This is a genomic window from Serinibacter arcticus (assembly GCF_004786095.1).
Taxonomy (GTDB): Bacteria; Actinomycetota; Actinomycetes; order Actinomycetales; family Beutenbergiaceae; genus Litorihabitans; species Litorihabitans arcticus.
The window spans coordinates 854,569-909,766 of record NZ_RHPJ01000001.1 but is presented as its reverse complement, the minus strand read 5'-3'; the positions used below and the strand labels follow the sequence as shown (position 1 = coordinate 909,766).

Sequence of the window (55,198 nt, the reverse complement as noted above, 5' to 3'; positions counted from 1 at the left end):
GGCGGTGCCCGACGCCGGCCCGGCCGTGATCGTCGCGTTCCTGCTCGCGGGCCTCGCAGCCGGCCTGTCCGCCCTCTGCTACGCCGAGATGGCCTCGACCGTCCCCGTCTCCGGATCCACGTACTCCTACGCCTACGCGACCCTCGGCGAGGTGGTCGCGATGGGGGTCGCCGCCTGTCTGCTCCTGGAGTACGGCGTCTCGACGGCGGCCGTGTCGGTCGGCTGGAGCGACTACCTCAGCCTCCTGATCGAGAACCTCACCGGCTGGGGGATCCCCGACGTCATCAAGGCCGGACCGTTCGCCGAGACCGCCGGGGTCATCAACCTGCCCGCCGTGATCCTGGTCGCGATGTGCGCGTTCCTGCTGATCCGGGGCGCGAGCGAGTCGGCGAAGGCCAACGCGGTCATGGTCATCATCAAGCTCGCGGTGCTGCTGTTCTTCGCGGCGATCGCGTTCACGGCGTTCCAGGCCGACAACTTCTCCGACTTCATGCCGAACGGCGCCGGGGGCATCACGCTGGCGGCGGGCGCCATCTTCTTCACGTTCATCGGGCTCGACGCCGTCTCGACCGCCGGGGACGAGGTCAAGAACCCCCAGAAGGCGCTCCCGATCGCGATCCTGTCCGCGCTCGGCATCGTCGTCGTGGTCTATCTCGTCGTCGCGATCGCAGCGCTCGGCACGCAGCCGTGGACGGCGTTCTCCGACCCCGAGCAGCAGGACGCCGGCCTCTCCCGGATCCTCGAGCTGGTCACGGGCTCGGCCTGGCCCGGCACGATCCTGGCCGCTGGCGCCGTCATCTCGATCTTCTCGGTCACGCTGGTCACGATGTACGGCCAGACCCGCATCCTGTTCGCGATCGGTCGCGACGGGCTCCTGCCGAAGACGTTCTCGGCGGTGAACCCGCGCACCCGCACCCCCGTGAACAACACGATCATCGTGGCGATCGTCGTCGGACTGCTCGCCGGCTTCGTCCCGCTCGACTCGCTGTGGGACCTCGTCTCGATCGGCACGCTGATCGCGTTCATCGTCGTGAGCGTCGGCGTGATCGTGCTGCGGCGCACGCGCCCGGACCTGCCCCGCGGCTTCCGGGTGCCGGGCTACCCGGTCGTGCCGGTGCTGTCGATCCTCGCCTGCGGCTACATCCTCACGGGCCTGCACTGGACCACCTACCTGTGGTTCCTCGCGTGGCTCTCGGTCGTGCTGGCGTTCTACTTCCTGTGGGGCCGGAAGCACTCGCGGCTCAACGGTCTTCTCGACGCGAACGGCAAGGTCCGCGCGGACGCCGTGCACGGGGAGGAGCGGTGACCGTCCTCATCGCCTACGCGCCCGACAAGGGCGGACGCTCCGCGCTGACCCTCGGGGCGGCCCTCGCGCAGGCGCGCGGCGAGGACGTCGAGCTGGTCCACGTCGCGGTACGGACGTGGCACGCGGCGCCCGGCAACGTCGACGGTGAGTTCCGGCAGTGGGCCGCCGAGAGCGCCGACGAGGCCACGCGCCACGGAGTCGTCGAGCTCGCGGCGCTCGCGCCGGACGTCGCGGTGCGCACGCACCACGTCGAGGCCCGCTCGATCGCCGGTGCGATCCTCGACGCCGTCGCGCGCTTCACGCCGTGCGTGGTCGTCCTCGGATCGGGCCGGGACGGTGCGCTCGGTCAGATCACGCTCGGGGCGACGGCGAACCGCATCGCCCACTCCAGCACCGTGCCCGTGGTCGTGGCCCCGCGCGGCTACCGTCCGGCGCCGCTGCGTCGCGTCGTGGCCGCGTGGTCGGAGGCCGACGACGCGCGGCTGCTGGGCGAGGTGGCCTCGTTCGCCCGCGCGGGTGACCTCGGTGTCTCGGCCGTGACGTTCGGACGGTTCGCGGGCAGCATGTTCCCGCCCGAGGTGGGGCTCGACGCCGAGGACGACGTCGTGGCCGCCTGGAGCGAGCGCGCCCTGGGGGCGCTCGGGCGCGCGGCCGCGGCCGCCGGGCTCGACCCGACCGCCGACGTCACGCTCGCGGTGGGACCGGACTGGCGCGCGGCCGTCGACGCCGTGGCCTGGGAGAGCGGCGACCTCCTGGCGGTCGGCTCGCACGGGGGCGACGTCGTGCGTCGCGTCTTCCTCGGCTCCAGCGCCGCGAAGATCGTGCGGCACTCGCCGGTGCCGGTCCTCGTGCTGCCCGGCTGAGGTCCGCGCGCCCGCTCAGCGCGTCCCGAACACCTGGGCCCAGTACGAGCGACCGTCCGCGCCGAACGCGACGGCGAAGCCGACCTCGGTCAGGTCGGGGTTGACGATGTTGGCGTGGTGCCCGGGGGAGTCGATCCAGCCCTGCACGACCTCGCCGACCGAGCGCTGCCCGGCCGCCACGTTCTCGGCCCCGGCGCGGTACCCGACGGCGCCGAGCCGGGCGCCGAGGCCCCCGTTGCCGTCGTGCGTCATCGTCAGGATCGAGGCCTGGTGGTCCGCCTGCCCCTGGGCGGCGCGGTTCAGGTCCTCGCTGATCGTCAGGGCGGGCAGCCCGAAGGCGGCCCGTTCGGCGTTGGTCAGCCCGAGCGCCTCGGCGGCACCCTGCGACGCGGCCGGGATCGAACCGTCGTCCGCGCGGTAGCCGACCACCACCACGACCATGGGTCGGCCGTCGGGCAGGGTCGCCTGCGCGAGGCCGACGGCGCTGACGCCGGGGTCGGTCAGCGTGGCGCGGGCGTCGCCGTCGGCCAGCCACGCGGTCACCGCACCGCCGATGTCGCCCACGCCCCCGCCGTTGCGGGCCAGCGCCGAACCGGTGGCGAAGCCGGCCGCCGCGAGCTGCGCGCCGAGGTCGCCGTCCCACTCCGTACCGCCCCGGCCGTAGTGGTCGGCCTGGGTCTGGGCGAGCGCCGTCAGCCCGTCGTGCCGCGCGAGGGCGCCGGCTCCGGCGTCGGCCCTGGCCGCGTTGAGCGCGTCGACGGCGGAGCGCAGGCCCGCGGCGACGTCGGGGACGGGCGCCGGCGGGGCGGGGGTCGGTGAGGCCGGGGGAGCGGTCGTCGACGGCTCGGCGGGCGCGGGGTCGACCGGCGCGAGGCTCTCGACCGGTTCGGCGGACGGGATCGACGGGGCTGACGGGGCCGGGGCGGGCGTCGGCTGCGGGGCGGTGGTGGTGGAGGTCGGCGGCGGCTCGGGCGAGGCGTCGGGCGGCCACGGCGCCGGGTTGGCGCAGCCCGCGAGAAGTCCCAGGCCCAGCGCGACGGCGACCCCGACGCGGTACCTCAGGGGCGCGCGGAGCCTCGGTGCGCGCGTCACTCCGATCGCTTCCACAGCCCCATCCTGCCCTGCCGCTCCGGCCGCCCGTCCTGACCTCACGCTCACGTCTCACCCAGCAAACTCACAGGGCCGTGTTACACACTCGTTCACGTGGATGAGGAACACTCAGTCACGTAGTTGATCCGTCAATCGACCCCGGAGGACCCATGACCCTCGCAGCGCGCCGTGCCGTGACCGTCGCAGCCTCGCTCGCCGCTGTCGGAGCCCTCGCCGCGTGCGGCACGGGAGAGGCCACCGACGCAGTCGAGAACGGGTCGGCCTCCGAGTCGGCCACCGCCTCGCCGACGCCCTCCGACCAGGCGTCGGAGTCGACGTCCGAGGATGCCTCGGAGGGCGCGTCCGCCGACGGGTCGACCGGCGGCACCTACGCCGACGGCACCTACTCGGCCACCGGCTCCTACGTCTCCCCGGGCGGCCCGGAGAGCATCGAGGTCACCCTCACCCTGACGTCCGACGTGGTCTCGGCGGTCGAGGTCGTCTCCAACGCCGAGAACCCCAACTCGGTGCGCTACCAGGGCGAGTTCGTCGACGGCATCGCGGACGTCGTCGTCGGGGTCGCCCTCGACGACCTCGAGGTCGACAAGGTCGCCGGCTCCTCGCTCACCTCGGGTGGTTTCAACGAGGCCGTGGAGACCATCAAGGGCGAGGCAGGTGCCTGACCTTGCTCCACCCGCTGGCCGCATGCTCTTCGAGGGCATCGGCACGCACTGGAGGATCGACACCCCGCAGACGCTCCCGCTGAGCGTCGAGGCACGCATCCAGGCGGCCGTCGCGGAGTTCGACTACATGTGGTCCCGCTTCCGGCAGGACTCGCTCGTCACGGCGCTCGGCCGGGAGGGCGGCACGATCCCCGTCGGTCACGACGGCGAGGCGATGCTCCGCCTCTACTCACGCCTGTACACGGCGACCGACGGTGCGGTGAACCCCCTCGTCGGCGCGGCGCTCGAGCACCTCGGCTACGACGCGAGCTACCGGCTGACCCCGCTGCCCGGCGCCCCCGCCCCCGTCCCCACCTGGGAGGGCATCTTCCAGGGGACGACGGCGCTGCTCACCGTCCGCCGCGGCACCGTGCTCGACGTCGGTGCCGTCGGCAAGGGCCGCCTGGTCGACCTCGTCGCCGACATCCTCGTGCGCGCCGGTCAGAAGGCGTTCACGGTCGACGCGGGCGGCGACATGCGCCACCTCGGCCCCGGTCCGGACGGCGATGCGCCCCTGCGCGTCGCGCTCGAGCACCCCTTCGACACCTCGCGCGCCGTCGGTGTGGTGGGCCTGCGCGACGCCGCCATCGCCGCCTCGGCGACCAACCGCCGAGCGTGGGCCGAGGGCCTGCACCACGTGATCGACGCCCGCACCGGTCGGCCGGTCGGCGACGTCGTCGCGACCTGGGCCGTCGCGCGGACGGCCATGCTCGCCGACGCCGCCTCCACCGCGGCGTTCTTCCTGCCGCCCGAGCAGGTGCTCACGGCGCTCGACGGCGTGCACGCCGTCGTCGTGATGCCCGCGCGCGGACCGCTGCGCTCGGCCGGACTGCCCGGCCCGGCCGACGCGCAGGGCGCCGACGTCCGCCCCGCCCCGCTCGCCTACGGAGAGGTGTTCGCATGAGCACGCTGCGCCGCCCCCTCGCCCGCCTGGACGGCATCCTCGGCCGCATCTCGATGTATCTGCTCGCGACGGTGTCGCTCGTGGTGATCGCCCTGGTCGCGATCGTGCTCGCGGCCGTCGGCCGGCTGACCTACCCGCCCGGTGCGATCGCGCTGAGCCTCGTGGTCGGCGTCGCCGCGACGTTCGCCGGCACCGTGCTGGGCGGTCTGCTCACGCGGTCGGCGCCGCACGCGCCGTCGTCGGTCATCACGGGCCTGATCCTCGCGCTCGTGCTGTGGCCCGGGTACGGGCAGGACCTGCTCGTGCTGGCCGTGGCCGGTCTCGCGGCGGGCGTCTCGAAGTACGTGCTCGCGTGGCGCGGGCGCCACGTCCTCAACCCCGCGGTCGCCGGTCTGCTCGTCATCGGCCTGACGGGGTTCGGCGCGAGCATCTGGTGGGTCGGCAGCCAGGCGCTGCTGCCCGTCGTGCTGGTCACCGGGCTGCTCGTCCTGTGGCGCACGCGACGCCTGCTGTACGCGCTGAGCTTCGTCGTCCCCGCCGTCGCGCTGACGATCCTCGGCTACACCTCCTCGGGGCTGGCGCTCGGGCAGGCCGTGACGTTCGCGGTCGGCTCCAGCCCGATCCTGTTCCTCGCCGCGTTCATGCTGAGCGAGCCGCTCACCACGCCCCCGCGCCGCTGGCAGCGGCTGCTGGTCGGCGTGCTCGTGGCCGTCGTGTCCGTGCTGCCCCTGTACGTGCACGCGCCGCTGGTCACCCCGGAGCTGGCGCTCGCCGTCGGCAACGTCGTCGCGTTCGTGTTCGGCATGCGCCACCGGGTCGTGCTGCGGCTCGACGGCGCACGCCGCAGCGGCGACCTCCTCGACCTCACCTTCACGCCGTCGGCCCCGCTGCGCGTCCGTCCCGGCCAGTACGTGGAGATCGACGTCCCGCAGGCCGGGATGCGCGACGTCCGCGGTCGCCGTCGCGTGCTCAGCGTGGCCTCGGACCCCGCCGGCGGCCAGGTCCGCCTGGTCACGCGCGTCGCCGCCACCCCGGGCGCGACGCCCAGCCCGGTCAAGGCGGCCCTCGCGACGCTCGAGCCGGGGTCGACGCTCGCCGTCACCTCCGTCGGCGGCGACTTCCTGCTGCCCGAGCGCGAGGCGCGCCTCGCGCTCGTCGGTGCCGGTATCGGCGTCACGCCGTTCCTGTCGCAGCTCGACGCCGTGGCGCGCGGTTCGCTCGAGGCGCTAGACGTGGTCCTCGTGCACGCCGTGAAGGACGTGGCGGACGTCCTCGACGTCGTCACGGCCGCCGCGCCGCAGATCCCCGGTGGCGGGGTGTCCGGCTCGATGCCCGCGCGCGCGCAGCTGCCCGCGGGCGTCCAGCTCGTGCTCGTCGTCCCGCCGGGCGTCTCGCGCGACGCCGTCCCGGCCGGCTGGCGCGTGGTCGAGGGCGCTGCCCTCACGCCCGACGTGCTGGCCGCCGCCGTGCCGGACCTCGCCGAGCGCGAGGTGATGGTGTCGGGCTCGCCGATCGCCGTCGCCGCCGTCACCGACGCCGCCAGGGCGGCGGGCGTGCGCAGGATCCGGACGGACGTCTTCCTCGGGTACTGATCCCGTCCGGGTGCCGCGGCACCGACGCCGGCCCGCGGGTTGCGGCTAGCCTGACCGCGTGGCACCCGCACCTCTTCCGGAATCCGCCCCGGTTCCGACGACCGCCCCCGCGCTCCGCTCCGCACCGACGTCGGTGACGCCCTCGCCCCCCGCCCCCGCCTCGATGGTGACGATCCTCGTCGGCTTCGCGGCCGCCGTCGTCGCCCTGGTGGGACTGCACCTCGGCCGCGAGTTCCTCGGCCCGCTGCTGCTGGGCGCGGTGATCGTGATCATCTGCCACCCCGTGCGGCACCCGTTCGACCGGCGTGGTTGGCCCAGGTGGGCGGGGACGACCGCCGTCGTCCTGGTGGCCTACGTGATCCTCGCGGTGCTCGCGCTGCTGCTGACGTGGGCGGGCCTGGAGTTCGTCGACCTCGTCGTGGAGTACTCCGACGAGCTGCAGGACTCCGCGCAGGGGCTGCTGACGTGGGTCGAGGGTCTCGGGTTCGGGTCGCAGATCGCCGACGCGATCTCGAACCTGCTCGAGCCGTCGTCGATCGTCTCGTGGGCGTCGCCGCTGGGCGGGGCCCTGCTGGGCGTGCTGACGGGGTTCTTCCTCGTGCTCGCCTACGTGATCTTCATGGCCGTCGACGGCGCCCGCTACACCGGTGCCGAGCGCACCTACGGTCTCGAGCGCGCCGCCACGGTCGCGCGGTTCCGCGACTACAACGGCGCGGTGCGCCGCTACTTCACGGTCAACGCGACCTTCGGTGCCGCCGTCGCGGTGATCGACGGCGTCGCGCTGTGGATGCTGGGCGTGCCGGCCGCGGCGGTGTGGGCCGTGCTGTCCTTCGTCACCAACTTCATCCCGAACATCGGGTTCGTGCTCGGCCTCGTGCCGCCGGCGGTGCTCGCGCTGATGGTCGGCGGGTGGCCGCTGATGCTCGCGGTGATCGCGGTCTACTGCGTGGCGAACGTGGTGCTGCAGGTGCTGGTCCAGCCCAAGTTCGTCAGCGACGCCGTCAGCCTGAGTCTGACGCTCAGCTTCTTCTCCGTGCTGTTCTGGACCTTCGTGATCGGCCCGCTGGGCGCGATCCTGGCGATCCCGCTCACGCTGCTGGTGCGCGCGGTGGTCCTCGAGGGCGATCCGCGCACGACGTGGCTGCGCTGGCTGACGGGCGACCACGCCGTCGCTCCCGTCGCCGTCGCGGCAGCGGCGGCCCGCGACGCGCAGCGCGAGCCGGCCGAGCGCGAGGCGGCGCAGGAGGCCGAGGCGGCCGAGCGCGAGGCGGAGGCGGCCTCCGGTGCGGCCGGCGCAGCGGCGCTGCTGGCGACCCCCGCCCCGGCGGAGGCGCCGCCGTCGCCCCCGGAACCGCGGGACTGAGCAGCCCGCCCTCCCCGCGAGCAAGCCTCAGGGGTCGTTATCAGCGCGATAACGACCCCTGAGGCTTGCTCGGCGGGTGGGGTGGGGTGGGGTGGGCGCTGGGTCAGCGGGCGCCGACGAAGTCCTGGATCGCGATGACGGCCGCGCCGCGCGCCCAGGCGGCGAGGCCGCCCTCCTGCACCGTGATCGCCACGGTTGCCGCGCGCGGGTCGCGGTCGGCGGCGACGGCGTCGCGCACCACCTGTCCGGCCACGTCCATCAGTGGCGCCCCCTCGCCGCCGATCACCACGAGCTGCGGCATGGTGATGTTCGCGACGAGGGCGACGAGCTTTCCGAGCACGCGGGCAGCGTCCTCGACCACGCGGCGGGCCGCGGGATCGCCGGCCCCCGCGAGCGCGAGGACCTCGCCGTGGGTCAGCGCGCGGCCCAGGGCGACGGACGCGGCAGTCGTCAGCGCCGAGGTCGTCAGCACCGCGTCCGCGCAACCGCGGTGGCCGAGGTGGCACACGGGTCCGAAGGGGTCCAGGGGGAGGTGGCCGACCAGTCCCAGCCCGACGTCGTCGTCCATCACGATGCGGCCGTGCGTGACGAGGCCCAGCCCCGTGCCCGCGCCGATCGTCACCAGCGCGAACCGGTCGCGCCCGCGCGCCTCGCCGAACCAGTGCGTCGCCTCCGTGATGGCGACGACGTCGTTGCTGAGCACCGGGGCGCGGCCGAGGCGCTCGGCCAGCAGCGCGCCGAACGGCACCTCGTTCCAGTCGAGGAACGGGCCGTGGCGCACGGCGGTCGCGGTGACGTGTCCGCCGACGCTCACCCCGACGCGCGCGGCGCCGTCGCCGAGCCTCGTCACGAGGTCGGCGACGACGTCGCTCACCGCGGCCGGATCGGCCGACGGCAGGTCGGCGTCGGCGCTGCGCAGCACCTCGGCGCGCACGGTCGTCCGCACCGCGTAGGCGTGGTCACCGGTCACCTTGACGCCGACGAACTCGAGTCCGTCGCCCACGACGTCGAGGGGTTGCGAGGGGCGCCCGAGCCTGGCCTCGTCGACGACGGCGGAGGCGCCGGCCGCCGACGCCGCGCCGGCCGCTCCGGCATCGGTGAGCACACCCTCGTCCATCAGGGCCTTCGTGATGCGCGTGAGGGTGCCCGGGGTCAGGTCGAAGCGGCGCGCGAGCTCGGCGCGGGAGAGCGGCCCGTGCAGCAGGACCTCCTGCGCGACGCGCAGCGCCGTGCCGGTCGCCGCCGTCCACGCCGGGCGCGCCGGGTTCCTCGCCTCGAGCACCGTGACCCCCGTTGGTTGTGTGGACCAATCAAAGCACGTAAGTTGCGTCGTGCAAGTAAAGCGACAGTGAGGTCACCATGACGACGACGTACACCCACCTGCGAGCCGCGGGCACCAGCCTGCTCCTGGCCACGGGGGAAGCCCTGCCCCGCGTGCTGCACTGGGGCGCCGACCTCGGCGACGTCGATGCGGCCGCCGCCGCGGAGATCGAGCGGGCGAGCGTCATGCCCACCGTGTCCGGGACGGCCGACCTGCCCTACGACCTCTCGGTGCTCCCCGAGCAGTCCGCGGGCTGGCTCGCGACGCCCGGCATCACCGGCCACCGCGCCGGCGCCGACTTCTCCACCGCGTTCGCCCGGACGGGCCTCACCGTCACCGGCGAGGGAGTCGACTCCAACGGTGCACCGCTGGCGGGCACCGTCGTCGTCGAGGCGGCCGACCGGGCAGCCGGGCTGAGCCTGACCTGGACGCTCGAGCTGACCGCGCACGGCCTCGTGCGCACCCGCACGGCGCTCACCAACACGGGCGTCGGCGCGTTCGACCTCGCCACGCTCGACGCCGTGCTGCCGCTCCCGCGCGAGGCCGGCGAGATCCTCGACTTCACCGGCCGGCACCTGCGCGAGCGCAGCCCGCAGCGGCACACGGTCGTCGCCGGCACGCACCTGCGCGAGATCCGCCGGGGTCGCAGCCACGACGGCACGCTCCTCATGCTGGCCGGCGCACCCGGCTTCGGCTACCGCACCGGCGAGGTCTGGGGCGTGCACGTGGCCTGGTCCGGCAACACCCGCACGTTCGCCGAGCAGGAGATGCCGAGCGGCCAGCGCGTCATCGGCGGCGGCGAGCTGCTTCTCGCCGGCGAGGTCAGGCTCGCCGAGGGCGAGACCTACACGAGCCCGTGGCTGCTCGCCTCCTTCGGCGAGGGCATGGACGAGCTCTCGGCCCGGTTCCACGGCTACCTGCGCTCGCGTCCGACGCACCCGACCACGCCGCGCAGGTCGCTGATCAACGTGTGGGAGGCCGTGTACTTCGACCACGACCTCGACCGCCTCACAGCGCTCGCCGACAAGGCGGCGCAGGTCGGTCTCGAGCGCTACGTGCTCGACGACGGGTGGTTCCGCCACCGTCGCGACGACACCGCCGGTCTCGGCGACTGGTACGTCGACGAGGGCGTCTGGCCCGACGGTCTCGACCCGATCGTCGACCACGTCACCGGCCTGGGTCTCGAGTTCGGGCTCTGGTTCGAGCCCGAGATGGTCAACGAGGACTCCGACGTCGCCCGCGCCCACCCCGAGTGGATCCTCCGGGTGCCCTCGCGCCTGCCGCGCCGCGCCCGCAACCAGCAGGTGCTCGACCTGTCCAACCCGGACGCGTGGCAGTACATCTACGACCGCGTGCACGCGATCCTCGCCGCGCACCGCATCGGCTTCGTGAAGTGGGACCACAACCGCGACCTGTTCGACGCCGGTCGGCAGGCCACGGGCGGCGCCGGGGTGCACGAGCAGACGCTCGCCACCTACCGGCTGCTCGCCGCGCTGCGCGAGGCCCACCCCGACGTCGAGTTCGAGAGCTGCTCCGGCGGCGGCGGACGTGCCGACCTCGGGATCCTCGAGCTGACCGACCGCATCTGGACCTCGGACTGCATCGACCCGCTCGAGCGCCAGACGATCGAGGCCGGCACCGGCCTCATGGTCCCGCCCGAGATGATGGGCTCGCACATCGCCTCCCCGCACTCGCACACGACCGGACGCCGCCACGACCTCAGCTTCCGCGCCGCGACGGCGATGTTCGGCCACCTCGGCGTGGAGTGGGACCTCACGGCCGCGAGCGAGGACGACCTCGCCGAGCTCGCCACGTGGATCGCGGCCTACAAGCAGCACCGCGACCTGCTGCACCACGGCGTGAGCATCCGCAGCGACGACCCCGACCCCGCGCTGCGGGTGCACGGCGTGGTGGCGAGCGATGCGCGAAAGGCGATCTTCGCCGTCGTGCAGCTCACGACCGGCGTGACCCACCCGCCCGGTCGCGTGTGTCTGCCCGGCCTCGACCCGGCGCTGCGCTACCGCGTGACGCCGCTCGCCCCCGGTGACGTGCCCGGTCCGCGCACGGGCCGCGAGGTCCCCGCGTGGTGGACCGACGGGGTCACGCTCACGGGTCGCGCCCTGGCCACGGTCGGCCTCCAGGCCCCGAACCAGCACCCCGAGCACACGGTGCTGCTGCACCTCGCAGCCCGCTAGCCACGTCCCGGACCCGCGAGAGCGACCCGTCGGTCGCGAGGACGACGCCTGGGGCGTCGCCCTCGCGGCGTACGGGTCGCTCTCGCGGTCGGGGCCGGCGAGCCCCGGCGACCCCCGGCGGGCTCAGGCGGCGGCGCGCGCCTCGTGCTCCTGCAGCGCTCGCTTGACCTCGAGACCGTAGTAGAAGCCGCCGAGGCCGCCGTCGGTCCGCACGATCCGGTGGCACGGCACGACGAGCGCGACGAGGTTGCGCGCGCAGGCGCTCGCGGCGGCGCGCACGGCGGCGGGACGACCGGCCGCCGTCGCGAGCTGCGTGTAGGTGACCGGGTGGCCGGGGCGCACCTGCCGCATCGCCTCCCACGCGGCGGTGAAGAACTCCCCGCCCGGCTGCTGGACGGCGATCTCCCCGAGGGCGTCGAGGTCGCCGACGGTGTAGCGCGCGACGGCGTCGCGCACCGAGGCCGGACCCTCGCCCCTGGCGATGCCGCGCCGGTGCAGCGCCGCCCCGAGCCGCGGCAGGTTCTCCTCGTGGTCGAGCCAGCCGAAGAGTCGGACGACGCCGTCCTCCGGGGTGATGACGGCGTGCGCCTCGCCCGCGGGCGTGGGGTAGGTCGCGAGGACCAGCGGCTGCGTGGTGTCGGGCGTGCTCGTGCTGGTCATGCGTAGACCTCCTGGGTCCAGAGATGCTGGAGGGCGTAGGAGCGCCACGGGCGCCACGCCTGGGAGAGAGCCTCCGCCGCGGCGGGGGTGAACTGCTTCAGCGGCGTGCCCGTGTACCGCGCGAGGGACTTGCGCAGCACGAGGTCGCCCGGCAGGAACGCGTCGGGGTCGCGCAGCGCGCGCAGGTTGACGTAGTCGGCGGTCCACGGTCCGATGCCGCGCAGGGCGAGGAGACGCTCGCGCGTGGTGGCCGGGTCGACGCCGGGGTCGAGGCGCAGACCGTCGGCGATCGCCGTCGCCAGGGTGTGGACGGTGCGGGCGCGCGCCTGGGTGAGGTTGGCGGCGTCGCGGATGGCCTCGGGGCCGGCGGCCGCCAGGACCTCGGGGCGGGGGAAGGTGCGCAGGGCGACCTCGCCGTCGCTCGAGCCGGGGTGGTCGGCGGCGTGCACGGCGCCGTCGACGTCGGCCGGCGCGATCGGGGTCCCGAACGTCGCCGCGATGCGCGACTGGAACACCCGCGCCACGGCCACCGACACCTGCTGCCCGAGCACCGCGCACACGGCGACCTCGGGGCCGTCGAGCGAGCCGAGCACACGCAGGCCCGGCCGGGCCTCGACGAGCGGACCGAGCAGCGGGTCGGCACCGAGGTGCTCGGCCACGAGGGCGGGATCGGCGTCGAGGTCGAGCCAGCGGCGCACGCGCGTCATCACGGGCATGAGGTCGGTCAGCGTGGTCAGGCGGAACGTCGCCGCGAGGGGCGCGGTGACGACGTCGGCGCTCGGATCGAGCTCGAGGTGCACCACGGCGGGTCCGGTCGGTGCGTCGACGACGCGCGTGTGCCCCCCGCCCGCGTCGATGCGTTCGACGCCGCCGATCGCGTGGGCGGCGAGCGTGGGGCGCAGCGGTGCGAGCGCGATCGGGCCGCGGTAGGCCAGGCGCAGCGCGATCGACGGCGCCCCCGTGGCCACCTGGCCGTCGGGAGTGCGCCGGTCCGACGAGGGCTGCGTCGTCGTCGCCGTCGTGCTGGCCGCCGGCCGCCGGAAGACGCGGGGTGCCGCGCCGAACTCGGCGAGCATGACGTCGTTGAACTGGCGGATCGAGCCGAACCCGGCGGCGAAGGCGACGTCGGTCAGCGACATCGCCGTCTGCTCGATCAGGGTGCGGGCGGCGTGCGCGCGGCGCGTGCGCCCGAGCTGCTGCGCCGAGGCGCCGACCTCCGCGAGGAGCATGCGGTGCAGGTGACGCTCGCTGACGGCCAGTCGGCGGGCGAGTCCCGCGACGCCGCCGTCCTCGAGCGCACCGTCGGCGATGAGGCGCACCGCGCGGGCGACGAGGTCGCCGCGCACGTCCCAGTGCCGGGTGCCGGGCAGGGCGTCGGGGCGGCAGCGGCGGCACGCACGGAAGCCGGCGGCGACGGCGGCGGCCGCCGTCGGGAAGTACTGGCAGTGGTGGGGGAGCGGCGTGCGGGCCGGGCACGAGGGCCGGCAGTAGATGCCGGTCGTGACGACGCCGAGGTACAGCCGGCCGTCGAAGCGGGGGTCGCGGCCGGCGACCGCGCGGTGGGCGGCCTCGGCGTCGACGGGCAGGTGCATGCGTCCAGTGTGCCCCCGCCCCGCCGTCGGGACTAGCGGTGATCGGACACGGCGGTCGGGCCCACCCCACCCCCACCGCGAGGTAGACCCGTTCGAGGCGACACAGACCCTGGCGGGGTCGGTGTCGCCTCGAACGGGTCTACCTCGGGGGAGGGGAAGGGGCGGGGCGGGTGGCCCGCGTCAGGAGGTGATGTCCGCCGTCGTGAAGCGTGCCCACGCGAGGCTGCCGAAGATCGCGACCCATGCCGCCTGCAGGGCCAGGCCCTGACCGAGCAGCGACCACGAGACCTCGAACCGCAGGAACTCCGCGAAGTCGAACCAGTGGTGCGTCAGCAGGAAGGGGTGGATCGCGGACAGCTGGGGCAGCGAGTCGAGCACCGTCGAGACGATCGCGACGACGACGGTCGCCGCCATCACGCCGACCGGCACCTCGGCGAGGGTCGAGAAGAACAGCCCCACCGCGACCAGCCCGGTCAGCGACATCGCGACGTACCCCGCGACTCCGAGCATGCGGAGCACACCGTCGGTCAGCGGGATCGTCTGCCCGGACAGCAGCGTGAGGTCGTCGAACCCGAACAGCAGACCACCCGCCAGCAGCGCCGCGGCCGTCACGAGCGCGACCGCCACGAGCATGAACGTCATCGCCGCGAGGGCCTTCGCCACGAGCAGCGTGCCGCGCCGCACCGGCACGGTCAGCAGGTAGCGCAGCGTGCCACCACCGGCCTCACCGGCGATCGCGTCACCCGCGGCGATCGAGGTCACGAGCGGCAGCAGGAACGGCGTGCACAGGAACAGGGACGTGACGACGAGGAACAGCCCGTTCCCGCCGATCCGGTCGATGAACCCGGGTCCCTGACCCGCGTACGCGCTGTCGCTGACGATCGCCAGCACGATCCCGAGCAGGATCGGCACGGACGCGAGCAGCGCCAGCAGGAGCTGGTTGCGGCGCCGGCCGAGCACGAGGCCCAGCTCGCTGCGCAGCAGGCGGCCGAACGCGCCCCGACGGCGGGTGGGCGCCTCGGACGCCTCGGACGCCTCGCGCACCTCGGGCCCGGCGGCGGTCGTGCGCGACGTCGGCGCCTCCGCGGCGTCGGGTGCGGCCGTGGCCTCAGCGTGCGACATCGAATCCCTCTCCGGTCAGCTCCACGAACACGTCCTCCAGGCTCGGGCGGTCGGTGCCGATCCCGAGCACCAGGACGTCGGCAGCGACGAGCGCGGGCGCCACGTCCGACAGCGACGCGCCTCCCAGCGTCGCAGTCACCGTGACGGCGCCGTCGCCGAGGTGGTCGGCGTCCTCCACCGATGCCGCCTCGGAGGCGGAGGACGGATCGACGCCGGCCAGCCGCGCGAGAACCCGGCGCGCGCCGTCGACGTGATCGCGCAGCGTGGTGATCACGACCCGCTCGCCCGACTGCCGCCCACCGGACGTGACGACGTCGCGCTCGCCCTGGACGAGAAGCTTGCCGCGGCTCATGACACCGACGTGCGTGCACACCTGGTCGATCTCGGCCAGCAGGTGCGAGGACACGAGCACGCTCGCGCCGTCCTCGGCCAGCTCGCGGATGAGGTGGCGCACCTCGCGCGTGCCCTGCGGGTCGAGGCCGTTGGTCGGCTCGTCGAGGATCAGCAGGTCGCGGGGCCGCAGCAGCGCGGCCGCGAGGCCGAGCCGCTGCTTCATCCCGAGCGAGTAGTTGCGGTACGGCTTGGCCGCTGCGGCCGACAGCCCGACGCGCTCCAGCGCCGCACCGATGCGTGCCTTCGAGGTGCGGGGGTCGGCGGTCATGTCGACGGCGTCGAGCCGGTCGAGGTTGCGCCGGCCCGTGAGGTAGGGCTGGAACGCCGGCCCCTCCACGAGGGCGCCCACCCGTGGCAGGACGGCGACGGCGGAACGCGGCATCGCGCCGCCCAGGACCAGCGCCTCGCCCGAGGTGGGCTGGACGAGGCCGAGCAGCATGCGGATCGTCGTCGTCTTGCCCGACCCGTTGGGTCCGAGAAAGCCGTAGACGGCGCCGCGCGGCACCTCGAGGTCGATGCCGTCGACGGCGACCTGGCCGCTGCGGAACTTCTTGGTCAGCCCGCGCGTGCGCACGACGGCGTCCCCACCGGTGGTGGGGACGCCGTCGTGATCACGCTCGGTGAGCGTCGAGCTCACGCCAGCCCGGCGGCGGCGAGCAGCGTGTCGGTGGGCACGGAGCCCACGAACACGCGGCCGTCGTCGGTGACCAGCGCGCTCAGCAGGGCGCTGGTGAACAGACGCCCGCCCTCGACGGGGGTGGTGAGCTGGTCGTACAGCGCGGTCGCGTCGAGCGAGAACCCGCCGTCCGCGGCGCTGCCGCGGAACTCCTCGGCGAGGTCCTCGGCCGGACGGCCGGCCCACGGGGAGGCGGGGAGGTCCGCGGCGTCAGCATCCACGTCACCCGAGAGCAGACCCGCGACGTCGACGCCGGACTGCTCCACCACGGTGGCCCAGCCGAAGCCGCTGATGCTCGTGCCCTCGGGCAGGAAGCCCGCACCCGGCGTCAGGGCGCTGGGGTCGAGGGTGCTGGGGTCGAAGTCCTCGGGGAGGACCGGGACGTCACCCTCGGTGCCCTCGGCAGGTGCGGTGGCGGCGGCGAGGTCCTCACCGGTGACGACCTTCTCCTCGACGGTCGCGCCGTCGGGCGTGGAGAAGGCGAGCGCGGCGTCGCTGGGGGCGTCCATGCTGACGTCGGTGAACGCGACCTCGAGCGCGGGGGCGCTCGTGTCCATGCTGCTCCACGCCTGGTAGGACAGCGGGACGTAGGTCTCGCCGTCGAACGCCACGACGATCCTGTCCACGAGCGTGTCGTCCGTGAGCGGGGTGATCTCGAGCTGGTAGGCGTCGCGCCCGGCGACCACGACGTTGTCGTCGAGGGTGACCTCGGAGGTCATGCTGGCGAACGCGAGAACCTGCTCGGCGAGCGCCTCCGGCGTCGGGATGGAGGCGGGGTCGACGGCGTCGGCCCGTGCCTGGGCATCGGCCTTCGCGGCGTCGAGCTGGGCGGTGGCGGCGTCGTCGAGGCTGACGTGCACCACGGCGTTCTTGGCCGAGGAGTAGGTCCACGCCTCGGGGCCGTCGACGACGGCGGAGTACTCCGACGTCGTGCCCAGCAGCGAGACGCGCGAGCGCTCCGCGCCGTCGGTCCAGACGCGGATCGTGGAGGAGCCCGACAGCAGGTTGAGGGGATCGGCGCCGCCGGTCATCTCGGCGGGGAGCTCGGGCAGGCCGAGGCGCGCGGTGTAGACGGCGGTGCCGGACATGGCGGTCGGCTCGGCCTGGGCCACGGCGGCCAGCAGGTCGGCCGGCGTGGTCTCGGGCAGCTCGTCGGCCGAGGCGGTGGCGAGGGCGGGGATCGCGAAGGCGGTGCCCACGGCCACGGCGGTGGCGGCGGGGACGGCCCAGCGCAGACGCTTGTTCTTCATGGTGTCCACTGTGCGCCCCGCCGGCTGAGGAAACGCTGAGAGATCGCACCGTGCTCGCGGCCCCTCGGGAGCGGGTCGCGCGATCTCCCGGTGCGATGCTTGCGGACATGCGCATCCTGGTGGTCGACGACGAGCGCACCCTCGCGCGCTCGATCCAGCGCGGGCTCGTGGCCGAGGGGTTCGCGGTCGACCTCGAGCACGACGGGACCGCCGGCTACGAGCGTGCGCGGTGGGGCGACTACGACGCGATCGTGCTCGACATCATGCTGCCGGGACGCAACGGGTACGACGTCGTCACCGCGCTCCGGGCCGAGGACGTGTGGACCCCCGTGCTGCTGCTGTCGGCCAAGGACGGCGAGCACGACGTCGCGGACGGTCTCGACGTCGGCGCCGACGACTACCTGACCAAACCGTTCTCGTTCGTGGTGCTGGTGGCGCGCATCCGCGCGATGGTGCGGCGTCCCGCGACGCCGCGGCCGGCGGTGCTCGCCGTCGGGGCGCTGGAGCTCGACCCGAGCACGCGGCAGGTGCGCGCGGGCGGGCTCGCGGTCGACCTCACGGTGCGCGAGCTCGCGCTGCTGGAGTACCTGATGCGGCACCACGAGCGCGTCGTCGGCAAGGTCGAGCTGCTCGACCACGTCTGGGACGGCGAGGGCGAGGACGTCAACGTGGTGGAGCAGTACGTCGGCTACGTGCGGCGCAAGGTCGGGCGCGCGGCGATCGTGACCGTCCGGGGCGCCGGCTACCGGGCGGTGGGCTGATGCGCTCGACCCTCCGGCTGCGCCTGACGCTGCTGACGGCAGGGGTCCTCGCGATCGCGCTGACGGTCGGCGCCGTGCTGCTCGTGCAGCTGCTGGAACGGGGACGGATCGAGGCGCTCGACGACGCCGCGACCGCCCGCGTGGCCACCGTGGCGGACCTGGTGCGCACCGATCGGCTGCCCGACGCGCTCGGCGTCGCCCAGCCGGGTGAGGTGGTCCAGCTGCTCGCGCTCGACGGCGGCGTGGTCGCGACGTCGTCCAACGCCTCGCTCACGCTGCCGGTGGTGTCGGCCGACGTGCGGGCGGAGCTCGAGAAGCTGTCCGGCGCGGGTGCGGACGGCAGCTCGGGCGACGCCGATCCGCGGGATCCGATCGTCGTGACGGCGAGGAGCTCCTACGCCGGTCAGGCGCGGGTGGCGGCGCTGCTCGCGACGCTGCCCGGCGAGGCGGGCGGGGCGGGCGACGCCGACGGCTCGGGGGCCGCTGCCCCGACCCGCGTGCTGGTCGTCGCCGCCGTCCCGCTCGGCGACGTCTCGGCCACGGTGCGTGCGCTCGGGCTGTCGCTCGCCGCCGTCGTGCCGGTGCTCGTGCTCGGGCTCGGGGCGGTCGTGTGGCTCGTGCTCGGTCGCGCGCTCCGGCCGGTCGAGGAGCTGCGCGTGGCGGCGGACGACGTCGTCGCGGCGGGCGGTCCCGGATCGCTGCCGGTACCGCGGTCGGGGGAGCTGGCGGCGCTCGCGACCACGCTGAACGCGATGCTGGACCGGCTCGACGGTGCGGTCGCGTCCGCCCGGGCCGCGGCGGACTCCGCGCGCGGGGCGGCCGAGCGGCAGCGCGCGTTCGTGGCCGACGCCGCGCACGAGCTGCGCTCGCCTCTCGCCTCGCTCGGCACGGCGCTCGAGGTCGCCGCGACGCATCCCGACTCCTACCCGCGCGAGGAGCTCGTGACCGACCTGCGCTCCGACGTCGCGCGCATGCAGGTGCTCGTGGAGGACCTGCTGCTGCTGGCGCGGCTGGGGTCGCGGCCGCTGGCGCGCGAGGCGCTGGCGCTGGGGCAGGTGGTCGCGGCGGCCGTCACGGAGGTCGGTGGCGAGGTCGACGTGGTCGGCGACGGCGCCGCCCTGGGCGACGCCGTCGCGACGACGCGCGTGCTGCGCAACCTGCTCGCCAACGCCGCGCGGCACGCGCGCGCGACCGTGGCGGTGACGGTGGCCGACGGCGCGGTGACGGTCGACGACGACGGCGCCGGCATCCGCGAGTCCGAGCGCGAGCGGGTGTTCGAGCGGTTCGTCCGGCTCGACGAGGCGCGCGAACGCGATGCCGGCGGTTCGGGGCTCGGCCTCGCGATCGCCCGCGAGCTGGCGCGCGAGCAGGGCGGCGACGTCATGCTCGCCACCTCTCCGGCCGGCGGCCTCCGCGCCACGCTGCGCCTCCCGACCCGCTGATCCGCGAGGCACTTTGGGGCGTTTGCGAGGAGCTTCCCGTGCTCCCGATCACCAGGTGCCCGGCGCGACCTCCAGCGGCGGGGTCGACGGCGCAGGGTCGGTCCGCAGTCGGGCGTGCGTCTCGACGTCGAACCGCTCGCCCCCGTAGGCGAGCTTCGCCCGCTCGACGCCCTCGGCCACGAATCCGGCACGGGTCGCCACCGCGCACGAGGCCGGGTTGTTGACCCGGTGCCCGAGCTCGAGCCGGAACAGGTCCTCGCCGTCGGGATCGAGCGCACGGGCGGACAGAGCGACGAGCGCACGCGCGGCGAGCCCCCGGCCGCGCACTGACGTCCCGACCCAGTAGAAGGCCCACGCGGTCCCGTGGCGGCGGTCGACGGCGCTCAGCCCCACGTTCCCGACCGCGATGCCGTCGAGGACGATCGCGAGGTTCCGCCCGCCGTCGTCCGACGGCGCGAGGTGCTCGGCGATGAAGGCCGCGCAGGCAACCTCGGTCGCGAGCGCGGCGACGGGCAGCTGCGTCATCAGGTCGGGGGTCGTTGCGACGGCGGAGCGCAGCGCTGCGGCGTCATCGGCTCGCCAGGGGCGCAGCAGAGGCGTGGGCACCCCGCCATGGTCGCTGCTCGGAGGAGGTGAGGGCCAGCGGATTCCCGCCGACGACACGACCGCCGCCGCTGTGAGCGGCGCGCCCGGCCATCCCGTCGGCGGGGACCGGCGAGCCGCGCCGACACGCCGACGCCGGCGCCTGTCTGATGTCGGCCGACCGCTCACAGCGGCCGCCATCTCGGCCTCACCTCGCGCAGACCGACTCAGGCCCGCCGCCACCCGTACTCGAGCTCGCCGGGCAGCGCGGAGTCCCGCCGCCAGCGTTCGCGCGGCCCGCTCTCGACGAGGATGTCCGTGAGCCACGCCGCGGAGTCGGGCGACCAACCGGCCAACACGCTCGCGACGCCGTCACCCACCTCGACGGCGAGTCCCGCGGTGGCGAGGTAGCCGGCCACGGTCACGTGCACGGCGTCGTACTCCTCCCGCACCGCGAGCCAGTCGGGGATCGCCCACGCGCCGTCGCGCCCGGTGTGGCGGTACCAGTCGTGGCGACGCGACGCCGTCACCTCCAGCGGGAAGCGACGCACCAGGTCGGCCCACGCCGACGGTCCCGTGACCTCGAACACGCGCGGAGGGCGGATCGGAGCGACCGGGACGAGCAGCGTGTCCTCCCAGCCGCCCTCGTCCTCCTGCCAGACCATCTCGGTGCCGCCGAGTGGATGGTCGAGGCCGGGCAGGGGCGGGGTGGTGGTCGGTGCGTGCCGGGGGCCGGGCGCCTCAGGTTCGACCCAGGCTTGCGGCGTGGACCACCAGTCGCCGCCCGTCGGCGCCGCGACGTCGGTCGGCCGGTCGGTCTGCGCCCTGCGCTCCGAGCGCTCGGTGCTCTCGCGCCACTGCTGCGCCCACGCCGTGAGGCCTGTGAGCCCCCTGGCGACGTCCACGTCCTGCATGACGGGGGGTGCGTCGGCCCATCCAGGGTTCAGATTGAGTCGCTGCCGCGCGAGGTCGAGCGGGCGCGTCCAGGAGCCGGCCGTTGGCGAGGCGGCCACGCGGTCGGCCACGGGTCGCAGCGACTGCGTGATCAGCGGGTCGGCCAGCAGCACGTCGTCGCCGTCGGGCTGCTGCCACGGCATGTTCGCGCTGACGGAAGCGTGCACGGCGCTGACGAGCGCGGCCCGGTTGGGCGGCACGCCCCCGCCCACACGGGCGAGAGCGGCGACGTCGGCCGCGAGGTCCTCGTGGGCGCGCGGCGTTCGGGCCTGGGCAGTCGCGGCAGCCTTCTCCGCCTTGCTGGTGCCCGGCGGGAAGCCGATCATGACCAGGCTGACGCCCGCCTGTGCCGGCTGCGAGGCGTGCCAACCTCGGACGGCCCGGACGCTGACGAGCTCGCCCAGCACGCGGCGGCCGCGTGGCCCCGCGAGCAGAATCTCCGGGTCGAGTCCGCCGGCCGGCGTCACTGCTTCTCGACCGCCCCCAGCACCGGATCCAGCGCCCCGTGCAGCTCGGCCAACCACGTCGTGGCCCGCGCGTCCGACGGCATCCGCCAGTCCCCGCGCGGCGAGAGCGACCCTCCGGAGGCGACCTTCGGCCCGTTCGGTATGGCGGTCCGCTTGAACTGGTTGGCGAAGTAGCGGCGCAGGAACACGTCCAGCCAGCGCCGGATCTCGGCGAGGTCGTAGGACGGCCGCCCCTCCTCCGGGAACCCCTCGGGCCACAGCCCCGCCGCAGGATCAGCCCACGCGTGCTCGGCGAGGAACGCGATCTTCGACGGCGCCGACATCTTCCGCAGCGTGTGGAACAGCGTGAAGTCGTGGAGCGCGTACGGGCCGATCGTCGACTCGGTGGACTGCACCGCGCCGTCCTGCCCCGCCGGCACCAGCTCGGGGGAGATCTCGGTGTCGAGCACGGACTGCAGCACGGCGTCGGTCTCGCCGTCGAACTGCTCGGTCGAGATGGTCCACCGGATGAGGTGCTGCATCAGCGTCTTCGGTACGCCCGGGTTCACGGCGTAGTGCGACATCTGGTCGCCGACACCGTAGGTGCACCACCCGAGCGCCAGCTCCGACAGGTCCCCGGTGCCGACCACGATCCCGCCGCGCTGGTTCGCGAGCCGGAACAGGAAGTCCGTACGGATGCCGGCCTGGACGTTCTCGAACGTCACGTCGTAGACGGGCTCGCCGCGGGAGAAGGCGTGTCCGAGCCCGGTCAGCAGCTCGGTCGCCGCCGGCCTGATGTCGATCTCCTCGAACGTCACCCCGAGCGAGCGCCCGAGCTTCCAGGCGTTCGACCGCGTGTGGTCCGACGTCGCGAATCCCGGCATCGTGAACGCCAGGATGTGCTCGCGCGGCAGCCCGAGCCGATCGACCGCCTGGGCGCACACGAGCAGCGCGTGCGTGGAGTCGAGCCCGCCCGAGACGCCGATCACGAGCTTCGGCAGCCCGATCGCCCGCATCCGCTGCTCCAGCCCGGAGACCTGGATGTTGAACGCCTCGTAGCAGTCCTGCGCGAGGCGCGCGACGTCGTCGGGCACGAACGGGAAGCGGTCGACGGCGCGGCGCAGCCCTACGTCGCCCGTCGGTGCGTCGAGCGTGAAGTCGATCGTGCGGAACTGCCCGACACGCTCGGCGTGCGTGCGCCGGTTGTCGTCGAACGAGCCCTGGCGCAGCCGCTCCGAGGCGAGGGAGGCGACGTCGACGTCCGCGATCGAGGCCTGCGCCACGTGCGGGAACCGCTCGGTCTGCGCCAGCAGGGTGCCGTTCTCGTAGATCATCGTCTGGCCGTCCCACGAGACGTCGTTCGTGGACTCCCCGACGCCGGCGGCGGCGTAGGCGTAGGCCGCGACGCCCCGCGCGCTGGACGAGCGCGAGAGCAGGTGCCGGTCGTCGGCCCGGCCGATCGTGATGGGCGAGCCGGACAGGTTGAGCAGCACGGTGGCCCCGGCCAGCGACGCCTCGGCCGACGGCGGGATCGGCACCCAGTAGTCCTCGCAGACCTCGGCGAAGATCACCAGGTCGGGGTGGTCGACGGCGCGGAACAGCAGGTCCGGACCGAACGGGACCGCTCCGGCGTCGGGCAGGTGGCGCAGGATGAGGCTCTGCCCGCGCTGGTCGTCGCCCGGCGCGTACCAGCGCCGCTCGTAGAACTCGCGGTAGTTCGGCAGGGCGGACTTCGGCACGACGCCGAGGACGCGCCCGCGGTGGATCACGACGGCGCAGTTGTAGATCCGTGAGCCCTTCCGCAGCGGCGCCCCGACGACCAGCACCGGCAGCAGGTCCGCGCTCGCGGTCACGATCGATCCGACGGCGTGCTCGACCGAGTCCAGCAGCGTGTCCGCCAGCACCAGGTCGTCCACCGAGTAGCCGGTCAGGCCGAGCTCGGGGAAGACGGCGACGGCGACGGCGTCGGCGTCCAGCGCGCGGGCCTGCTCGACCACGGCGGCCGCGTTCGCGACGGGGTCGGCCAGCACGATCGGCGTCGTGACGGCGGCGACGCGCGCGAAGCCGTGCCGGTAGGCGTTGCGGAAGTCGCGGGTGGTCATGGCTCGAGTCTGCCGCAGGCAGGCGCGCCGAGCGGTCAGGTCGGCTCGGGCTGTCTCAGTCCTTGAGGCGGCTGCGGAACCGCTGCTGCGCGCCCTGCTTGGTGAGCCCGTACAGCGCGCCGATCCGGCTCCACGTCGTGCCGTGCTCGCGGAGCGTGCGCACCTGCTCGAGCTCGAGCCGCTCGAACTGCTCCCGGGCCGCGCGTGCGGCGTCGAGCCGGTCGAGGGGGTCCGTCATCGACGCGATGGCCTCGGCGGCCTTGTCGAGTCGTTTGCGGTGCGTCGGGTCGGCCACGCGAAAAGTCTAGTCAGGGCAGGAGCGACGCCGTCGCCCCGCCGGAGTCGTGGACGATCCCGAGCACGACGTGCAGCACGACGCCGAGCGTCAGTCCCAGCCCGATCCACAGCGCCGGGTGGGACCACCGGCGGCGGGTGACGAGGCTGACGAGGGCCGCGACCGTGATGATCGGGCCCGCGATCCACGCGATCCAGCCGGCCGCGGCGATGAAGAGGCCGATGGCCAGGGCCACCGCGCCCCACAGCCAGTGCCACGGGCTTCGCGCGTTGCGTCCGTGGTGGGGGACAGGGCGTGCGAGGGGGCGGGCGACGGTCCGGTCCCCGGACGCGGGGTCCACGCGGGGTCGGGGCAGCGGTGCGGCGGGATGCCGCGCACCTGGAACGATCGCCATCGAGACCTCCTCCGCGACGTCGGCTGACCCACACCGTCGTGGGTTCGGGGAGATGTTATCAATTCGTGACCTGGGAGACGGGAGTCACACCTCTCGGCGTGGCGCGGGCTGCTCGTCGGCGCTCCGTCCGCGCGGGACAGGGTCGTTACCCTCGAGACGTGGGTGCATCGGCGGTGACGACGAGCGGCGAGGCTGCTTCGCGCGAGACGGGCGAGCTGTGGGCGGCGCCGGCGCCCGGCACGACGGCGCCCGGCACCACGACTCCAGTCCCGACCACGACCGAACCCACGACGAGCGGGCCCTCGACCCCCGGCACCACCGGCCCGGGAACGACTTCGCCCGGGACCACGAGCCCCGGTACCACCCCCGGGACGACGTCGCCGGGCACGACCTCACCCGGGACGGACACGACGACCGGCACCGAGGGTTCGGGGACCGGGACCGATCCCTCGGGGACCGACGACGGGACGTCGACCGACCCCGGAACCGGGACGACCGATCAGACGGAGACGACCGAGCCGTCGACCACCGACGGCACGGAGACGACGGGAACGACCGGCACCCCCGGATCGCCCGAGCCGACCGGCACCGAGACCACGACGATCATCTGGAACACCCCGCCCGCAGCGGAGCAGTCCGCCATCCCGGGAGTGATGGTCGCCGTTGCCATCGCGGTGCTCGCGCTCGCCGCGCTCGTTCTGGCGCTGGTACGTCGCCGGACGTACACCCAGTCCGAGCTCGAGTCCGAGCCCCGACCCGCTGCCGACCCGGTCGCGCCCGACGGCGGATCCCCGTCGCCCGACGAGCACGACACGGTCGTGCTTCCGTCGCTCGCCGCCGCGATCCCCGACACCCTCGGCGTCCTCGACCCCGACGGCGGGTCAACGACGTCCGACCCGCTGGTCCCGCCCGCGAGCGACCGGGCCGCCGCGGCCGGGGCGACGGCGCAGGCCACCGCCGGTCTGACTGCGGCGGGTCCCGCGGCCGTCGCGGCTGTCACCGCCGCGGGCGGCGCCGCCTCCTCGACCGATGCGACGCCGGCGCACGGGATCGCGACGGCGCGCGACGCCGTCGTGCCCGACGCCGCCGGCCTGACCCGCTACCTGATCGCGCTGGGGGAGGCGCTGATCGACTCCGCGAGCCCGGTCGCCGAGGTGACGCGGACGCTGGAGGAGATCGGGCGGGTCAACGGCTACCCCGGAACGCAGGTGATCGCGCTGCCGACCGCGATCCTCGTGACCGTGCCGGGGTCGGAGCAGTCCCAGACGGCCGCCGCGTCCGCCGGGGTGCGGTCCTACCGGCTGGACCAGATCGAGGACGTGCTGCAGATCGCGGAGCGCTCGCGGCGCGGTCTCGTCGGCCCCACCGAGGGCCTGACCCAGCTGCGTCGCGCGGTCACGGCGCCGGCGCCCTACCGCACGATCGTGCAGCTCGGCGGCTACGTCACCTACAGCCTGGGGATCGCGCTCATCCTCGGCGCGAACCTCCCCGACCTGCTGGTCGCCGGCTCGCTCGGGGCGCTGGTCGCCGTCGTCCAGCTCGCGACGGCGCGCACGAGCGGTTACCTGCAGGCGCTGCTGGTGCTCGCGAGCGCGTTCACGGTGTCGGCCGTGGTGTTCGGGCTGGTGCGGGTGGGGGCGCCCATCGACCTGCTGTCCTCGCTCGTGCCGCCGCTCGTGATGTTCCTGCCGGGGGCTCTGCTGACGACTGCGGTGATCGACCTTGCCACGCGCCAGATGATCGCCGGATCGGCGCGACTGGCCGCCGGTGCGATGCAGCTCGTGCTGCTCGCGCTAGGCATCTCCGGTGCCGCCGGGCTGGTCGGGGTGCGGGCGTCGGTGATCGCCGAGACGCCGGGGCAGGCGTTCGGACCGCTCGGCCCGTGGCTCGGTGTGGTGGTCTTCGTGGTCGGCGTGGCGCTCTACCACTGCGTGCGTCTGTCCTCGATGCCCTGGGTGCTGGCGGTCGTCGTGGTGGCCTACGCCGGCCAGGTGCTCGGCGGCCTCGTGTTCGGCGGCGTGATGTCCGCGCTCGTCGGGGCGGCCGTGATGACGCCGCTCGCGCTGTACGCCGCGGGAGAGCGGAACGGGCCGCCCGCGCTGGTGTCGTTCCTCCCGGGGTTCTGGGTGCTGGTGCCCGGGGCCCTCGGCCTGATCGGCGTCACGCAGACGCTCGACGGGACGGCGACCGACGGCATGGGCACGATCCTGACCTCGGGTGCCACGATGGTGGCGATCTCGCTGGGGGTGCTGGTCGGCATCGCGCTGCACGGGTTGGCGCGGGCGGTGCGCGGCGGCGACGACGATGGCGACGGCGCCGCGCTGGCGTGAGTGGCACAAACTGGTTCCTCACCCCGAGCGAGGTCCCGCCTAACCTGGGAACCGCCGCGCGGACCTGACCCCGCGTCGGTCGCACCCCAGCTCATCGCCTCCGAGGGAGTCCCACCATGTCTGCCACCACGCCTGCGCGCCGCGCCGCCCGCTCGCTCCTGCTCGTTCCCGCCCTGGCGCTCGCGCTGACCGCGTGCGGCGGCGCCGCCGAGCGCCCCACCGTCGAGGAGCTCGCCGACGGGTTCCAGCAGATCATCGAGGAGGCGGAGATGGGCGAGGCGGGCGAGCTCTTCACGCCGGAGGCCATCACCTGCATCGCCGAGAAGCTCGAGGCGTCCGACCTCGACGACGAGACGCTCGCGACCCTGGCCGAGGGCCGCGACGAGCAGCGCGACCAGGAGACGGCCGACCAGGTCGAGGAGATCACGGGCACGGCGACGATGGAGTGCGTCTCCGCCTGATCCAGCCATCCGGCACCTTGCGCGACGGTGCTCGCACGACGCCGCGCCACCCTCGGGTGGCGCGGCGTCGTCGTTCCTGTGGACGACGCACGCGTGCCGGCTCCCATTCGGCATCCTGGCGCGTCGAGGGGGTGGTGGCATGGCCGCGGAGCGGTGGGGCGAGGAGTCGGATCTGGTGTCCGGCAGGTCCGACGTGCCGACGGTCGCCTCCCTCGACGGCACCCTCGTGCTCGCGCTGGCGCGCGCCGCCCGGCTGTTCACGACGCAGCTCAACGACGAGCTCCTTCTCGCCGGGCTGACCGGGCCGCAGTGGTTGGCGCTGCACGAGGTGGTGCGCGAGCGATCGATCGAGCCCGGGGAGATCGCGCGTCACCTCGGCGTGGCCCGGCCGACGGCCTCCGAGGTCCTCGGCAGGCTGCTCGAGCAACGGCTCGTGACGCGGGAGCAGGCCTACCTCGACGGTCGGCTCCGCGTGTACCTGCCGACCGACAGCGGCGTTCGGGCAGCCGTGCGGGGATCGGCGGGCGCCCGACGCGCCGTGGTGCGCGCGACCGACGGGTTCGCGCCGGGTGAGCGGGCTCAGCTGATCGCCCTGCTGGAGCGTCTCGCCGGGAACCTCTCCGACCTCCGGCCCGGACTCGAGCCCTGACCCACCGCGCCCGTTCCTACGCGCGCGTGTGGCTGCGCGGCGCGGCTCGCGTGCGGCGGCCGACCGACGTCGCCGCTCGGCCGGCCTCGAACTTCTGCGATCGTTCGTGTCCTTCCGAAGGACACGAACGATCGACGATCCGTTCGACGAGGCGGCGCGCCACGCCCGGGACGCTTGCGACACGCCGGGACGAGGGCAGGAATCGGGCCGGGCGAGGCGGTTCGGCGTGACCTGGTGGGCCCGACCGGACCGTGGTCAGGCGATCAGCGGGTAGGGCGACTCGCTCTCCGACGAGACCTTCCGACCGTCGGAACGAGTTCGACTGTCCGACCCCGACCCCGACCCCGAGCCCGACCTCGACTGCGACCCCACCCCGCCGTCGGGTGCGACGTCGTCGTACGCCGCGACCAGCGTCCGGGCCACGGCCGGAACGTCCGCGAGCTCGGCCGTGAGCGGTATCCGCAGCCGGTTGCGGGCGCTGCCGTCCGCGGTGAACTGCGGCCCCACCGCGATCGCCACACCGCGCAGCGCCGCGGCGGCGCGCAGCTCGGGTGCCACGCGCGCCGGCAGCCCGACCCACAGCGCCAGCCCGCCGGCGGGTCGCCGCACCTCCCACGACGGCGCCACGTCCGCCAGCGCTCCCAGCCATGCCTCGCGCATCGTGCGCAGCCTGTCCAGGCGTCGCCCGAGCAGCTCCGCGGGCGCGCGGAGGAACTCCGTCGCGACGAGCTGGTCCAGCGTCGAGGCGCCGATGTCCAGCGTGAGGCGGGCCGCCCGCACGGAGGCGACCTCCGCCGTCGGGCATCGCACCCACCCGACCCGGACGCCGCCCCACAGCGGCTTGGAGACGCTGCCGACGGAGAACGCGTCGGGAGCGTGGGTGCCGAACGGCGCGGGCATGTCGACGGGGTCGAACCGCAGGTCGGCGAGCGACTCGTCCACGAGCGCGACCGCACCCTCGTCGCGCAGCGCGGCGGCCAGGTCCGCCCGTACCGGAGCGGTCATCAGCTCGCCCGTCGGGTTGTGGAACTCCGGGATGAGGTAGGCCAGGCGGGCCCCGCTCGCCCGCACCGCCGCCCGGGCCGCCCCGACGTCCCACACCGAGGGCAGCCCGTCGTCGTCCACACCCGCGGGCAGCGGCACGACGCCGGCCCCCGCCCCACGGATCGCCGACCGCACCGACGCGTACGTCGGCGTCTCCACCGCCACGCGCTCGCCGCGCCGCACCCGGGCGCGCAGCACGACGGCGATCGCCGCCATCGCGCCCGACGTCACCACGATCTGGTCGGGCGACGTCGGCAGACCTCGCCGCTCGTACCAGGCGGCGACCGCCTCGCGCAGCGCGAGGAGACCGACCGGCTGGTACCCCTTGCCCAGCAGGAGCGCCGGGAGGTCGGCCATGGATCGCTCGATCAGCGCCGCGAGGCCCGGGGCGCATGACACGGCCGCCGCCGTCAGGTCGACGTCGATCCCGCCCACGCCCTCGATCGGGACGAGCGGCGAGGCCGCGTGACCGACGTCGCCGGGGATGCGCAGGAAGGTGCCGGCCCCCTGCTGCGCGGTCGCCCACCCGTCCTCCACTAGGCGTGCGTAGGCGCGTGTGACCGTCGTGCGGGACAGCCCCAGCGCCGTCGCCAGCTCGCGCTCGCTCGGGAGACGGACGTGCGCCCCGAGACGGCCGTCGACCGCGAGCACGCGCACCGCGGCGGCGAGCGAGACGTAGGCGGGACGCTCGAGCGCCGCGCCGTCCAGGTGGGCGAGCACGAGGGCGGCCAGTCGGGACGCGGTGACGGAGGGAGGCATGGAGCCACTGTTGCAGAATTGGCTATCGATTCCCAGGCCAATCGTCGCGCAGACTGGTGCCGTGACCACGACTGTCGGCGTCCTCCTGCGCCACCCGATCGACCAGCTCCGCGAGCCCGGGATGGGGCGGCGCCTGCCGCAGCTCCTCGGCGGCCTCGCCCTCTACGGATTCTCGATATCCCTCATGGTGCAGGCCGGACTGGGGCTGAACCCGTGGGACGTGCTGCACGAGGGAGTCGCGCAGCGGACCGGGCTGACGTTCGGGACCGTCGTGATCCTGGTCGGCCTCGTCGTGCTGCTGGCGTGGATCCCGCTGCGGCAGCGCGTCGGCGTCGGCACGATCGCGAACGTCGTCGTCATCGGTCTCACCGCCGACCTCGGACTCGCGATCGTCCCGCGTCCGGACGCGCTCGTCCTCCAGATCGGTCTGCTCGCGGCCGGCATCGTCCTGAACGGTCTCGCCGGGGCGCTCTACGTCGGAACCCGGCTCGGGAACGGGCCGCGCGACGGGCTGTGGGTCGCGATCGCGGCGAGGACCGGTCGCTCGGTCCGCGTCGTCCGCACCCTGCTCGAGGTGAGCGTCCTCGGGCTGGGTTGGCTCCTCGGCGGGAGCGTGGGCGTGGGCACGGTCGCGTACGCGCTCGCGATCGGTCCGCTCGTGCAGCTGTTCCTGCCGCGGGTGTCGGTAGGCGCCGACCCGGCGCCGCCCATACTGAAGGCGTGACCTCCCGCGCCCCGTCCCTCGTCGTGCTCGCGGCGATCGGGGCGGCGGCGAGCGGTGCCGTCATCGCGTTGCAGGGCCGGGTCAACGGCGATCTCGCGACGGCGGGCGCGGGTGTGCTGGTGGCCGGCTGGCTCTCCTACGTCGGCACGCTCGCCGCGACGGCGCTGGTCGTCCTCGCGCGACGCCGCACGCGGGTCGTCGCCGGCCTGATCAGGCGACGCGCGCGGTGGTGGTGGTTCGCCGTCGGGCTGTGCGGGATCCCGATCGTGCTCGCGATGGCCGGCGGCATCCCGCTGGTCGGCGTCGCGATCGCCTCGGTCTGCGCGGTCGCGGGCCAGACGCTGGCCGGTCTCGCGCTCGACGCCCGCGGGGTCGGCGTCCCCGCCGCGATCCGCCTGTCCGGGCGGCGACTGCTCGCGGGGCTCGTCGCGCTCGTGGGGCTCGGCATCGCCGTCCTCGGTTCCTCGGGCGGAGACGTCACGGTGGCGCAGGGGGTGGCCGTCGGCGTCGCGCTGTTCGTGGCCGGCGCGGTGCTGTGCATCCAGCAGGCCGGCAACGGACGCGTCGTCGCGGCGACCGCGGACCCGGTCCTGGCGGGGCTGACCTCGTCCGCGGGCGGGACGGTCGGGATCACGGTGATCCTCGCCGTCGCGGGGAGCGCCGGAGGCCTCGACGGCGTCACGTTCCCGCCCCAGTGGTGGCTCTACGCGGGCGGACCGCTGGGCGCCGTCATCACGATCGCGGCCGCGTGGGCCGTGCGACACCTCGGGACGTTCGTCCTCACGCTCACCGTCATCAGCGGGCAGATGCTCACGGCGCTGCTGCTCGACCTGCTCTCGGCCGGCGGGCTGCGGCTGACCGCGGTGCTCGCGACGATCGCCGTCGCGAGCTCCGCCGTGCTCGTCGTCGAACGCCGCCGCGCGACGACGGCGGCCGCCGACGACGCCCTCGGCCCGGTCGCCTAGGTTCGACGCATGAGACTCCTCGTGCTCGGCGGTTCGGTCTTCCTCGGCCGCGCGGTGGTGACGGCGGCGCTCGCGGCGGGCCACGACGTCGTGTGCCTCACGCGCGGCGAGAGCGGTGACGTGCCCGACGGCGCCCGGTGGGTGCGCGGCGACCGCGATGCCGACGACGGACTGGCCGGCGTGCGCGACGAGCCGTGGGACGCCGTCGTGGACGTGTCGGTGGCGCCGGGGCAGGTGCGGCGATCCGCGCGGGAGCTGCGCGCGGACCACTACGCGTTCGTCTCCACCGGCAGCGTCTACGCCGACACCGCCACGTCCGGGCTCACCGAGGACGGCCCGCTCCTGCCGCGCCTCGACGGCGACGCGATGAGTTCGATGAGCGAGTACGGCCCCGCGAAGGTCGCGTGCGAGGAGATCGTGCTCGAGCGGTTCGGGCACGAGGCGGCCACCATCGTGCGGGCCGGACTGATCGGGGGCGACGGCGACGCCTCCGGTCGCTCCGGCTACTGGCCGTGGCGGTTCGCCCACCCGTCCGACCCCGGCGGTCGCGTGCTCGTCCCGCTCGCCCCCGGGCTGGGCGTGCAGCTCATCGACGTCCGCGACCTCGCGATCTGGATCGTGCACGTCGCCGAGCACGGGATCGGCGGTGTGTTCAACGCCGTCGGCGATGCGGTGCCGTTCGCGCAGGCGCTGGTCGCGGCCCGTCTGGCGGCGGGGGCGGACGGCTCGGACCGCACGCTCGTGACGCGCGACGACGACTGGTTGCGCGCGCACGACGTCGCGCCGTGGGCGGGACCCGGGTCGCTCCCGCTGTGGTTGGACGATCCGGGGTGGACCGGCTTCCCCGCGCGCAGCAACGCCGCCGCGACCGCCGCGGGGCTCGTGCTGCGGCCCCTGGCCGAGACCTTCAGCGCCGCCCTGGCGTTCCACGACGCGCGGGGCGAGGCTCCGGCGTCGGGCCTCACGGACGAGCGGGAGCGCGAGCTGCTGGCGCTGCCCGCCTAGGTCGGCCGACGCCGCGCGCTCAGCCCTCGAGGTTGTCGCGGCCCGGGAGCCACGAGAGACCGGGCTTGCCCCAGCCCTGCTCGGCGACGATCTCCTCGAGCTCGTCGCGGTCGTCGGGGTGGGTGAGACGGTCGACGTAGAGCGTCCCGTCGAGGTGGTCGAACTCGTGCTGGAGGATGCGGGCGCGCCAGCCGTCGACCGCCAGGCGCACCGGTGCGCCCTCGAGGTCGTTCCCGGTGACGATCGCGCGCTCGGACCGGCGCAGCGCGAACCGCTCGCCGGGGACCGAGAGGCAGCCCTCGACCTCCTCGTCCTCGTCGGGGTCACCGGGGACGGGGGGAGTGATCCACAGCTCCGGGTTGATCACGACGCCGCGCCAGGGCTCGCCCTCGTCGTCCTCGTAGGAGTAGACGAAGATCCGCAGCCCGACGCCGACCTGCGGCGCCGCGAGGCCGACCCCCGGGGCCTCGTCCATGGTCTCGTACATGTCCGCGACGAGGCGGCGGACGTCGTCCGTCACCTCCGTGACGGGGGAGGCGGGACGGTGCAGGACGGGGTCGCCGGTGATGACGATGGGAAGAATGGCCACCGGACAAGGGTAGTAGGCCGGGCGCGGCTGGGCCCCCGGCGTACCCTCGTGGGCGTGAGTGCACACGTCCGACCCCTGAGCCCGCCCGATCTGGAGGCCGTGGCTCGGATCTACGCGCACTACGTCACGGACTCCACGGCCACGTTCGAGACCGTCCCCATGACCGTGGAGGACTGGGGCGTCAAGGCCGCCGACATCGAGCGGCGAGGCTGGCCTTTCCTGGTCGCGCAGGACGACGACGGCACCGTCATCGGCTTCGCGTACGTCACCTTCTGGCGAGCCCGGCCCGCCTACGACCTCACGGTCGAGGAGACGATCTACCTCGACGCCGCAGCCACCGGGCGCGGCACCGGCACCGCGCTGCTGACGACCGTTCTCGACGAGGCTCGCGCGCGCGGCGCGCGGCAGGCGATCGCCGTCGTCTCGGACGCGGGCGCCGAGGGCTCGTTCGCGCTGCACCGCAAGGTCGGGTTCGAGCAGGTGGGTCACCTGCGGGCGATCGGGGAGAAGCTCGGTCAGCGCCTGGGCACCTACCTGCTCCAGCTGTCGCTCGAGGACTGACGCGCTCGTCGCGCCGTCCGCGCGCTACTCGGCGTCGGAATCCTCGGACCGCAGCCGTGGCTCGATGCGGCGGCTCGGGGTGAAGCCGGACTTGTCGGCGTAGAACGCGCGCACCTCGTCCATGTCGGCACGCACGTCGCCGGTCAGGGTCAGGGTCGGGCCGAGTCCCGTGGTCATCGTGGTCCGGTCGACGTAGCCCAGGGTGACCGGAAGGTCAGCCTCGCGCGCGATCCGGTAGAAGCCGGACTTCCAGTGCTCGGCACCGCCCCGCGTGCCCTCGGGGGTCACGACGAGGGAGAAGGCGCCCGTGGTCCGCTGCTCGTGCAGGACCTCCGCGACCACCCTGCTGGGATCGGATCGGTCGACGGGGATCCCGCCGAGAGCCCGCATCAGAGGGCCGGCCGGGCCGGCGAAGAGCGATGTCTTCCCGAGCCAGCGCAGCGGGATCTCGGCCTCCCACGCGATCGCCAGCATGAGCACGAAGTCCCAGTTCGAGGTGTGGGGCGCCCCGATGAGGATGCGGGGAACGTCGGGCTGGGGGTGCGAGCGGAGCGTCCACCGGCTCACGCGCCAGAACGTCCGGGCGAGGGTGCGGCGCAGTCGTGACATCACCCGTCCAGCCTAGGTGGCGGACAGGCCGCGGTCCGAGCACGACGACGCCCCGGGAGCCGTGGCTCCCGGGGCGTCGTGGTGCTGTCAGTCCTGCGGCGCCTGCGGCGTCAGCTGGAAGGCAGGGCCGGGCTGGTCGGGCGTGGCCGGCGCGGTGTCGAGCGTCAGCGTCGCCAGTGCCTCGGACGCCTGCGGCTCGACGAAGACGGGGACGGCACCGGTCTCGATGACCTGGTCACCGGGCACCGGCTCGGCCGCGAGCCCGAGGTCGAGGCCACCGGGCTGGGTGGTGGACGGGGCGATGCGCAGGCCGCCGCCGGTGGGCAGGTCGGCGTGCTCGGCAATCTCGTTCACGGCGGTCTGGGCGTTCTCGGTCAGGGTCAGCATGCGCGTCTCCTCTCGTGGGTGGACGTTCCACCGACTGACTCCACGGCAACAAATCCGCGGCGCAGATGCAAGGCCCCACGGCACATCTTCCGATGCGCGAGACAGGGGTCTCACCCACCAGGACGTCCTTGGAGGGGGCGTCGGGCGGCCGTACGGTCCGCCTCCGACGTCGCTCGACTCGACCGCCGACGGCGCCGCGCCGCTACCGTCTCGTGTCATGAGCTTCTACCCCGACGGCCGGCCCAGGATCCCGCACCAGATCCCGGTCCCCGGCGCTCGTCCCGTGCCGAGCGCCGACGACGACGCCCGTTCTCGATCGCGCGCACTCGTCCGGATGGCACTGATCAACGGGTGCGTGCTGGTCGTCGCGGTCCTGGTGGGCATCGTCCTGGAGCTGCCCTCGTCCGAGACCGGCATCTGGGTCGTGGTCGGCGCCGCGCTCCTGACCGGCGCGCACTCCGTCGCCGTGACGACGAGGCTGGCGCAGCGTCGAGGCGCGGTGGCGCCCTCGCCGGTGGATGCCGTGACCGATGCCGTGACCGACGCCGTCACCGACGCCGTGATCGACGACGACGCGGGCGCCGGCTCGTCCTTCACCCTCCAGATCGAGGACGTCTTCACGATCACGGGCCGCGGCACCGTCGTGACCGGGCGAGTGGCGCGGGGTGAGGTCCGCACCGGCCAGACGGTCGCGCTGCTGCGCGAAGGTCACCTCCTGGCCCACGTCAGGGTCGACGGCATCGAGGCGTTCCGCGAGCAGCGGACGACGGCGTCGGCCGGTGACCTGGTCGGCCTGGTCCTGTCCGGGGTGACGCGGGCGGATCTGGCGCGGGGCGACGTCGTCACCGCCGCGGGAGGGTCGGCTCAGGACGGAAGGTTCTCCGCGGCGTCCTCGTAGCCGGCCGCGCCGGGGGAGGGCGCGGGGGAGTAGACGAGCTGCGTGACACCGGTCGGGAAGACCTGCGAGCTGACCAGACGCAGCGGGAGGGGCGCGTCCGAGCGCGCGAACAGCTGCTCGCCGCGACCCGCGACGACGGGGTGCACCAGGAGTCGCAGCTCGTCCAGCACGCCCGCCGCGAGGAGCTGCTGCACCACCGAGATCGAGCCGGCCACCAGGACCTTGCCGATCGTCTCGTCGGCCCGCAGCTCGCTGACCGCGGCGACGACGTCGTCGGTGGCGGCGACGTTCCGCCAGCCGAGATCGGCGCCGGGCTCGCGGCGGGTGGCGACCAGCTTGCGCAGGTCGCCGAGCTGCCCGGCGAACGCGGCGTCCTCGCCCCCGGCGGCCTCGCGGTCCGGCCACGCACCGGCGAAGCTTTCATAGGTCACGCGGCCGAGGAGCAGAACGTCGACACCCTCGTAGTCGGCGCCGACGGCGGCGCCCATGGCCTCGTCGAAGTACGGCAGGTGCCACGCGGGGTCGATCTCGGCGACGCCGTCGAGGGAGACGAAGAGGGTGGAGACGATCGCGGCCATGGTGTCCTCCTGGACGTCGGCGGGTGCGTGTCGTCAGGAGGACCGACGACGCGCCGCGAAGTCACCGGTCCGTGAACCACATCCGATCCCTGCCCCACATCCGTCCCCCTGTGCCGCACGGGGCTCCGCTAGCGTGACCGAAACGTTCCTAGGGAGACAACTGTGAAGCGAACCATCACGGCCACGGCCGCCGTCCTCGGCATCCTCGTCCTCGGAGCGTGCAGCGTCACCGCCTCGGCGAACCGCACCGTCGGTGCCGAACAGATCGCCGAGGAGGCGGAGGGCGCGCTCGAGGAGCAGGTCGGGCAGCGCCCGGACATCGACTGCGGCGACGACCAGGTCGACCTCGTGGACGGCGAGGTCGTGGACTGCGAGCTCACCGACCCGACCACCGGCGACGAGTACGACACCACGGTGACGCTGTCCGACGTCGACGGCACGAACTTCAACATCGACGTCCAGGTCGCGCAGGAGGCCAACGACTGATCCGGCACGGCGACCGCGAGGCCGCGCCGGGGCCGCTACTCCCCGCGCAGCCCGTCGACCGCCTCGCGCAGCAGGTCGGCGTGGCCGTTGTGCCGGCAGTACTCCTCGACCATGTGGATCAGGATCCACCGCAGGTTGACCCGGCCGTCCTCGCCCCCGGACCGCTTCTCGACGGCGTCGAGGTCACCCTCGGCGAGCGCCGCGGCGGTGATCGCGCGCGAGCGGCCCACGGCCTCCTGCCACAGGGTGCGGAGCGCCTCCGGCGAGTCGGCGGCGGCCGACGTCAGCTCCCAGTCGGGGTCGGACTCCCAGTCGGCCGACGCCCAGGGCTCGCTCGGTGGCTCGCCCAGGAACCGGTAGGAGAACCAGACGTCCTCGACGTAGGCGAGGTGCTTGAGCAGCCCGCCGAGCGTCAGGGCCGAGGCGGCGGTCGTGGCGGCCAGTCCCGCGGCGTCGAGACCTGATGTCTTCCACTCGAGCGTGGCCCGGTGGAACTCCAGGAACCCCACCAGCGTGTCCGCCTCACCCGCGCACAGCGGGGGTTCGGGTCGGCCCTGCGCGTCGATGATCGTCACGCGCTGCAGTGTGGCGCACCGCGTGCGGCTCCGTCACCCGCATTTCCAGTACCCGGTGAAGCTCACCCGGTCCTTCGCCACACCTCGGTCGTTGACGAGGTGGCGGCGGCCGTCGGTCGCGAGCGCCTGCTCGCCGGCGATCCACGCGTGCACGCGGTCGCCATCGATCTCGGCGGCGGGGAGGTCCCGCAGCGCGGCCAGCGCCAGGGTTCCGGGCTTGACGGAGGCATCACGCACGATCCACCGGAGCCCGACGCCGTCGGGCCGGGCGATCTCCTGCGCGTCCTCGAGCGAGGGGACCTCCACCAGCGCGGTACCGGTCGCGTCCGGTGGCAGCGAGGCGCAGATCCCGGCGACGGCGGGCAGCGCCGTCTCGTCACCGACGAGCAGCACCGACGCCGTCCCGTGCGCCGGATTGAACCCCAGCCCCTCGTCGATGATGACGACGCTCTCGCCGGCCGCGCACGTCTGCGCCCAGCTCGACGCGGGTCCCGCCGTACCGTCATGCGGCGTGCCGTGGAGCACGAGGTCGACGTCGATCTCCGCACCGTTCGTCCCCGACGCCGGGCGGTGCGCACGCACGGTGTAGTTGCGCATCACGGGGCGCACGCCGTCGGGGATGCGCAGGTAGCGAAGGTAGCCGATCATCTGGTTGGCCTTGGCGGGCAGCCGGTCCAGACCCTCCTCGCCGCCGACCGGGAGGAAGAGGCGGAACCACTGGTCGTAGCCCATCGGGGTGAACGAGTCGACCTCCGCCCCGCCGAGCGTGACGCGCATCCAGTGCGGCGACAGGCGCCGCGTGCGCAGCACCGTGAGGTGGACCAGGCCCTGCTGCGCGGGCTTCACGAGACGGGTGTGGCGGGCCATGGCGTTCCTCGGGTCGACGGGGTGAGCGTCCGGTGCCGGACGCGCCCACCCTAGACCAAGGTAAGGCTTACCTGGGTAGCGTTCGAGCTGCTGCGCGGCGCATCACCGGGTAGGGACGAGCCGCTCCGTGCCCGCCACCCAGACCCGCTGCGGCAGCCAGCTCTCGTCCCACCACACGAGGTCGGCGTGCGCGCCGGGCCGCAGGTGTCCGACGTCGTCGCGCCCGATCGAGCGCGCGGCCACCTCGGTGCAGCTCGCCAGCACGACGGCGGGGGCGACACCGGCCGCGATCGTGCGGCGCACGCCCTCGTCCAGCAGGATGCCGGCGCCGGCGATGGTGCCGTCGCGACGGCGACCCAGCCCGGTCTCGTCCCCGGCCACCTCGGCGCCGCCGAAGGTGAGCCACGTCCCCGGTGGCAGACCCGCCGTCACGATCGCGTCGGTCACGCCCACCACGCGCCCGGGTGCGGCCGCCATGACGATCCCGACCACGCTGCCGAGCACGTGCTGCCCGTCGAGGATCGTGCCGAGGTGGAGTCGGTCGTCGGCGAGCGCGGCGCCCACGACGCCCGGTTCGCGATGGCCCAGGGGGCGCTGGGCGTTGAAGAGGTGGGTGACCATCGTCGCCCCGGCGTCGGCCGCGGCGTGGACCTGGGCGGCGCTCGCGTCCGAGTGCCCGACGGAGGCGATGAGGCCGTCGCCGACGAGCCGGCGGATCGCCTCGATCGCGCCCGGCAGCTCGGGGGCGAGCGTGACGGTGAGCAGCACCTCCCGCGTCGCGGGGTGGGCCAGGAGGGTGTCGAGGTGCTCGGGCGACGGCGGCAGCATCCACTCCGTGCGGTGGGTGCCGCGGCGCTCCGGCGAGAGGAACGGCCCCTCGAGGTGCGCCCCGAGGATGCGGGCGACCGGGTGGTCGGCGCCGGCGGCCAGCGACTCGCGCGCCGCCAGGATGCGGTCGAACGCGCCGTGCAGGTCCGCGAGCGGGGCGGTGATGACGGTCGGCTCGATGCCGGTCACGCCGTGGGCCGCGAGACCGTCCAGCGCCGTGGCCCACTCCTGCGGCGTCGCGTCGGCGAAGTCGGCGCCGAACGAACCGTTCACCTGCAGGTCCAGGAGCCCGGGTGTCAGCACCCCGCTCGTGAGATCGGCGTGGAGGTGGCGCGACGGGGCGGCCGCCACCGCGAGGGGATCGCTGTCGACGGCGCGGATCCGCCCGCCCTCGACGCTCACCAGGACGGGCCCGGTGAGGGCGCCGTCGACGAGGGCGCTCGCCGCTCGGACGAGCATCAGATCCCCTGCCAGTCCGGCTTGCCCGCGTAGGTCGTGCGGTAGTAGTCGGCGAACGCGAGCTGGCTCGCGGCCTCGGCGTCGACGACCACGGTGGCGTGCGGGTGCAGCTGGAGGACCGAGGCGGGCCAGTGCGCCGAGATCGCGCCCTCCACGCACTCGCGCACCGCCTGCGCCTTGGCCCGGCCGAAGCCGAGCACGACGGCGTGCCGGCTCTCCATGATCGTGCCGAGGCCCTGCGTGAGGCAGTGCGTCGGTACGCGATCGAGGTCGCCGTCGAAGAAGCGGGCGTTGTCCTCCCGCGTGCGCGGCGTGAGCGTCTTCAGGCGGGTGCGGCTCGCGAGGCTGCTCATCGGCATGTTGAACGCGAGGTGGCCGTCGACGCCGATGCCGAGGATCTGCAGATCGATCCCCCCGGCCGCGCGGATCGCGTCGTCGTAGGCCGGCCCGGCGGCGGCCAGGTCCTCCGCGAGGCCGTCGGGGCCGACGACGGCGGCCGGGTCGAGATCGACGTGGCCGGTGAAGTCGCGCTCGATGACCGCGCGGTAGCGCTCGGGGTGATCGGCGGCGAGGCCGACGTACTCGTCGAGCAGGAACGCGCGGGCCGCGGCGAAGGTCAGCCCCTCCTCGCGGTGTCGGCGGACGAGCTCGGCGTACACGGGCAGGGGGGTCGACCCCGTCGCCAGCCCGAGCACGGCGGCCGGCTTCGCGCTCAGCAGGCTGGTGCAGGCGTCGGCGACGATCGGGGCCGCGTCCTGCGGGCGCTCGACGATGATGACCTCCACGAGGTCCTCCTCCAGGAGTGTGACGATGACCGCGCGCGCGGTGGACAACTGGTCCGTACCAGTTGATGGTGGGGGTTCGGGTCGGGGCCTGTCAACGCACGGAGGACGGATGACGATGAGCGGCACGGCGGCGACGGACGGTCGCGTCCTCAAGCACGCGCGGTTGCGTGCGCTCCTCCTCGAGCAGGTGGGCTCGACCTGGCAGGCCCACGCCGCGATCCCCTCGGAGCGCGAGCTGATGGCGGCCCACGGGGTCAGCAGGGCCACGGTGCGCGAGGCGATCGGGCGGCTCGTCGAGGAGCAGGTGCTCTACCGGGTCCACGGCAGGGGAACGTTCGTGGCGGGGCCGCGCGTCCAGTCGACGCTGCACCTCGCCTCGTTCACGCAGGACATGCGTCGCCGCGGCCTGCAGCCGTCGACGATCCTGCGGTCGGCGCGGCTCGAGCGCTCGACGGCGGAGGTCCGGACTGCGCTCGCGCTCGATAGCGGCGCACCGGCGTGGCGGGTCGAGCGCCTGCGGCTGGCCGGGGGAGTGCCGATGGCGCTGGAGGTGGCGTGGTACTCGCCCGCGGTGCTGCCCGATCTCGGCGATCAGGACCTGACGGGTTCGCTCTACGCGTTGCTGGGCGAGGCCTACGGCGTCCGGATCGAGCGGGCCGAGCAGACGGCGTGGGCGGAGGCGGCCGACGTCGCACTCGCCGAACCCCTCGGGGTCGACGCCGGAGCGCCGCTGCTGGTCTTCCGGAGGACCTCGGCGACCGGCGACGGCCGGGCGGTCGAGCACGTGACCTCCTGGTACCGCGGGGACCGCTACCAGGTGCACATGTCCCTGACCGATCGGCTCCACCCCACCCGGACACCCGTCAGCGGCTCGTCGGCGCGTTGAAGAGCTGGCCGAAGATCCGGTAGGCACGGGGCATGAGCACCTACCCGACGAACCACGAGCTCGGTCGTATGAACGTCGTCACGCTGGCGGACACTCCCGCCCTCAGTCGCGACGTGCGGCTGGACATCGCCACCATCCAGAGCGCCTGGCCAGACTTCGAAGGCTCCTTCGACTCCCTGCGAGGACGCACGATGATGGGTCTCTTCTACGGCGCCGACGGCGTCTACCGGATGTCCACCAGCCGCCTGGACCGTGACCACGACAACCCTCGTGGTCACGATGAGACGGTCATCCCCGGAGGCCGTTATCTCCGCCTCCGCCTGCGAGGGTCCGCTCCTGCCGTGTACGGAGACATCGCCCCGGCCTTCGAGGTGCTCTTCGCCCATGCAGATCACGATCCGACGAGACCCCACATCGAGTACTACCGCCGCGAGGGCGAGGTCGACTGCCTCGTCCCGATCAGCGCATCCAGCTGACGAAGGACAGGGGGCCAGGCGTCCGTCAGGGTCGACCAGCGCAGAAGCCCGACCCGCGGTGCGGGGCCGTCGCGGGGTTACGGTCGAGAGGCGGCGTCCCGAGCGCCGCGCCGACCACCCGACCAGCACCGCTGGCTCCCTGACCCCGAGGAGACGACCGTGAGCAACGACAGCGCCCCGAGCTCGACCACGTCCACCACCTCCGCGCCCGACGGCGACTCCCGCGTCGCGTTCGTCACCGGTGCCGGCTCCGGGATCGGCCGCGCCGCCGCGCTGCGGCTCGCGAAGGAGGGCCTGCGGGTCGTCGTCGTCGGCCACTCGCTCGCGACCGCCGAGAGCACGGCCGAGGAGGTGCGTGAGGCCGGCGGCTGGGCGCTGCCGCTCGGCGTCGAGGCGGAGAAGGCCGAGTCGGTGCGCGAGGCGATCGCACGCGTCGAGTCCGAGCTGGGGCGGATCGACGTCGTCGTCGCCTCCGCCGGCGTGAACGGGGTCTGGGCCGCGCTGGAGGACCTCGAGCCCGACGAGTGGGCGAGCACGATCGCCACCAACCTCACCGGCACGTTCCACACGGTGAAGTACGCCGTCCCCCTGCTCAAGGTGCGCGGCGGCGCCGTCGTGATCGTGTCCTCGATCAACGGCACGCGGACGTTCAGCAACACCGGGGCCTCGGCCTACGCCTCCAGCAAGGCCGGCCAGGTCGCGTTCGCGAAGATGATCGCCGTCGAGCTCGCCTCGGCGAAGGTGCGGGTCAACGTGATCTGCCCCGGCGCCATCGACACGGAGATCAGCGACAACACCGAGCACCGCGACATCGACGAGCTCGGCGTGAAGGCCACCTACCCCGAGGGCGAGATCCCCCTGACGGGCAACGAGTCCGGATCGGCCGACCAGGTCGCCGACCTGATCTGGTTCCTCGGCTCGGACGCCTCGAGCCACATCACGGGGTCGGAGATGTGGATCGACGGCGGGCAGTCGCTCATCATCTGACGCGCCCTCCGGCTCAGGCGGGAGCGTCCCCCGGTCGGAAAGCCGAACCCACGAAGCCCTCGGCGACCGGCAGCCGGCCCGCGCGCACGGCGGCCACGAGCGTGGCGTGGTCGGCCTCGGTCTGGTCGGCGTACCCGCGCGCGAAGGCGGCGAACGCCTGCGCGGGGGCGTCGTCGTCGCCGAGGTAGGCGGCGATCATCGAGGCGCCCGACGTGCGCGCGTGCCCCTTCGCCAGCAGCGTGCCGACGATGTGGCTGTAGTCGGCGAGCGCTGCGGCGTCGAGGCCGTCCAGAGGGACGGTCCCCTTCATGTTGCGGAACGTGCGGACGTAGTACTGGTTGCCGCCGAACGTGGTCCAGCCCAGCAGCGGGTCGGAGACGGTCTGCAGCGCCTGCTGGCTCTCGACCACGCGCTGGCCCTGGTGGTCGTGCCACGCGTGCTCGCCGTGCACGTACCGCGCGAGCACGGACCGGCGGGCCTGCTTGAGCTGCAGGAACAGGACGTCGTCGGGATGGGTGCCCTCCAGCAGCGCGACGTAGGCGCGCAGCCCCACGCTGCCGACGCCGACCACCTTGTGCGCGACGTCGGACAGCTGGTACCAGGCCAGCACGCGGCGCCACTGCGCGGGCAGGGTGGTGAGGTAGTGGTCGAGCCCCTGCGCGACCTCCTCGGCCCCGCGCCGGTCCAGCCGCTCGACCAGCGGCGGCTCGGCGACGATCTCGCGCTCGCCGAGCTCGTTCTCGCTCGTCAGCTTCGGCAGCACCCGGTCGCTCGTGCGCTTGCGCGCCGATTTCGCCGCCCGCTGGATCGCGGTGCGCAGGCCGGGGTCGCTCGCGGCCTCGGCCAGCTGGGTGACGTCCATCCGCTCGAAGGAGCGTGCCAGGAGGGGGATGCGTGCCAGCCGCGCCACCTCGCCCGCGTACGCGCGCACGCACGCCTCGACGCTGCTGCGGCACGCGTCCTCCCCGAGGGAGTTCTCGCGCCCGGCGACCCAGATCGACGCCGTCAGCCGAGCCAGGTCCCACTCCCAGGCGCCGACGTGCGCCTCGTCGAAGTCGTTGATGTCGATCACCAGCTCGCCCTCGGGCGAGCGGTAGAAGCCGAAGTTGCCCAGGTGGGAGTCCCCGCCGATGACCGGGGTGATGCCCGAGACGGGCAGGCGTGCGACGTCGTCGGCCATCACGACGGCGCTGCCGCGCAGGAACCCGTACGGCGATCCGATCATGCGCGCGACCCGGATCGGGACGAGGTGCTCCAGCCGACCGTCGTGCGAGGCCTCGATCAGCTCGACGACCTGCGGCCGGTCGGCGACGACGTCCCAGGTGCCGATGGCCGAGATCGGGCGCGACTCGCGCATCGCGCGGCCGATCGCCTCGCGCTCGGTCCGGCTGACCAGGCGCGTGCGCAGGCTCGGGGAGCCGTGGAGCGGGTCGCTGCCCGCGAAGGGTCGGAGCAGCTGTGTGAACTGGGGCACGAGCGCGAGTCTAGGCAGCGCCCGTCCCGTGCCGTCGTCCCGCGCGGTCAGCCCTCGACCGGTGTGTGCCGCACGACGCGGGCGGGGGAGCCGACCGCCACCACGTGGTCGGGCACGTCGTGCAGCACCAGGCTGCCCGCGCCGACGACGGCGTTGCGCCCGATCGTGACGCCGGGCGCGACCGTGACGGACGCCCCGAGCCAGGCGTTCTCGCCGATCGTGATGGGCAGCGCGCGCTCCCAGCCCGCCCGGCGGCGCGCGTGGTCGTCGACGGGGTGCTGTGCCGTCATGAGCTGCGCGCCGGGTCCGATCCGCACGTCGGCGCCGATGATGATGGCGGCGTCGTCCATGAGGAACGCACCGGCGTTGACGAACGCCCGGGCGCCGAGGCGGATGTGCGAGCCGTAGGTGCAGCGGAAGGACGGGACGACGACGGCGCCCTCACCCAGCTCGCCGAACGCGGCGCCCAGGGCGCGACGGCGGCCCTCGTCGTCGTCGGACGCGGCGCGGTTGAAGGTGTCCAGGAGCCGGCCGCACGCGCGGCGACGCTCCCGCAGCTCGTCGTCGTCGAGGTACCACTCACCGCGCGCGAGGCGCTCCGCCTGCTCTCCCATGCCTGTCATCGTGGCAGCGGAACCGGGGGAGGCGTCGGTCCGTCCAGCCCGCGTCCCCCGGTCAGGAACCGATGGCCACGACCATCTTTCCGGTGTTCTCGCCGCGCATCATCCCGAGCAGCGCGTCCACGGCGTTCTCGATCCCGTCCACGACCGTCTCGTCGTAGGCGATGCGGCCGTCGGCGAACCAGCCGGTCATGTGCTCGGCGAACTCGGGGGCGAGGTGTCCGTAGCCGCCGAGGGTGAACCCCTGCAGCGTGAGGCCGCGCGTGATGGCGTTGCTGAGGTTGTCGGGGCCGGGCGTCCGCTCGGTGGAGTTGTAGCCGGCGATCGCGCCGCACAGGGCGATCCGGCCGCCGGGGTTCATGGCGTCGAGCGCGGCCTCGAGGTGGTCGCCGCCGACGTTGTCGAAGAAGACGTCGACGCCACCCGGCACCAGCGCGGGCAGCTGCTCGCGGACGGGCGCGTCGCGGTAGTTCAGCGCGGCGTCGTAGCCGTACCTCTTGGTCAGCAGCGCGACCTTCTCCGCCGATCCGGCCGACCCGACGACGCGGCTCGCGCCCAGGAGCCGTGCGATCTGACCCGCTGCCGTGCCGACGGCGCCCGCGGCGCCCGAGACGAACACCGTGTCGCCGGGCTGGATGCGTGCGATCGCGGTCAGGCCGACGTAGCCCGTCAGGCCGGTCATCCCCAGGATGCCGAGGTGCAGGGACAGCGGGGCGCCGGCAACCTCGGCGACGGCGCGGAACGTGCCGGCGTCCTCCTGCGCGACGTCGCGCCAGCCGTGCTGGTGCAGCACGACCGTGCCGACCGGCAGGTCCTCGACGGTGGTCTCCACGACCCGGCCGACGGCGCCGCCCGTCATCGTCTCGCCGAGCGCGTACGGGGGTGCGTAGCTCTTGACGTCGTTCATCCGGCCGCGCATGTAGGGGTCGACCGAGACGAACGCGTTCGCGACGCGGACCTGGCCGGGCGCGAGGTCGCCGTAGGTGACCTCGGTGGTGCGGAAGTCCTCCGGCACGGGCCAGCCGGAGGGGCGACGGACGAGCTGGACCTGGATGCTGACGGCGTGCGACATGCGGGGAGACTCCTCGGGTGGTGCGGGTGTGCGGGTGGCGGGTGCGGGTGGTGCGTCGGTCAGAGCGCGAGGCCCACGGCGAGCGCCAGGATCCCGAGCAGCGGCGGCACGAGCTGCTTGAGGGCGGCCGAGGTCTTGCTGCGGTCGGACGTGAGCAGCACGAGGCCGGCGAGGACCATCGACCCCGCGCCGGTGAACACCAGCGTCGCGCCGACGGCGGTGCTCCCCGCGGCGAGCGCGATGATCCCGACGATCACGGCGACGGCCAGGAACAGGTTGTAGAACCCCTGGTTGTAGGCCATCGCCCGCGTGGCCTCGGCCTCCTGCGGCGTGGTGCCGAACAGGGCGCGTGACCGCGGTGAGGTCCACCGGAGGGACTCGAGCACGAAGATGTAGACGTGGATGAGCGCGGCGAGCGCTGCGAGCACGAGTCCGACGACGATCACGGGGTTCCTCCTGGCGGTCGATCACAACCTTTTCTGGACTGACCGGTTCAACATATACTGAACCGATCGGTTGGCGAAAGGGGTCGGTGTGGGTCGGGTGCAGGGGTACGTCACGCAGGACGTGGTGCGCGCGGCGCGCAGCGTGTTCTGGGAGCACGGCTTCGAGGGTGCGGCGCTCCCGGTCCTCGAGGTCGCCACGGGGCTGAACCGCTCCAGCATCTACCACGCGTTCGGGAGCAAGCGAGGGCTGTTCGACGCCGCCGTCGCGAGCTACCTCGACGAGGTCGTCCGCCCGCGCCTGCGCCCGCTGACGCTGACCGCCGTCGCTCCCCACGCCCTGGCGACCTACCTGCTCGGGCTGCGCGCGGCGCTCGCCGAACCGGCGTCGTTCACGGCCGTCAACGGCTGCCTGCTCCTGAACGCCGCCGGTGCGCCGATCGCGCGCGACGCCGCGGTGCGCGACGCCGTCGCCGCCTACCGCGCCGAGCTGTTCGCGGCGTTCGCGGCCGGGGTCCGGGCGCGCTTCCCCGACGAGGGGGAGGGCGGCGTGGAGCGCCTGGCCCAGGCGTGCACCGCGCTGGTGGTCTCGGCGCTCGCGCTGACGCGCGTCGACAACGACAGCGCCCTTCGCGGCCTCGACGGCGCCCTCGCACTCGTGGAGCACGGCACCCGCGCCCAAGGTTGAGTCGATTGGACTCAAGGTGACTTGACGCCCTCCGGTCGAAGGCGCAGACTTGAGCACATCAGACTCAAGGTGGACCACGCAGCACCTCGCGGCGGGTCCGGAAGGAGCAGTACAGACATGGCACGAGCAGTCGGTATCGACCTCGGAACCACCAACTCGGTCGTCGCGGTCCTCGAGGGTGGCGAGCCCACGGTCATCGCCAACGCCGAGGGTGCGCGCACCACGCCGTCCGTCGTCGCGTTCTCCAAGTCCGGCGAGGTCCTCGTCGGTGAGGTCGCCAAGCGTCAGGCGGTCACGAACGTCGACCGCACGATCTCCTCCGTCAAGCGCCACATGGGCACCGACTGGAGCCAGGACATCGACGCCAAGTCCTACAGCGCGCAGGAGATCTCCGCACGCGTGCTCGGCAAGCTGAAGAAGGACGCCGAGTCCTACCTCGGCGAGCCCGTCACGGACGCCGTCATCACCGTCCCGGCCTACTTCAACGACGCCGAGCGCCAGGCGACCAAGGACGCCGGCCAGATCGCCGGCCTCAACGTGCTGCGCATCGTCAACGAGCCCACCGCCGCCGCCCTCGCCTACGGCCTGGAGCGAGGCAAGGAGGACGAGCTCATCCTCGTCTTCGACCTCGGTGGCGGAACGTTCGACGTCTCCCTGCTCGAGGTGGGCAAGGACGAGGACGACTTCTCCACGATCCAGGTCCGCGCCACCAACGGTGACAACCGCCTCGGCGGCGACGACTGGGACGCCGCGATCGTGGCCTGGCTCGTCACGCAGGTGAAGAACGCCTACGGCGTCGACCTCTCCAAGGACAAGATCGCGCTGCAGCGTCTGCGCGAGGCCGCCGAGACCGCGAAGAAGGAGCTCTCCTCGGCCACCGCCACCACGATCTCGCTGCAGTACCTCTCCATGACGGAGAACGGCCCGATCCACCTCGAGGAGAAGCTGACCCGCTCGCAGTTCGAGCAGATGACGGCCGACCTCCTCGAGCGCACGAAGGCGCCGTTCCGCAACGTCATCAAGGACGCCGGCATCGACGTCTCCGCGATCGACCACGTCGTGCTCGTCGGTGGCTCCACCCGCATGCCCGCCGTGACCGAGGTCGTCAAGGAGCTCACCGGTGGCCGCGAGCCCAACAAGGGCGTCAACCCGGACGAGGTCGTCGCCGTCGGCGCCGCGCTCCAGGCCGGCGTCATCAAGGGTGACCGCAAGGACGTCCTGCTCATCGACGTGACGCCCCTGTCGCTCGGCATCGAGACCCGCGGTGGCGTGATGACCAAGCTCATCGAGCGCAACACGGCCATCCCGACCAAGCGCAGCGAGGTCTTCTCCACCGCCGAGGACAACCAGCCGTCCGTGCTGATCCAGGTCTACCAGGGCGAGCGCGACTTCGCCTCGGACAACAAGGCGCTCGGCACCTTCGAGCTGACCGGCATCGCGCCCGCCCCGCGCGGCCTGCCGCAGGTCGAGGTCACCTTCGACATCGACGCGAACGGCATCGTGCACGTGTCCGCCAAGGACCGCGGCACGGGCAAGGAGCAGTCCATGACGATCACCGGTGGCTCCGCCCTCCCCAAGGAGGAGATCGACCGCATGATCAAGGAGGCCGAGGCGCACGCCGCCGAGGACGCCGCCCGCCGCGAGGAGGCCGAGGTCCGCAACACGGCCGAGAACCTGGCCTACTCGATGGACAAGCAGCTGACCGACAACGCCGACAAGCTGCCGGAGGACGTCGCGAGCGAGGTCCGCACGGCGATCGCCGACGTCCGCACGGCGCTCGAGGGCACCGACGTCGAGGCCGTCAAGACGACCACGGCCACGCTCTCGGAGGTCAGCCAGAAGATCGGCCAGGCGCTCTACGCGCAGGCTGACGCATCCGGCCCTGCCGACGGCGCTCCCGCCGACGCCCAGGACGCCCCCGTCGACGATGACGTCGTCGACGCCGAGGTCGTCGAGGACGAGGACGACAAGAAGTGACCGGGGCCTCGTACGACGACCAGCCGGAGCAGCCCATCATCCGCGACAAGCGGCGGATGGACCCGGAGACGTACGAGCGCCGCGACGCAGCCGACGTGGCCGACGACGGGACGCAGGTCCCGTCGTCGGGCGCCGAGGGCGTGGCCGGCACCGACGGTGAGGCGGTCGAGGGCGCGCCCGAGGCCGACGAGCAGCGCGCGGAGCTGCTGGACCTGCAGGACCAGCTCGCCCGCGCCAAGGCCGACGCCTACAACATCGAGCAGCGCTACAACGCGTTCGTGAAGCGCTCGCGCGAGCAGGAGGCGGCGGCGCGCGACCGCGGTCGCGCCGACGTCGTGGAGGCGGTCGTGCCCGTGCTCGACGACATCGCGCTCGCGCGGCAGCACGGCGACCTCGACGGGCCCTTCCTGGCCGTCGCGGAGAAGCTCGAGCAGGTGCTGGTGGCGCGTTTCGAGGTCGAGCGGTTCGGGGCGGTGGGCGACGAGTTCGACCCCGCCCACCACGAGGCGCTGATGCACGCCACGTCGGCCGACGCGACGGCGACGACCGTCTCGATGGTCGCGCAGCCCGGCTACCGCCGCGGCAGCGCCGTCATCCGCCCGGCTCGCGTGGGCGTCGTCGGACCGGAATGATCGTCAGCAGCACCGCCCCCCGCCGAGACCGCCTCGGAGGACCGATGGACGACGGAAGGAGGCGCCCGTGAGCGGCCAGGACTGGTTGGAGAAGGACTTCTACGCCATGCTCGGCGTGCCCAAGGATGCCGACGACGCGGCCATCAAGAAGGCCTACCGCAAGCAGGCCCGCGCCTACCACCCCGACCAGAACCCGGGTGATGCCAAGGCCGAGTCGCGCTTCAAGGAGATCGGCGAGGCGTACGCCGTCCTGTCCGACGCCGAGCAGCGCAAGCAGTACGACGGCCTGCGCGCCATGGCCGGCGGCGGACCCCGCTTCACCGCGGGCGCCGGCGGCCCCGGCGGCGGTGGCGGCAGCTTCGAGGACCTCTTCGGTGGGGTCTTCAGCGGCGGCCAGGGTGGACCCGGCGCCTCCGGTGCGCCCGGCGGTGCCCGCTTCGGCGGCGGTGGCGGCGGCTTCGAGGACATCCTGTCCGGGATGTTCGGGGGAGCGGCCGGCCCCGGCGGACGTCGTCGCGCCGGCTTCGCCGGACCCGAGCAGGGGGCCGACCTGACCGCGACGCTCACGCTGCCGTTCCGGTTCGCGGTCGAGGGCGGCGAGATGCCGGTCTCGGTCGAGGGTCGCTCGATGAAGGTGCGCATCCCCGCCGGGGTGCGCGACGGCCAGCGCATCCGGCTGCGGGGCAAGGGTCGTCCAGGACAGGGCGGCGGTCCGGCGGGCGACCTCGTCGTCGCCGTCACGGTGACGCCGCACCCGGTCTTCACGCTCGAGGGCACGACGCTCGGCGTCACCGTCCCCGTGACGTTCGCGGAGGCCGCGCTGGGCGCGACGATCACCGTGCCGACGTTCGACGGCGGCTCGGTGCGCGTCCGCGTGCCGGAGGGGTCGCCGTCGGGCAAGCGCCTGCGGGTGCGCGGCAAGGGCATCACCACGGCCGCCGGCACGGGCGATCTCATCGTCACGGTCGAGGTCGCGGTGCCCGAGCGGCTGACGGACGCGGCCCGCAGCGCCGTCGAGGCGTTCGCCGCCGCGACGGCCGAGGCGGACCCGCGCGCCGGGCTCGCGGCGGCCGCGGCCCAGTAGCGCACGCCGGCACGGATCCAGGAGGAGCGATGGTCACCAGGACGTACGACGCACCGGTCCTGACGGTGTCCGCCGCCGCCGAGCTCGCCGGGATGCACCCGCAGACGCTGCGGCAGTACGACCGGCTCGGCCTCGTCGTGCCCCACCGCACGGCGGGCCGGGGCCGGCGCTACACGCTCCGGGACGTCGCGGCCCTGCGCGAGGTGCAGCGCCTCTCCGCGGAGGGCGTGAACCTCGAGGGCATCGGTCGCATCCTGGAGCTGCAGCGCGAGAACGCCGCGCTCCTGGCGGCGCTCGAGGGCCTCCGGGCGATCATCGATCCCGGCTCCCGGGTCTTCGCCGCGAGCACCACGGGCGACGTCGAGTCGGTCCCGCGCGGCCGTCGGGCGCGCTTCCGCCCGACGGCGTCCGACGGCGCGGACGGCACAGACGGCTCCGGGGGTCCCCGGTCCTCCGGCGCCGGCGCGCTCGTGCTCTGGCGCGGCGGGCGCTGATCCGCCGTCGATCAGGCCAGGCGCGCGCTCAGCACGAGCTCGGTACCGGCGTCCAGGCGCACATCGGCGACCCTGACACCCGGCGGCAGCTGCTCGGCCAGGTCGATCGGCCGCCGCGTGGCCTCCTGGACGCGACTGCGAGCGACGGCGAGCAGCCCCGCCACGATCGGGTTGGCGCTCCCCAGGGACACGTCGGAGAACCGCAGCACGAGCGCGCTGTCGACGGTCGCGGTGCCGCTGGCGTGCGCCGAGGCGGACAGGATCCCCCGGCGCAGCTTGGCCTCGGCCCGCAGCCGCACCTCGCGCGGCCCGGTGGAGGTGAGCTCCACGTCGAGCCGCACCAGCGTGACCCCCTGCTCGGCCAGGACGGCCGTGGCGACACGACGCACGGCGTCGAGGACCGCCGCCTTCGGCGCGCTGACGCGCAGGTGCCCGGTGACCGGGTGCTCGGCGGTGGGCGGCAGCGGCTCGACGCCGACCGTCCCGTCCGCCGCGTCGATCCACCGCAGCGGGAGGTCCCGCACCTCGGCGTCGATCTCGACCGGGACGTCGGCGACCGTGATCGGGTGCGCCTGGAAGGTGCCGAGGTGCATCGTTCCGCGCGTCTCGCCGACGACGGCGGGCAGGTCGGTCAGGTCGGCGGCGTCCGCCGTGGCCGCCGACGTGAAGGCCGACTCGGGGATCACGACTCCGGTGGCGTCCACCACGGCCGAGGTGACGTCGTCGCCGTCGAGGATCACGGTCGTGCCGGCCAGGACCGCGTCCATCCCGGCGGCCAGCGCACCTCCGAGTCCCTGGTCGCCGGCGACGGCGCGCACGCGGGCCAGCAGGTCGGCGCCGTCGATCGGGCGCGGGCCGGGGCCCAGGGGCAGGTAGTCGGGGTAGGCGCTCATACCCGTCAGCGTAGGGCGACGGCGCGGGGATCGGCCGGGTGGATCGAGCCGGGTAAGGGTCCCCACACTGGAATCGTTCAAGACAGCAACGTAGGGTCGAAGCCATGGAGGCCTTCGACGTCACGGCGCTGCGGGGCCGTGGCCTGCGCGCGACGCGGCCCCGGCTGGCCGTGCTGGCGACGCTCCGCCGTCGGCCCCACGCGAGCGCCGAGGAGGTCGTGCGCGAGGTGCGCGAGTCGCTCGACGCCGTCTCGGTGCAGGCCGTCTACGACGTGCTGAACGCCCTCGCGCTGAGCGGTCTCGTCCGCCGGGTCGACCCGACCGGTGCGCGCGCCGCGCGGTACGAGCTCGACGTCGGCGACAACCACCACCACCTGGTGTGCCGGGGCTGCGGCCTCATCGTGGACGTGCCCTGCGCCGTCGGGCACGCCGTGTGCCTCCAGCCCGCACTCGACCACGGCTTCGCGCTCGCGGAGTCCGAGGTGACCTACTGGGGGCTCTGCTCCCGGTGCCAGACCGAGGCGACGGGGCCCGTCCGGGTCACGGCGTCGACCGCCCTGCCGGAAGGACCAGCATGACGATCCCCCGCACCACCAACGACTTCGGCGCCCCCGTCGGGAGCGACCAGCACTCCCTCACGGTCGGCCCGAACGGCCCGATCCTGCTGCACGACCACTACCTGATCGAGAAGCTCGCGCACTTCAACCGCGAGCGCGTGCCGGAGCGCGTCGTGCACGCCAAGGGCAGCGGCGCCTTCGGGACGCTGCGCGTGACGCAGGACGTCTCGCGCTTCACCCGCGCCGAGCTGTTCCAGCCCGGCGCCGAGACCCCGATGCTGGCGCGGTTCTCCACCGTCGCGGGCGAGCAGGGCAGCCCCGACACCTGGCGCGACCCGCGCGGCTTCGCGCTGAAGTTCTACACGTCCGAGGGCAACTACGACCTCGTCGGCAACAACACCCCCGTGTTCTTCATCCGCGACACGATGCAGTTCCCCGACTTCATCCACAGCCAGAAGCGCCGCAGCGACACCGGTCTGCGGGACAACGACATGCAGTGGGACTTCTGGACGGCCGTCCCCGCCTCCGCGCACCAGGTCACCTGGCTGATGGGCGACCGCGGCATCCCGCGGACGTGGCGCCACATGGACGGCTTCGGCTCGCACACGTTCCAGTGGATCAATGCCGACGGCGAGAAGTTCTGGGTCAAGTACCACTTCAAGACCGACCAGGGCATCGAGTTCTTCAGCCAGGACGACGCCGACGCGATGGCCGGTGTCGACGGCGACTACCACCGTCGTGACCTGTCCGAGGCGATCGAGCGCGGCGACTTCCCGACGTGGACGCTGCACGTGCAGGTCATGCCCTACGACGAGGCGCGGGACTACCGCTTCAACCCGTTCGACCTGACGAAGGTGTGGTCCCAGAAGGACTACCCGCTCATCGAGGTCGGCACGATGGAGCTCAACCGCAACCCCGAGGACTTCTTCACCGAGATCGAGCAGGCCGCGTTCGCGCCGTCCAACCTCGTTCCCGGCATCGGCCTCTCGCCGGACAAGATGCTGCTCGGCCGGGTGTTCTCCTACGCCGACGCGCACCGCTACCGCATCGGTGCGAACTACTCGCAGGTCCCGGTCAACGCGCCGCAGGTGCCCGTGCAGTCCTACAGCCAGGCGGGGGCGATGCGGACCGAGAACTACCCGAAGGGCCGTCCGGTGTACGCGCCGAACAGCCACGGCGGCCCGCACGCCGACCCCTCGGCCGTGACCGAGACCGACGCGTGGACCACCGACGCCGAGTTCGTGCGCCAGGCCTACACGCTGCGTGAGGCCGACGACGACTTCGGTCAGGCCGGCACGCTCGTGCGCGAGGTGCTCGACGACGCGGCGCGCGACCGCCTCGTCGGCAACATCTCCGGGCACCTGCTCGGCGGCGTCTCCGAGCCGACCCTCGTGAAGGCGTTCGCCTACTGGAGCAGCGTCGACGCCGAGCTCGGTTCCCGCGTGGAGACCGTGGTGCGCGAGACGCTGCGCCGCGGTGAGGCCGACACGGCGGGGAACTCCTCGCCGAGCACGGACGTGGACGAGGACCTGGTCACCCAGGCCTGAGCCGCTGACGGGCACGGTCGGTCGCCGGTGACGGCGACCGACCGTGCCCGTCGTCGTTCCTCCCGAGGCCCGGCGGGGTCCTCAGGACCCCGCCATCACCCACGCGTTGTCCCGGAACAGGTTCCCGGGGTCGACCTCGCGCTTGACCGAGCGCAGCCGCTCGAGCGTGGCGGGCGGGAAGGCCCGGGCGACGACGTCGGCCGCCGGACCCGTGTCGAAGCTGAGGTAGGTGCCCTCGCCGTGCGCGAGCACCGCCGCCCAACCGGCGTCCAGGGCCGCCTCGTGCCCCCCGAGCGCCGTCACGGAGAAGTTCGCCGACCGGCCCGCGTAGGCCGTCGCGTCCGCCGCGACGTCGGAGATCGCGCCGCCGACCGCCCGCACCGAGAAGAAGTGCGTCGCCCCGGAGCGCAGCAGCGCCTCGACGTCGCGGGCCAGCTCGGGCGTCAGGTGCTCCACGAGCGTCGAGCGCGAGTGCGGCTCGCCGACGGCGGCGTGCGCGGCGTCGGAGGCGCCTCCCATCACCTGCGCGTACCGCGCCATCTGCACCTGCTGACCGATCAGCGGCGCGAGCGCCGCGAACGGCTGCAGCCGCTCGATCACGGTGTCCGGGTCGCTGTGGTCCACGACGCCGTAGACCTGCGCGACCACACGACCGTCGCGCTGCGGCGCCCCCATGACGAGGAACAGCGTGACGTCGCGCGGAGACGCCTCGATCGCGGCCCCGAAGCCCGTGAGGAAGTCGGCCACGTCGCTCGCGTCGAACGCCAGCTGGACCCAGCCGACGTCGCCGACCTCCGCCGCCTCCAGCTCGAGGGCGGTGACGACGCCGAGGTTGGCGCCCGCGCCGCGCAGCGCCCAGAAGATCTCGGGGTGCTCGGTGTCGCTCACCCGGAGCGCCCGCCCGTCGGCGAGGACGATCTCCGCGGCGCGCACGGCGTCGATCGTCAGCCCGTGCTCGCGGCCCAGGAGGCCCACGCCGCCCGCGGTGGCCAGCCCTCCGACGGCGACGCCCCCGTAGTCGCCCGAGCTGATCGCCCAGCCGTGGCTGTCGAGCGCCGCCGCGACGGCTCCCCACCGCGCGCCGGGGCCGACGCGCACGAGGCGACGCTCGGCGTCGAGCACCTCGATCGTGTCCAGCCGGCCGACGTCGAGGACGATCCCGCCGTCGTTCGTCGAGCGGCCCGAGATCCCGTGGCCGCCCGAGCGGATCGAGAGCGGCACCTGCCCGAGCACGGGCTGCTCCCTGGCGAAGGCGAGAGCCTCGACGACCTCCGCCGTCGTGCCCGGACGCAGCACGAGGCCGGGGCGGCCGCCTCGCATGTACGTCGCGCGGTGCTGGGGGTAGGTGAAGGATCCGGGTTCGACGGCGGAGCCCACCAGCGAGGTCGGCAGCCCGTCGTAGTCGATCCCGTCGCGGCGGAGCGAGGCGGCGCGGGGGCTGAGCACGGGGCCCGTGGTGGTCCCGCGGACGCGACGCTCGGCGGCGATCCGCTCGCGCAGGTCGGGGACGACCTCCTGGGCGAAGGTCGTCATCGTGGTCGGATCGTCCGTGGCCACGATGAACGTGCCGACGCCGTCCTCGAGCGCGAGGGCGAGCAGGTCCTCGACCCAGCGCTCGGGCGGGCCCTGGAGCGGTCCGGTCGTGCGGGCGCTGAAGGCGCCCTGGATGTTGAGCAGGCGACGGATCTCGCGCGGGTCGCGCCCGGCCTCGCGGGCGGCGGCGTCGATCGTCGCGTTGCCCGGAGCGAGTCCGTCCTCGCCGAGGTAGCCGAGCGACGGCAGCCA

The 55,198-nt window shown here is 73.9% G+C and carries 55 protein-coding genes (2 of these 55 running past the window's edge); 28 read left to right on the top strand and 27 right to left on the bottom strand.

The window, feature by feature from the left end:
* Positions 1-1,306, top strand: the 3' portion of a protein-coding gene (locus tag SERN_RS04250) for an amino acid permease (RefSeq protein WP_199241490.1). 152 nt of this gene lie to the left of the window's left edge; the window shows 1,306 of its 1,458 coding nt (coding positions 153-1,458); its start codon lies off the left edge, out of view; the stop codon is at positions 1,304-1,306.
* On the top strand, positions 1,303-2,169 hold the full coding sequence (locus SERN_RS04245; RefSeq protein WP_158292558.1) for a universal stress protein: 867 nt from the start codon (positions 1,303-1,305) through the stop codon (positions 2,167-2,169). Before SERN_RS04250 ends, SERN_RS04245 begins: the two co-directional genes overlap by 4 nt.
* Positions 2,170-2,184: 15 nt before the next feature.
* On the opposite strand, the gene SERN_RS15960 is transcribed toward SERN_RS04245, so the two are convergent.
* Entirely contained in the window at positions 2,185-3,276 is a 1,092-nt protein-coding gene (locus SERN_RS15960; RefSeq protein WP_135848811.1) for a CAP domain-containing protein, read from the bottom strand.
* Between the two features lie 152 nt (positions 3,277-3,428).
* Between SERN_RS15960 and SERN_RS04235 the strand changes: the two genes are divergently transcribed.
* From SERN_RS04235 to SERN_RS04220, 4 genes are read left to right on the top strand one after another with little or no spacing between them, the layout of a single operon-like run.
* Positions 3,429-3,941 carry an FMN-binding protein gene (locus SERN_RS04235; protein WP_135848810.1) on the top strand — a complete coding sequence of 171 codons (513 nt, stop codon included), beginning with the start codon at positions 3,429-3,431 and terminating at the stop codon, positions 3,939-3,941.
* Between the two features lie 22 nt (positions 3,942-3,963).
* A complete protein-coding gene (locus SERN_RS04230; RefSeq protein WP_135848809.1) occupies positions 3,964-4,884 on the top strand; it encodes an FAD:protein FMN transferase in 921 nt (306 codons plus the stop codon).
* Positions 4,881-6,476, top strand: a complete 1,596-nt coding sequence (locus tag SERN_RS04225) for an FAD-dependent oxidoreductase (protein ID WP_135848808.1) — start codon at positions 4,881-4,883, stop codon at positions 6,474-6,476. Before SERN_RS04230 ends, SERN_RS04225 begins: the two co-directional genes overlap by 4 nt.
* Before the next feature lie 58 nt (positions 6,477-6,534).
* On the top strand, positions 6,535-7,839 hold the full coding sequence (locus SERN_RS04220) for an AI-2E family transporter (protein ID WP_233251448.1): 1,305 nt from the start codon (positions 6,535-6,537) through the stop codon (positions 7,837-7,839).
* A 103-nt stretch (positions 7,840-7,942) separates the two neighbouring features.
* Here the strand turns inward: SERN_RS04220 and SERN_RS04215 are convergent, their stop codons facing one another.
* Positions 7,943-9,121, bottom strand: coding sequence for an ROK family transcriptional regulator (locus tag SERN_RS04215; protein WP_135848807.1), 1,179 nt, complete (start codon positions 9,119-9,121; stop codon positions 7,943-7,945).
* Between the two features lie 77 nt (positions 9,122-9,198).
* On the opposite strand from SERN_RS04215, the gene SERN_RS04210 reads away from it, so the two are divergent.
* Complete coding sequence (locus SERN_RS04210; RefSeq protein ID WP_135848806.1) at positions 9,199-11,355, top strand: alpha-galactosidase; 2,157 nt, start codon at positions 9,199-9,201, stop codon at positions 11,353-11,355.
* 123 nt (positions 11,356-11,478) lie between these two features.
* Here the strand turns inward: SERN_RS04210 and SERN_RS04205 are convergent, their stop codons facing one another.
* The 5 genes from SERN_RS04205 to SERN_RS04185 all read right to left on the bottom strand — a co-directional run bounded on the left by SERN_RS04205 (position 11,479) and on the right by SERN_RS04185 (position 17,048).
* The gene (locus tag SERN_RS04205; RefSeq protein WP_135848805.1) at positions 11,479-12,015 is read right to left on the bottom strand and encodes a methylated-DNA--[protein]-cysteine S-methyltransferase; all 537 of its coding nucleotides are present in this window, start codon (positions 12,013-12,015) and stop codon (positions 11,479-11,481) included.
* Positions 12,012-13,607 (bottom strand): DNA-3-methyladenine glycosylase 2 family protein, encoded by a 1,596-nt coding sequence (locus SERN_RS04200; protein WP_135848804.1) that lies wholly within the window; start codon positions 13,605-13,607, stop codon positions 12,012-12,014. Before SERN_RS04200 ends, SERN_RS04205 begins: the two co-directional genes overlap by 4 nt.
* Positions 13,608-13,787: 180 nt before the next feature.
* Positions 13,788-14,729, bottom strand: coding sequence for an ABC transporter permease (locus tag SERN_RS04195; protein ID WP_135848803.1), 942 nt, complete (start codon positions 14,727-14,729; stop codon positions 13,788-13,790).
* Complete coding sequence (locus SERN_RS04190) at positions 14,716-15,759, bottom strand: ABC transporter ATP-binding protein (protein ID WP_135848802.1); 1,044 nt, start codon at positions 15,757-15,759, stop codon at positions 14,716-14,718. Before SERN_RS04190 ends, SERN_RS04195 begins: the two co-directional genes overlap by 14 nt.
* Positions 15,756-17,048: a LolA family protein gene (locus SERN_RS04185; protein WP_135848801.1), complete on the bottom strand. Its 1,293-nt coding sequence runs from the start codon at positions 17,046-17,048 to the stop codon at positions 15,756-15,758. Before SERN_RS04185 ends, SERN_RS04190 begins: the two co-directional genes overlap by 4 nt.
* Before the next feature lie 107 nt (positions 17,049-17,155).
* Here SERN_RS04185 and SERN_RS04180 point away from each other — a divergent pair, with 107 nt between their 5' ends.
* On the top strand, positions 17,156-17,809 hold the full coding sequence (locus SERN_RS04180) for a response regulator transcription factor (RefSeq protein ID WP_135848800.1): 654 nt from the start codon (positions 17,156-17,158) through the stop codon (positions 17,807-17,809).
* Complete coding sequence (locus SERN_RS04175; RefSeq protein WP_135848799.1) at positions 17,809-19,251, top strand: sensor histidine kinase; 1,443 nt, start codon at positions 17,809-17,811, stop codon at positions 19,249-19,251. Before SERN_RS04180 ends, SERN_RS04175 begins: the two co-directional genes overlap by 1 nt.
* A 48-nt stretch (positions 19,252-19,299) precedes the next feature.
* On the opposite strand, the gene SERN_RS04170 is transcribed toward SERN_RS04175, so the two are convergent.
* From SERN_RS04170 to SERN_RS04150, 5 genes are all read right to left on the bottom strand, one after another.
* Complete coding sequence (locus SERN_RS04170) at positions 19,300-19,857, bottom strand: GNAT family N-acetyltransferase (protein ID WP_135848798.1); 558 nt, start codon at positions 19,855-19,857, stop codon at positions 19,300-19,302.
* 203 nt (positions 19,858-20,060) lie between these two features.
* Positions 20,061-21,194 (bottom strand): hypothetical protein, encoded by a 1,134-nt coding sequence (locus tag SERN_RS04165; RefSeq protein ID WP_135848797.1) that lies wholly within the window; start codon positions 21,192-21,194, stop codon positions 20,061-20,063.
* Between the two features lie 56 nt (positions 21,195-21,250).
* Positions 21,251-23,335 (bottom strand): NAD(+) synthase, encoded by a 2,085-nt coding sequence (locus SERN_RS04160; RefSeq protein WP_135848796.1) that lies wholly within the window; start codon positions 23,333-23,335, stop codon positions 21,251-21,253.
* A gap of 55 nt (positions 23,336-23,390) precedes the next feature.
* Positions 23,391-23,630, bottom strand: coding sequence for a hypothetical protein (locus tag SERN_RS04155; RefSeq protein WP_135848795.1), 240 nt, complete (start codon positions 23,628-23,630; stop codon positions 23,391-23,393).
* 13 nt (positions 23,631-23,643) lie between these two features.
* Positions 23,644-24,024, bottom strand: coding sequence for a hypothetical protein (locus SERN_RS04150; RefSeq protein WP_135848794.1), 381 nt, complete (start codon positions 24,022-24,024; stop codon positions 23,644-23,646).
* Positions 24,025-24,182: 158 nt separating this feature from the next.
* Between SERN_RS04150 and SERN_RS04145 the strand changes: the two genes are divergently transcribed.
* From SERN_RS04145 to SERN_RS04135, 3 genes are all read left to right on the top strand, one after another.
* Positions 24,183-26,354, top strand: a complete 2,172-nt coding sequence (locus SERN_RS04145) for a threonine/serine exporter family protein (RefSeq protein ID WP_135848793.1) — start codon at positions 24,183-24,185, stop codon at positions 26,352-26,354.
* Positions 26,355-26,470: 116 nt separating this feature from the next.
* Entirely contained in the window at positions 26,471-26,815 is a 345-nt protein-coding gene (locus SERN_RS04140) for a hypothetical protein (protein ID WP_135848792.1), read from the top strand.
* Positions 26,816-26,954: 139 nt separating this feature from the next.
* Entirely contained in the window at positions 26,955-27,464 is a 510-nt protein-coding gene (locus tag SERN_RS04135; RefSeq protein WP_135848791.1) for a MarR family winged helix-turn-helix transcriptional regulator, read from the top strand.
* 255 nt (positions 27,465-27,719) lie between these two features.
* Here SERN_RS04135 and SERN_RS04130 read toward each other — a convergent pair whose 3' ends face one another.
* Positions 27,720-29,267 (bottom strand): aminotransferase-like domain-containing protein, encoded by a 1,548-nt coding sequence (locus SERN_RS04130; RefSeq protein ID WP_135848790.1) that lies wholly within the window; start codon positions 29,265-29,267, stop codon positions 27,720-27,722.
* A gap of 61 nt (positions 29,268-29,328) precedes the next feature.
* Between SERN_RS04130 and yczE the strand changes: the two genes are divergently transcribed.
* Genes yczE through SERN_RS04115 form a run of 3 tightly spaced genes read left to right on the top strand, consistent with a single transcriptional unit; the run spans position 29,329 to position 31,961 of the window.
* Positions 29,329-29,991 carry a membrane protein YczE gene (gene yczE, locus SERN_RS04125; protein WP_199241488.1) on the top strand — a complete coding sequence of 221 codons (663 nt, stop codon included), beginning with the start codon at positions 29,329-29,331 and terminating at the stop codon, positions 29,989-29,991.
* Entirely contained in the window at positions 29,988-30,956 is a 969-nt protein-coding gene (locus SERN_RS04120; protein ID WP_158292557.1) for a DMT family transporter, read from the top strand. Before yczE ends, SERN_RS04120 begins: the two co-directional genes overlap by 4 nt.
* 9 nt (positions 30,957-30,965) lie before the next feature.
* Positions 30,966-31,961: an NAD-dependent epimerase/dehydratase family protein gene (locus tag SERN_RS04115; protein WP_135848788.1), complete on the top strand. Its 996-nt coding sequence runs from the start codon at positions 30,966-30,968 to the stop codon at positions 31,959-31,961.
* A gap of 19 nt (positions 31,962-31,980) precedes the next feature.
* On the opposite strand, the gene def is transcribed toward SERN_RS04115, so the two are convergent.
* Entirely contained in the window at positions 31,981-32,550 is a 570-nt protein-coding gene (gene def / locus SERN_RS04110; protein ID WP_135848787.1) for a peptide deformylase, read from the bottom strand.
* A gap of 54 nt (positions 32,551-32,604) precedes the next feature.
* Between def and SERN_RS04105 the strand changes: the two genes are divergently transcribed.
* Positions 32,605-33,111: a GNAT family N-acetyltransferase gene (locus tag SERN_RS04105; protein ID WP_199241487.1), complete on the top strand. Its 507-nt coding sequence runs from the start codon at positions 32,605-32,607 to the stop codon at positions 33,109-33,111.
* Between the two features lie 24 nt (positions 33,112-33,135).
* Here the strand turns inward: SERN_RS04105 and SERN_RS04100 are convergent, their stop codons facing one another.
* Together SERN_RS04100 and SERN_RS04095 are read right to left on the bottom strand one after the other, a co-directional pair.
* Complete coding sequence (locus SERN_RS04100; protein WP_199241511.1) at positions 33,136-33,720, bottom strand: 1-acyl-sn-glycerol-3-phosphate acyltransferase; 585 nt, start codon at positions 33,718-33,720, stop codon at positions 33,136-33,138.
* Between the two features lie 87 nt (positions 33,721-33,807).
* Positions 33,808-34,107 (bottom strand): iron-sulfur cluster assembly accessory protein, encoded by a 300-nt coding sequence (locus tag SERN_RS04095; protein WP_135848785.1) that lies wholly within the window; start codon positions 34,105-34,107, stop codon positions 33,808-33,810.
* A 217-nt stretch (positions 34,108-34,324) separates the two neighbouring features.
* On the opposite strand from SERN_RS04095, the gene SERN_RS04090 reads away from it, so the two are divergent.
* Positions 34,325-35,005, top strand: a complete 681-nt coding sequence (locus SERN_RS04090; RefSeq protein ID WP_158292556.1) for an EF-Tu/IF-2/RF-3 family GTPase — start codon at positions 34,325-34,327, stop codon at positions 35,003-35,005.
* Here SERN_RS04090 and SERN_RS04085 read toward each other — a convergent pair.
* Complete coding sequence (locus SERN_RS04085) at positions 34,972-35,583, bottom strand: dihydrofolate reductase family protein (protein WP_135848783.1); 612 nt, start codon at positions 35,581-35,583, stop codon at positions 34,972-34,974. The genes SERN_RS04090 and SERN_RS04085 overlap by 34 nt on opposite strands.
* A 162-nt stretch (positions 35,584-35,745) precedes the next feature.
* Here SERN_RS04085 and SERN_RS04080 point away from each other — a divergent pair, with 162 nt between their 5' ends.
* Positions 35,746-36,069, top strand: coding sequence for a DUF4333 domain-containing protein (locus SERN_RS04080; RefSeq protein ID WP_233251447.1), 324 nt, complete (start codon positions 35,746-35,748; stop codon positions 36,067-36,069).
* A gap of 35 nt (positions 36,070-36,104) precedes the next feature.
* On the opposite strand, the gene SERN_RS04075 is transcribed toward SERN_RS04080, so the two are convergent.
* The 4 genes from SERN_RS04075 to nagB form a co-directional block, all read right to left on the bottom strand.
* A complete protein-coding gene (locus SERN_RS04075) occupies positions 36,105-36,644 on the bottom strand; it encodes a DinB family protein (protein WP_135848782.1) in 540 nt (179 codons plus the stop codon).
* A 33-nt stretch (positions 36,645-36,677) separates the two neighbouring features.
* Complete coding sequence (locus SERN_RS04070) at positions 36,678-37,511, bottom strand: siderophore-interacting protein (protein WP_135848781.1); 834 nt, start codon at positions 37,509-37,511, stop codon at positions 36,678-36,680.
* Between the two features lie 102 nt (positions 37,512-37,613).
* Positions 37,614-38,798 carry an N-acetylglucosamine-6-phosphate deacetylase gene (locus SERN_RS04065; RefSeq protein ID WP_135848780.1) on the bottom strand — a complete coding sequence of 395 codons (1,185 nt, stop codon included), beginning with the start codon at positions 38,796-38,798 and terminating at the stop codon, positions 37,614-37,616.
* Positions 38,798-39,583 carry a glucosamine-6-phosphate deaminase gene (gene nagB / locus SERN_RS04060; RefSeq protein ID WP_135849023.1) on the bottom strand — a complete coding sequence of 262 codons (786 nt, stop codon included), beginning with the start codon at positions 39,581-39,583 and terminating at the stop codon, positions 38,798-38,800. The genes SERN_RS04065 and nagB overlap by 1 nt, the downstream gene beginning before the upstream one ends.
* Positions 39,584-39,698: 115 nt before the next feature.
* On the opposite strand from nagB, the gene SERN_RS15955 reads away from it, so the two are divergent.
* The 3 genes from SERN_RS15955 (at position 39,699) to SERN_RS04045 (ending at position 41,932) form a co-directional block, all read left to right on the top strand.
* Complete coding sequence (locus tag SERN_RS15955) at positions 39,699-40,469, top strand: GntR family transcriptional regulator (protein WP_135848779.1); 771 nt, start codon at positions 39,699-39,701, stop codon at positions 40,467-40,469.
* A gap of 32 nt (positions 40,470-40,501) precedes the next feature.
* Entirely contained in the window at positions 40,502-40,945 is a 444-nt protein-coding gene (locus tag SERN_RS04050; RefSeq protein WP_135848778.1) for an AraC family transcriptional regulator, read from the top strand.
* A gap of 159 nt (positions 40,946-41,104) precedes the next feature.
* Positions 41,105-41,932 (top strand): SDR family oxidoreductase, encoded by an 828-nt coding sequence (locus SERN_RS04045; protein WP_135848777.1) that lies wholly within the window; start codon positions 41,105-41,107, stop codon positions 41,930-41,932.
* A 13-nt stretch (positions 41,933-41,945) separates the two neighbouring features.
* Here the strand turns inward: SERN_RS04045 and SERN_RS04040 are convergent, their stop codons facing one another.
* From SERN_RS04040 to SERN_RS04025, 4 genes are read right to left on the bottom strand one after another with little or no spacing between them, the layout of a single operon-like run.
* Entirely contained in the window at positions 41,946-43,406 is a 1,461-nt protein-coding gene (locus SERN_RS04040; RefSeq protein ID WP_233251446.1) for a DUF2252 domain-containing protein, read from the bottom strand.
* Positions 43,407-43,453: 47 nt separating this feature from the next.
* The gene (locus tag SERN_RS04035) at positions 43,454-44,029 is read right to left on the bottom strand and encodes a sugar O-acetyltransferase (protein ID WP_233251445.1); all 576 of its coding nucleotides are present in this window, start codon (positions 44,027-44,029) and stop codon (positions 43,454-43,456) included.
* Positions 44,030-44,081: 52 nt separating this feature from the next.
* Entirely contained in the window at positions 44,082-45,098 is a 1,017-nt protein-coding gene (locus SERN_RS04030; protein WP_135848776.1) for an NADP-dependent oxidoreductase, read from the bottom strand.
* A gap of 59 nt (positions 45,099-45,157) precedes the next feature.
* On the bottom strand, positions 45,158-45,544 hold the full coding sequence (locus tag SERN_RS04025; RefSeq protein WP_135848775.1) for a DUF1304 domain-containing protein: 387 nt from the start codon (positions 45,542-45,544) through the stop codon (positions 45,158-45,160).
* Positions 45,545-45,632: 88 nt separating this feature from the next.
* On the opposite strand from SERN_RS04025, the gene SERN_RS04020 reads away from it, so the two are divergent.
* The 5 genes from SERN_RS04020 (at position 45,633) to SERN_RS04000 (ending at position 50,416) form a co-directional block, all read left to right on the top strand.
* A complete protein-coding gene (locus SERN_RS04020) occupies positions 45,633-46,229 on the top strand; it encodes a TetR/AcrR family transcriptional regulator (protein WP_135848774.1) in 597 nt (198 codons plus the stop codon).
* Between the two features lie 117 nt (positions 46,230-46,346).
* Positions 46,347-48,206 (top strand): molecular chaperone DnaK, encoded by a 1,860-nt coding sequence (gene dnaK / locus SERN_RS04015; protein ID WP_135848773.1) that lies wholly within the window; start codon positions 46,347-46,349, stop codon positions 48,204-48,206.
* On the top strand, positions 48,203-48,838 hold the full coding sequence (locus tag SERN_RS04010; RefSeq protein ID WP_233251444.1) for a nucleotide exchange factor GrpE: 636 nt from the start codon (positions 48,203-48,205) through the stop codon (positions 48,836-48,838). Before dnaK ends, SERN_RS04010 begins: the two co-directional genes overlap by 4 nt.
* Positions 48,839-48,905: 67 nt before the next feature.
* Entirely contained in the window at positions 48,906-49,922 is a 1,017-nt protein-coding gene (locus tag SERN_RS04005) for a DnaJ C-terminal domain-containing protein (protein ID WP_135848772.1), read from the top strand.
* Between the two features lie 29 nt (positions 49,923-49,951).
* The gene (locus SERN_RS04000; RefSeq protein ID WP_135848771.1) at positions 49,952-50,416 is read left to right on the top strand and encodes a heat shock protein transcriptional repressor HspR; all 465 of its coding nucleotides are present in this window, start codon (positions 49,952-49,954) and stop codon (positions 50,414-50,416) included.
* Between the two features lie 11 nt (positions 50,417-50,427).
* Here the strand turns inward: SERN_RS04000 and SERN_RS03995 are convergent, their stop codons facing one another.
* Positions 50,428-51,309, bottom strand: a complete 882-nt coding sequence (locus SERN_RS03995; RefSeq protein WP_135848770.1) for a hypothetical protein — start codon at positions 51,307-51,309, stop codon at positions 50,428-50,430.
* 104 nt (positions 51,310-51,413) lie between these two features.
* Here SERN_RS03995 and SERN_RS03990 point away from each other — a divergent pair, with 104 nt between their 5' ends.
* Complete coding sequence (locus tag SERN_RS03990) at positions 51,414-51,887, top strand: Fur family transcriptional regulator (RefSeq protein WP_135848769.1); 474 nt, start codon at positions 51,414-51,416, stop codon at positions 51,885-51,887.
* The gene (locus tag SERN_RS03985) at positions 51,884-53,413 is read left to right on the top strand and encodes a catalase (protein ID WP_135848768.1); all 1,530 of its coding nucleotides are present in this window, start codon (positions 51,884-51,886) and stop codon (positions 53,411-53,413) included. Before SERN_RS03990 ends, SERN_RS03985 begins: the two co-directional genes overlap by 4 nt.
* 81 nt (positions 53,414-53,494) lie before the next feature.
* Here the strand turns inward: SERN_RS03985 and SERN_RS03980 are convergent, their stop codons facing one another.
* A protein-coding gene (locus SERN_RS03980) for an LLM class flavin-dependent oxidoreductase (RefSeq protein ID WP_135848767.1) crosses the window boundary here: on the bottom strand, positions 53,495-55,198 show its 3' portion. 573 nt of this gene lie beyond the right edge of the window; only the last 1,704 of its 2,277 coding nucleotides appear in the window; its start codon lies off the right edge, out of view; the stop codon is at positions 53,495-53,497.

What these genes read in the sequence shown, in the direction of transcription:
- SERN_RS04235 (WP_135848810.1), top strand. Translation starts at nt 3,429, where the DNA reads ATGACCCTCGCAGCGCGCCGTGCCGTGACCGTCGCAGCCTCGCTCGCC.
- SERN_RS04230 (WP_135848809.1), top strand. Translation starts at nt 3,964, where the DNA reads ATGCTCTTCGAGGGCATCGGCACGCACTGGAGGATCGACACCCCGCAG.
- SERN_RS04225 (WP_135848808.1), top strand. Translation starts at nt 4,881, where the DNA reads ATGAGCACGCTGCGCCGCCCCCTCGCCCGCCTGGACGGCATCCTCGGC.
- SERN_RS04210 (WP_135848806.1), top strand. Translation starts at nt 9,199, where the DNA reads ATGACGACGACGTACACCCACCTGCGAGCCGCGGGCACCAGCCTGCTC.
- SERN_RS04205 (WP_135848805.1), bottom strand. Translation starts at nt 12,015, where the DNA reads ATGACCAGCACGAGCACGCCCGACACCACGCAGCCGCTGGTCCTCGCG.
- SERN_RS04200 (WP_135848804.1), bottom strand. Translation starts at nt 13,607, where the DNA reads ATGCACCTGCCCGTCGACGCCGAGGCCGCCCACCGCGCGGTCGCCGGC.
- SERN_RS04195 (WP_135848803.1), bottom strand. Translation starts at nt 14,729, where the DNA reads ATGTCGCACGCTGAGGCCACGGCCGCACCCGACGCCGCGGAGGCGCCG.
- SERN_RS04185 (WP_135848801.1), bottom strand. Translation starts at nt 17,048, where the DNA reads ATGAAGAACAAGCGTCTGCGCTGGGCCGTCCCCGCCGCCACCGCCGTG.
- SERN_RS04180 (WP_135848800.1), top strand. Translation starts at nt 17,156, where the DNA reads ATGCGCATCCTGGTGGTCGACGACGAGCGCACCCTCGCGCGCTCGATC.
- SERN_RS04175 (WP_135848799.1), top strand. Translation starts at nt 17,809, where the DNA reads ATGCGCTCGACCCTCCGGCTGCGCCTGACGCTGCTGACGGCAGGGGTC.
- SERN_RS04160 (WP_135848796.1), bottom strand. Translation starts at nt 23,335, where the DNA reads ATGACCACCCGCGACTTCCGCAACGCCTACCGGCACGGCTTCGCGCGC.
- SERN_RS04150 (WP_135848794.1), bottom strand. Translation starts at nt 24,024, where the DNA reads ATGGCGATCGTTCCAGGTGCGCGGCATCCCGCCGCACCGCTGCCCCGA.
- SERN_RS04140 (WP_135848792.1), top strand. Translation starts at nt 26,471, where the DNA reads ATGTCTGCCACCACGCCTGCGCGCCGCGCCGCCCGCTCGCTCCTGCTC.
- SERN_RS04135 (WP_135848791.1), top strand. Translation starts at nt 26,955, where the DNA reads ATGGCCGCGGAGCGGTGGGGCGAGGAGTCGGATCTGGTGTCCGGCAGG.
- SERN_RS04130 (WP_135848790.1), bottom strand. Translation starts at nt 29,267, where the DNA reads ATGCCTCCCTCCGTCACCGCGTCCCGACTGGCCGCCCTCGTGCTCGCC.
- SERN_RS04115 (WP_135848788.1), top strand. Translation starts at nt 30,966, where the DNA reads ATGAGACTCCTCGTGCTCGGCGGTTCGGTCTTCCTCGGCCGCGCGGTG.
- SERN_RS04100 (WP_199241511.1), bottom strand. Translation starts at nt 33,720, where the DNA reads ATGTCACGACTGCGCCGCACCCTCGCCCGGACGTTCTGGCGCGTGAGC.
- SERN_RS04095 (WP_135848785.1), bottom strand. Translation starts at nt 34,107, where the DNA reads ATGCTGACCCTGACCGAGAACGCCCAGACCGCCGTGAACGAGATTGCC.
- SERN_RS04090 (WP_158292556.1), top strand. Translation starts at nt 34,325, where the DNA reads ATGAGCTTCTACCCCGACGGCCGGCCCAGGATCCCGCACCAGATCCCG.
- SERN_RS04085 (WP_135848783.1), bottom strand. Translation starts at nt 35,583, where the DNA reads ATGGCCGCGATCGTCTCCACCCTCTTCGTCTCCCTCGACGGCGTCGCC.
- SERN_RS04070 (WP_135848781.1), bottom strand. Translation starts at nt 37,511, where the DNA reads ATGGCCCGCCACACCCGTCTCGTGAAGCCCGCGCAGCAGGGCCTGGTC.
- SERN_RS04065 (WP_135848780.1), bottom strand. Translation starts at nt 38,798, where the DNA reads ATGCTCGTCCGAGCGGCGAGCGCCCTCGTCGACGGCGCCCTCACCGGG.
- SERN_RS15955 (WP_135848779.1), top strand. Translation starts at nt 39,699, where the DNA reads ATGAGCGGCACGGCGGCGACGGACGGTCGCGTCCTCAAGCACGCGCGG.
- SERN_RS04050 (WP_135848778.1), top strand. Translation starts at nt 40,502, where the DNA reads ATGAGCACCTACCCGACGAACCACGAGCTCGGTCGTATGAACGTCGTC.
- SERN_RS04035 (WP_233251445.1), bottom strand. Translation starts at nt 44,029, where the DNA reads ATGACAGGCATGGGAGAGCAGGCGGAGCGCCTCGCGCGCGGTGAGTGG.
- SERN_RS04030 (WP_135848776.1), bottom strand. Translation starts at nt 45,098, where the DNA reads ATGTCGCACGCCGTCAGCATCCAGGTCCAGCTCGTCCGTCGCCCCTCC.
- dnaK (WP_135848773.1), top strand. Translation starts at nt 46,347, where the DNA reads ATGGCACGAGCAGTCGGTATCGACCTCGGAACCACCAACTCGGTCGTC.
- SERN_RS04000 (WP_135848771.1), top strand. Translation starts at nt 49,952, where the DNA reads ATGGTCACCAGGACGTACGACGCACCGGTCCTGACGGTGTCCGCCGCC.
- SERN_RS03995 (WP_135848770.1), bottom strand. Translation starts at nt 51,309, where the DNA reads ATGAGCGCCTACCCCGACTACCTGCCCCTGGGCCCCGGCCCGCGCCCG.
- SERN_RS03990 (WP_135848769.1), top strand. Translation starts at nt 51,414, where the DNA reads ATGGAGGCCTTCGACGTCACGGCGCTGCGGGGCCGTGGCCTGCGCGCG.
- SERN_RS03985 (WP_135848768.1), top strand. Translation starts at nt 51,884, where the DNA reads ATGACGATCCCCCGCACCACCAACGACTTCGGCGCCCCCGTCGGGAGC.